This window comes from Pseudomonas sp. HB05, from assembly GCF_016756915.1.
GTDB classification, from domain to species: Bacteria; Pseudomonadota; Gammaproteobacteria; order Pseudomonadales; family Pseudomonadaceae; genus Aquipseudomonas; species Aquipseudomonas alvandae.
Window position 1 is genome coordinate 1 of sequence record NZ_JAESPG010000001.1, and the last position, 56,308, is coordinate 56,308.

The following is a 56,308-nucleotide window of genomic DNA, read 5'->3' on the forward strand; positions in this document are numbered from 1 at the left end:
GGCTTGCTCGCGAAGGCGGTGGATCAGTTGGCTAATAGGCTGCCTGACACTCCGCCTTCGCGAGCAAGCCCGCTCCCACAAAAGCTTCATGTTGTCCTGATGGATCAAGCCGCCGGCTGGTCCAGCTCCAGGCCCACGCCCAGGCGTCGGGACATGCACGGCCAGCGCTTCCAGGCTGCGCCGGTCGCCGGGCTGCTGAGTTTCTCGCGATAGGCCTCTACTGATTCCAACGCAAAGGTTTCGTCGTTGAGCATCTCATCGAACGTGTGATGCACCACTTCGTCGAGCTGGTTGGCAAATGCCTCGCCGATCAACTGGTGGGCGATCAGGTTGGCGACCGTCATGTCCAAGGGGATCAGTGGCTGGCCGAAATGCTTGATGTAGAGGTCGTTCACCTCTTCGACGAAGCGGTGCGCCAGGTAGGCTTCGTCGAGCAGGCTGTTTAGCCCGACATGCCCGGCCATGATCGTCGGAGGCTGGAGAAAGTATTGCTCGGCAATCTTCAGTACGGGCTTGATCTGCGACTCGATACCCGCCTCCTTGGCGACGTCATTGGCCGCATCCAGCAAGTCAGGCACTTCGTTGATGTAGGCAGCGACAAACCGCGCCAGGACGTCATTGGCATTGGCATCCGGTAGCTGGATGGCGGGGTGCAGCGTGGGTAACTGGGCCGTCAGCTGACGGCTCAACAGGCCGGTCTCGGCCTCATGTTGCTGGGCTTTTTGGATCTGCTCGCGCAATGCGGCGGTGTTCATGACAACTCCAGGAAACAACAGGCAATGAAATAGGAATGACATAACTTAGCTGGCGTAAAAAAACTCCTAAGACCTATTTTTCATAACTGCCCCTTCCTTGCTGCGTCGCCGTTATATCGGTTTGCCATCACTCAGGTTCGCATCCTTCTCCATTCGTGGGCTCTAGCGCAAGCCCCGGCTGTTTCAAACGATTTACGCCATCGCGTTGCGAGGTTGCAGGTGCTGTCTATACTCGGGTTGGAATGGAGTTAGCTGATGACACCCGATTGCATGTGCAGCAAGGCGCGGCGAGTCAATTAAGCAGTCTGAAAAGCCGATCCCTTGCCGCAGGCTTTACGCCTACGGGATAACAAGAACGATAAGGGGAACCCGCAATGACGCGACATCCACACGTATGGATGGGCCTCCTGTTGTGGTCGATTTTCAGTCAGGCGCAAGCGGCCTGGACTGTGAATATGGCGCCTGGAGCCACACAGATCAGCAACGCAGTCTTCGACCTGCACATGACCATCTTCTGGATCTGTGTGGTCATCGGCATCATCGTCTTCGGCGCCATGTTCTGGTCGATGATGATGCACCGCCGCTCAACCGGCCAGAACGCCGCGCATTTCCACGAAAACACCCGCGTCGAAATCCTCTGGACCATCGTGCCCTTCCTGATCCTCGTGCTGATGGCGATTCCGGCCACCGCCACGCTGATCAAGATGTACGACTCCAGCGAGTCGGACATCGACATCCAGGTCACCGGCTACCAGTGGAAGTGGCACTACAAATACCTGGGCCAGGACGTCGAGTTCTTCAGCAACCTGGCGACCCCCGCCGAACAGATTCATAACCAGAGCGCCAAGGGCGAGCACTACCTGCTGGAGGTCGACAAGCCGCTGGTGCTGCCGGTCGATGCCAAGGTGCGCTTCCTGGTGACCTCCGCCGACGTGATCCACTCCTGGTGGGTGCCGGCCTTCGCGGTCAAGCGCGACGCCATCCCCGGCTTCGTCAACGAGGCCTGGACCCGCGTCGACAAGCCCGGCATCTACCGCGGCCAATGCGCCGAACTGTGCGGCAAGGACCATGGCTTCATGCCGATCGTGGTGGAGGTCAAGAGCAAGCCCGACTACGAGAAATGGCTGGGCGAACGCAAGGCCGAAGCCGCGCAGCTCAAGGAGCTGACCAGCAAGGAATGGACGCGTGAAGAACTCGTCGAGCGTGGCGACAAGGTCTACCACACCACCTGCGTGGCCTGTCACCAGGCCGAAGGCCAAGGCTTGCCGCCGATGTTCCCGGCGCTCAAGGGCTCGAAGATCGCCACCGGGCCCAAGGCTGATCACCTGAGCATTGTCTTCCATGGCAAGCCCGGCACCTCCATGGCCGCGTTCGGCAAACAGCTGTCGGAAGTCGACATCGCCGCGGTCGTGACCTATGAACGCAACGCCTGGGGCAACAACAAGGGCGACATGGTTACGCCTAAAGAAGTGCTGGAACTCAAACAGGCGGAAAGCAAATGAGCCGGCCTGACGTCTGTTCCCGCAACCGGTCGGGGCGCGTTGCCCCGCGCCGTCCAGCCCATTGGTTCGAAGGAGAAAGGACATGAGTGCTGTGATCGATGACCACGGTCATGCCGACCACGCCCACGGCCCCGCCAAGGGCCTGATGCGCTGGGTACTGACCACCAACCACAAGGACATCGGCACCCTGTACCTGTGGTTCGCCTTCTCCATGTTCCTGCTGGGCGGCTCGTTCGCCATGGTGATCCGCGCCGAGCTGTTCCAACCCGGCCTGCAGATCGTCCAGCCGGAATTCTTCAACCAGATGACCACCATGCACGGCCTGGTGATGGTCTTTGGCGCGGTGATGCCGGCGTTCGTCGGCCTCGCCAACTGGATGATCCCGCTGATGATCGGCGCGCCGGACATGGCCCTGCCGCGCATGAACAACTTCAGCTTCTGGCTGCTGCCGGCGGCGTTCCTGCTGCTGGTCTCGACGCTGTTCACCCCGGGCGGCGGGCCGAATTTCGGTTGGACCTTCTACGCGCCGCTGTCCACCACCTATGCGCCGGAGAGCGTGACGTTCTTCATCTTCGCCATCCACCTGATGGGCATCAGTTCGATCATGGGCGCGATCAACGTGATCGCCACCATCCTCAACCTGCGCGCCCCCGGCATGACCCTGATGAAAATGCCGCTGTTCGTCTGGACCTGGCTGATCACCGCGTTCCTGCTGATCGCGGTGATGCCGGTGCTGGCCGGCTGCGTGACAATGATGCTGATGGACATCCACTTCGGCACCAGCTTCTTCAGTGCCGCCGGCGGCGGTGACCCGGTGCTGTTCCAGCACGTGTTCTGGTTCTTCGGCCACCCCGAGGTGTACATCATGATCCTGCCGGCCTTCGGTGCCGTCAGCTCGATCATCCCGGCGTTTTCGCGCAAGCCGTTGTTCGGCTACACCTCGATGGTCTACGCCACCGCCGCCATTGCGTTCCTGTCGTTCATTGTCTGGGCGCACCACATGTTCGTGGTCGGCATCCCGCTGGTGGGCGAGCTGTTCTTCATGTACGCGACCCTGCTGATCGCCGTGCCCACCGGGGTGAAGGTGTTCAACTGGGCCAGCACCATGTGGCAGGGCTCGCTGACCTTCGAGACGCCGATGCTGTTCGCCGTGGCGTTCGTGATCCTGTTTTCCATCGGCGGTTTCTCCGGGCTGATGCTGGCCATCGCCCCGGCGGACTTCCAGTACCAGGACACCTACTTCGTGGTCGCGCACTTCCACTACGTGCTGGTGCCCGGCGCGATCTTCGGGATCTTCGCCTCGGCTTACTACTGGCTGCCGAAATGGACCGGCCACATGTACGACGAAACCCTCGGCAAGCTGCACTTCTGGCTGTCCTTCATCGGCATGAACATGGCGTTCTTCCCGATGCACTTCGTCGGCCTGGCGGGCATGCCCCGGCGGATCCCGGACTACAACCTGCAGTTCGCCGATTTCAACATGGTCTCGTCCATCGGCGCGTTCATGTTCGGCACCACGCAGATCTTCTTCCTGTTCATCGTGATCAAGACCATCCGTGGCGGCCCCGCAGCACCGGCCAAGCCGTGGGATGGCGCCGAAGGGCTGGAATGGAGCGTGCCTTCGCCGGCGCCGTATCACACGTTTACCACGCCGCCGGAAGTGAAATAGATGACACCGGGGCCTTGTGTGGGAGCGAGCTTGCTCGCGATGGCGGTGTGTCTGACACACCGAGTCGCTGCTATCGCGAGCAAGCTCGCTCCCACAGGGTTCTCGGTAGGGACTGGAAATCATGGCTGACTCGATCTCGCTGAAGAAACTGGTCACCCGCCTGCTGCTGGTGGTGGTGGCCATGTTCATCTTCGGGTTTGCCCTGGTGCCGATCTATGACGTGATGTGCAAGGCGTTCGGCATCAACGGCAAGACCGCCGGGCAGTACGAAGGCGAGCAGACCGTGGATGAATCGCGGCAAGTCCGCGTGCAGTTCCTGTCGACCAATGCGGTGGACATGGTCTGGGACTTCTACCCCAAGGGCGACCAATTGGTGGTCAAGCCAGGGGCGGTCAACGAGATGGTGTTCGTCGCTCACAACCCCACCGACCGGCCAATGAGCGCCCAGGCGGTGCCGAGCATCTCGCCGAGCACCGCGGCGGCGTATTTCCACAAGACCGAATGTTTTTGTTTTACCCAGCAAGTGCTGCAACCCGGCGAACGCATCGAAATGCCCATGCGCTTCATCGTCGACCGGGACATGCCCAAGGAAGTGAAGCACCTGACGCTGTCCTACACGCTGTTCGATATCACTGCTCGTCATCCTCCGGTGGCTGTAAACACTGACCGATAGCGTGCCCGATAAGGAGAACAATAAATGGCAACTCATGAGCACTATTACGTCCCGGCCCAGAGCAAATGGCCGATTATCGCCACGGTCGGGATGTTCGTCACGGTGTACGGCCTGGCGACCTGGTTCAACGACCTGAAGGCGGCGCGCCCCGAATCCCACGGGCCGCTGATCTTCTTCGTCGGCGGCCTGCTGGTGGCCTACATGCTGTTCGGCTGGTTTGGCGCGGTCATCAAGGAAAGCCGCGCCGGCTTGTACAGCGCGCAGCTCGACCGCTCGTTCCGCTGGGGCATGAGCTGGTTCATCTTTTCCGAAGTGATGTTCTTCATTGCCTTCTTCGGCGCGCTGTTCTACGTGCGCACGATCTCCGCGCCGGGGTTGGCCGGCGAAGGCAGCAAGGGTTTATCGGAAATGCTCTGGCCGAACTTCGAATACGTCTGGCCGTTGTTGAACAACCCCGATCCCAAGCTATTCCCACCGCCCAAGGATGTGATCAGCCCTTGGGGCTTGCCGCTGCTCAACACCATCCTGCTGGTCAGTTCCAGCGTCACCGTGACCATCGCCCACCATGCCCTGAAAAAAGGCCATCGTGGGGCGTTGAAAATCTGGCTGGCGATCACCGTGTTGCTGGGTTGCGCCTTCCTGGGTTTCCAGGCCGAGGAATACATCCACGCCTATAAAGAGCTGGGCCTGACGTTGGGCTCGGGCATCTACGGCGCGACGTTCTTCATGCTCACCGGTTTCCACGGCGCCCACGTCACCATCGGCACGATCATCTTGTTCGTGATGCTGATGCGCATCATGCGCGGGCACTTCGACAACGAGCATCAGTTCGGCTTCGAGGCCGCGAGCTGGTATTGGCACTTCGTCGATGTGGTGTGGATCGGCTTGTTCTTCTTCGTCTACATACTCTGAGGCAACCGCTACCAGGACGGCTCTTTACCAAGGAGCATGCGACACCAACTGGCCGCTGAAAAAGCCCCAGGCGATCAAGCCGACGGTGACAGCGGCCAAGGCGACACGAATCGCCAGGGCGATGACCAGGCGATTGGAATTGCTTTCGTCCTTGACCAGAAAAAACAAGCCGCTGAACAGGCTGGCAACCGTGGCGATCAGCATCAGGGCGATGGCTGCTTTGAGCATCAGGAACACTCCGGGGGGACGCGATGCAGGTGAGTATAGCTATCTCGTTCAATAGCCTTTGGGCGGCGCCATGAAAGGCTTCCGGCCGGGCCTCGTGCCGTCATTGGTGGTAGCCGTGCTGGTGCCGGTGATGGTGTGCCTGGGGTTCTGGCAATTGGGCCGGGGCGAACAGAAGCGTGTGCTCATGGACACTTATGCCGAGCGCCGCGTGGCCAAGCCGATGGACAGCGCCGAGCTTGCGCAAACGGCGGATCCGGCCTTTCGACCGGTCAGCCTGCGTGGCCATTTCGACGCCGAGCACAGCCTCCTGCTGGACAACCGCCAGCACGACGGCAAGGTGGGCGTCGAACTGCTGCAACCATTCCTCGACCACGCCAGCGGGCTGTGGCTGCTGGTCAATCGCGGCTGGCTGCCGTGGCCGGATCGCCGCACCCCGCCAGTCTTCAGCACGCCGCAACAGACGGTCGACCTGCAAGCCTGGGTCTACGTCGCGCCCGGCGCCACGTTCCAACTTCACGCCGACCCGGCCAGCGCACCGTGGCCACGGCTGGTCACCACCATCGAGCCTCAGAAACTCTGGGCCGAACTGGACCGTGGCGGCTTCGCCTATGAATTAAGACAACAAAGCGGCCCCGGCGCCTACCGGACCGACTGGCCGGTGGTTTCCATGGGTCCGGAAAAACACCTCGGTTATGCCGTGCAGTGGTTCGCCATGGCGGCGGCGCTGTTCGGCCTTTTCCTTTATCTCGGATGGCACAACGCAGGGAGACACCATGGGGAACACCATGAATCCAACCAACACGTCTGAGGCGCCCGACGCCCGCAGCCGTCGCAAGGGGCGCGTGCAATTGTTGTTGATCGTGCTGGGCGTGATTGGCCCGATGATCCTCGCCACCGGCATGTACAAGTTCCAGTTCTGGGTGCCCGACAGCCGCAGCTACCACGGCGAGCTGATCGGCAACGGCCAGTCCCGCGCCGACATCGGCGTGCAGGCCGACGAGCAGCGCTGGCAGATCCTGGTCACCGCGCCGCAGGAGTGTTCGGTGGACTGCCGCCAATTGGTCTATCTGGCGCGGCAGGTGCAGATCGGCCTGGGCCGTGAAGCCGGTCGCGCCAGCCATGCCCTGGCGGTCGCGCAACCGTTGGACGGCGAATATGACGCGCAGTTGAAACGCGAGTACCCGCAATTGCAACGCTACCCGCTGGACCTGCCGGCCTACCAAAAAGGCGCCCAGGGCTCCGGCGGCGCCCAGTTGTGGATCATCGACCCCCACAGCAACCTGGTGCTGCGCTATGACGCCCGGGTCAAGGGCAAGGACTTGCTCAACGACCTGCGCCACCTGCTGAAACTGTCGAACATCGGATGAGGGCACCGACATGGCCAAGCCTGGATTTCGCCTCGCGCTGTTTGCCACGCTGCTGGCATTGATTGTCGTACTGTTGGGCGCCTACACCCGCCTGACTCACGCCGGCCTCGGTTGCCCCGACTGGCCGGGTTGCTACGGTTTCATCAGCGTGCCCAAGGGCGAAGCCCAGCTGGCCCATGCCGAGTTGCATTTTCCCGACACCCCGGTGGAGGCACATAAAGGCTGGAACGAGATGGTCCATCGCTACTTTGCCGGGGCCCTGGGGCTGATGATTACCGCGCTGGCCGCCCGAGCCTGGATGAACCGTCGTCGCCCCGGCCAACCTTTGAAATTGCCGCTGTTCCTGCTAGCGGTGGTATTTGCCCAAGCAGCGTTCGGCATGTGGACCGTGACGCTCAAGCTGTGGCCGCAAGTGGTCACCGGGCATTTGCTGGGCGGGTTCGCGACGTTGAGCCTGCTGTTCCTGCTGACGCTGAGATTGTCTGGCGTATTACCCGCGCTGACCGTGCCCAAGCGCCTGCAACACTGGGCCACGGCTGGGCTGCTGCTGGTGATCGGCCAGATCGCCTTGGGCGGCTGGGTCAGTTCCAACTATGCCGCAGTGGCCTGCATCGATTTCCCGACCTGCCACGGCGAATGGATGCCGCCCGCCGATTTCGCCAATGGTTTTCACCTGACCCAGCACATCGGCCCGAACTACCTGGGCGGGCAACTGGACAGCGATGCTCGTACCGCCATTCACGTGACCCACCGCATCGGCGCGTTGCTGGTGACCGTGGTGCTATTGGGGTTGGCCTGGCAATTGAAGCGGGTGGGCATGACCCGACTGGCGGGGCTGGTCCTCACCGCCCTGGCCGCGCAAATTACCTTAGGTATCAGCAACGTCGTGTTTCATCTGCCGCTGCCGGTGGCCGTGGCCCATAACGCCGGGGGCGCCGCCCTGCTGCTGACCCTGGTACTGGTCAACTATCACGCCCGCACCAGCCTGGTCCGGGTACGGCACCACGTCCCGCTGCGCTGGCGCTTCAATTCGCCTAAACACGGCGTCGCCCCCATCACGATTAAAGGAGAGATGCCATGGCAACCTTGACCGGTGAACGCCACAGCCAGGCGATCTGGCGCGACTACCTGGAGCTGACCAAGCCCAAAGTGGTGGTGCTGATGCTGATCACCTCGCTGGTCGGCATGTTCCTCGCCACCCGCGCCGGAGTACCGTGGACGGTCCTGGTGTTCGGCAACCTGGGCATCGCCTTGTGCGCTGGCGGCGCGGCGGCGGTCAACCACGTGGTGGACCGGCGCATCGACGCGGTCATGGCCCGCACCCACAAGCGGCCCTTGGCCGAGGGCCGGGTCTCACCGGCCGCCGCACTGACCTTCGCCCTGGCGCTGGCCGTCGCCGGCCAAGCCATGCTGCTGGTGTTCACCAACCCGCTGACCGCCTGGCTGACCCTCGCCTCGCTGCTCGGTTACGCCGTGATCTACACCGGCTTCCTCAAGCGCGCGACGCCGCAGAACATCGTCATCGGCGGCCTCGCCGGCGCCGCACCGCCGCTGCTGGGCTGGGTCGCGGCCACCGGCCATGTCAGCGCCGAACCGTTGCTGCTGGTATTGATCATCTTCGCCTGGACCCCGCCGCACTTCTGGGCCCTGGCGATCCATCGCAAGGAGGAATACGCCAAGGCTGATATCCCGATGCTGCCGGTGACCCACGGCGAGCACTACACCAAGATCCATATCCTGCTGTACACCTTGGTGCTGCTGGCGGTGAGCCTGATGCCGTTCGTGATCCAGATGAGTGGCTTGATCTACCTGGTCTGTGCGCTGGTACTGGGTGCCCGGTTCCTGCAATGGGCCGTGGTGTTGTACCGTGGCAGCCGGCCGCACGCGGCGATCAACACGTTCAAGTACTCTATCTGGTACTTGTTCCTGCTGTTCATCGCCCTGCTCGTAGACCATTACTTACTGTTGAGCCTATGACTCGAACCCAGAAAACCGTCTTCATCCTCGCCGCCGTGATCGCACTGATCCTCGGCCTGACCATCAACAAGGTGCTCTCCAGCAAAGGCCAGGGTGACCCGACGGCGTTGATCGACGCCGGTATCATCCTGCTGCCCCAGAGCCGCAACCTGCCGGACGTGAAAATGACCGACCAGGACGGCCAGCCCGTGGCGATGGACGGGTTGAAAGACAAGTGGAGCCTGCTGTTCTTCGGCTACACCTTCTGCCCGGACATCTGCCCGACCACCCTCGCCCAACTGCGCCAGATCAAAAGCGAACTGCCGCCCGAGGCGGTGGCCAAGTTGCAGATCGTATTGGTCAGCGTCGACCCGAACCGCGACACGCCCAAGCAACTCAAGCAATACCTGGGCTACTTCGACCCGCAATTCAAAGGCCTGACCGCCGCCTCGGTGGAAGACCTGCAGAAACTCGCCAACGCGGTGAGCATTCCGTTCATTCCGGCGGACACCAGCAAGCCCAACTACACGGTTGACCACAGCGGCAACCTCGCCGTGATTGGCCCGGACGGTACTCAGCGTGGGTTTATTCGGGCGCCGTTGAATAACCAGAAGCTGGTGGCGCAGTTGCCGGAGATGCTTAAGCGGAAATGAAGTCAAGGCGAGGCCACTTGCTTCCTGATAATGCATCTCCCCGTGGCGAGGGAGCTTGCTCCCGCTCGGCTGCGCAGCAGTCGCAAAACCGGGCGATGCGGTTTGCCTGGAGAAATGCAGGGGCCTGCTGCGCAGGCCAGCGGGAGCAAGGCCCCTCGCCACAGGGGTTAGTGTCGAACCAAATATCCCGCCCAACGCCACCCACTGTGGGAGCGAGCTTGCTCGCGAAAGCGTCGGGTCAGCTTGCATCCATGTTGAACGTGCCCCCCTCTTTGCGAGCAAGCCCGCTCCCACACCGAGCTGCGGTGAACAAAGCATCTGCAACAACCCCGATCCCCTGCGGGAGCGGGCTTGCTCGCGATGAAAACGACACGGTTCCAGCGCAGGACACCCCACCCCGCATCATCAAAAAACCTGCCCCCACCTACCCCCTCTACTAGGCTACGCATCCTTGCGTCTTCGGCAATAAAAGGCAATGAGGGGACAGATTATTGCCCGTAAATAAAACTCAATGACACATACTGTGAGCAGCGATGACATTGGTTCATAAAAGACAAGAACCCGCTACGGCCGCCGGGATTGTGTAATCTTTGGCGCCTTATCTATTAGTTGCCGTAGTTCGCCCAATGAATTAAAAAAAGTACCTACAACTCTGCCTTGGGTATTACGACTATAAAGTACTGACTTGAAGGGGGCATTGGCCCCATCTGCAGTACCTCCAGCGGTAGAGCTAAGATGCCCTGCGTACTGTAAAAACTTACCAATAACAACACCCTCTTTCCCTGAGAGAAAGTCATCAATAAAGTCATAATGTGCTTTAGAGCTTACAGCCTCAAGAGGAGGGCTTCCAATTGACCAGTTCGGACAAACCACATCTACATATGGCGATAACTTTATATCCATGCACATACTCGAAATTCTATGGGCAATAAAGTGGGTAGTTCTGGATAACGCCGCGGTTTCACTTGTTAGATTTTTACATAGCTTTTCTCGGAGTGGCTTTCTGTACTCATCCCGAATCTCTCTTTCAAACTCTTTAAACTCAATAAGTATGCACGAGGAGTTAGTTCCGGCAAAAAAATCTGCATACTTACGGTCTTGACTGCCAGAAAAATTCCCAATGGAATATTGCGAATGGCTTCCAAATCTATTGATAAGCTCATCCTTCAATGCCGTAGAGAAAAAGTCTATAACTTGCGACTCTCCGAATTTGCTTTTTGCCAAAACATGCCTCCAAGCGTCCAAACCCGTTTTGGGTTATTCAGCGAACATTAAAAAAAACGGCGACAGACTACGATTATGAGACGGTCAGACCACAGGTGAACGCAATATCGTGGTCTGTCCCAGTTTCGCAATGGTAGTTACTCCGCGGTCGCCTCTTCTTTCAGATTCAGGCGGAAAGTGTCGCGAGCGGCTTTGCCCACGTAGGTGGTGAGCGCGTAATTCGCCGTTCCACCAACGATGACTCCAATGCCGAACGGAATCACTTTTGCCGCGGCTTTCTGAGTGAACGAGATGCCGATTTTGGCAAACAATTCCTTGATGATCTGAAGCGTCGGCCCCTTCAAATATTGACGCACCATACGCACACCGGCCTTGCTGGCGATTTTGGTTGCAGTGGCAGAGCCCATCTGCTCCAGGGAGCCGTATAGCGCAATGATGTACGACATGTGCTTGGCATCTTCATTGGACATCTTGCCGTTGATGGCGACCGCCAGGCACATGGTCATATCGATCTGCAGCTTCATGCATACCGAAATATCTGCCAGTCCTCCTCCAACAGCGCTCACCATAGTACCGATACCCGGAACGACACCCGGAAGAGCAGTGGCTGCGCCGGAGGTCGCGGCCAGTTTTGAATAGCGGCTGATAATTTTGTCGACAACGGCGTCTTGAATCTTTTCATCCGTGGCGGATGGCGCCGAGCTGCGTGCCTGACTTTCATACTGGGTAACCAGTTCACGGGCGTCCTGCGGGCTAATGGCGATGGCTTCCACCATCTTCATCAATGAGGAGCTGCCTTCTTCTTTCTCCGTGGTCATGCCGGATTCCTTTCGAGTGATATTGATCAGCGGTTTTCGAGCCTGAGCGCTAACGCGGAGGGTGGCACAATTGATATCAAAATAACACTACACCCTTGGCTATGTGGAAGTCGTCAGGATCGAAACAGCTCACTCAGTCGAAGGAATAGATGTTTTGCCACCCAAGCGGATGACCTCATTGGAGAAACACAGGCCAACGATGATCAATGCCGCTCCCGCATACAGGCTGTCGCGCGGTACTTCATTGAGCGCCACAAACGCCAGCAGCGCGGCGAACAGGGGTTCGGTCAGCTCCAGCGCCTGCACTTGGGATGGCTTGAGGTACTCGATGGCCTTGGTGGTGCAGAAGAAGCCCAGGATGGTGGGCAGCGCGGCCAGCGCCAGCAGTGCGATGATCGCCAGCGGCGTCAGCTCGCCGATCGCGAAACCATCGGCCGCAGCCGGCATCAGCAGGTAAAGGCTGCCGAAGAACAACAATTGTCGGGTGAAATGCAGCCCCCCCGACACCCCCATGCGCTTCATCGCAACCGAAAAGGCCCCGTAGCCGCAACCGGCCACGGCGGCGAGCGCTGCACCTTGCAGGGTAAAGCCCTGCTGCAGGTCGCCGCCGAAGATCACCGCGATCCCGGCGATAGCCAGCCCGGCGCCGACGGTAGCGTTCGCGGTGATGGCGTCCTTGAGGAAAATGCGCCCCAGAATGATCGAGGAAATCGAGGCACTGGCCATCAGCATCACCACCACACCGGCTGCAGCGTAGTGTCGGTAGGCGGACGTTTCGAAATGGAACAGCACAAAGATGCCAAGGAATGCGCAGATGGCTGCATGCGTCCATTTGATCGATGCCGCCGGGCGTCTGAGGAAAAACAGCAGGACCGAGAGCAGCACACAACCCAATACGGTCTTGATGACAGCGACACTGCTGGCGGTGAAACCATTACTCATGAGGACTTTGCTGAGCACACCGATCGTTGCGTTCAGTGCCGCAGCGGAGAGTGCAAACATGACGCCTTTGCTGAAGGTGGATTGCATTGAGGACGATCCCTGTCGGTGATTTTTCGGTCGATAGCATGCCACCCCGCCTCGACGGCGCACAGGCCGATTTCAAGCACGCTGGTTTTGCATTTCCAAGTTGATGAATCCTCAGCGGGCCTTGTCCTGCGCCAGGCAACAGGAATTGACGAACGTTGCAGTGTGCTGCAACGCCTGGCGTATATCCGGCTTGGTTATTCCATGCCTGTTGGCAAATTGCTCGAGCGCCGCAGTATCAAAACGAGTGGTCTGGATAAAGTCCAAGGCTTCGGGCTTGCTGTTCAAAAAGCGCGCGACGGGAGGAATACCCAGTAGCCACTTCAGCAATCGCAGCGGAATGTGATGCTTGGGCGACGTTATGCCAAGGGGTTTTGCGACCTCTGCCAGGAGTGCTCGCAAGTTGGGACTCTGATCATCAAGCGCCAACAGTTCCTGCCCCGCCATGGCCGGGTCAAACGCACAAACCGCCACCAGTTCGACCAGGTAATCCACGGTGACCAGGGGTAGCCAATGCTCGGCGGTGCCGGGCACTGCGGTCAGCTTTCCCTGCACAAGGTTGCGTATCAGCTCCACCAGCGGCTGACCATCAACGATATGCCCCGTGCGGCTGTGGCCACACACCGTCGCGGGGTGGACAACGGTGATCTCCCTGCCCAGGGTGGACATGACCTCCAGGGTCGCAAAATGCGCCTCCAGCTTGCTCCCCTCGTAACCCCCGACATGCCGGTAGACGGCAGGCCAATTCGTCAGCTCCGGAGAGCGAGGATCGATCCCGATGCGCTGCAGATGTTCATGATTCTTCAGCATGTAGCCGCCGATCATCACCAACCGGCTTTTTTGCCCGGCCGCCAACAGCGCCACCCGCTTCGCCCCTTCCACGTTCACCGAGCGAGAGCTTTCCATTGAAAGCCCCCAAGCGAAGTGAGCGCCCAGGTGGAAGAAGACGCTGGCGTGCCTCAGCACCTCTCGGTCAGCACGACTCAGCCCGAGGTTGTCCCGTTCCAGATCGCCCGCCACGGCCAATACCCGGGCCCCGCTCCCTCCCAAATTGTCGACTTGCTCACGCAGCGCAGCCAGTCGCTCCGGGCGACGCATCAACACCCGAACGGTGTGTCCCTTTGCACTCAGGTACGCCACCAGATGTTGGCCGATGAAGCCGGTACCCCCCGTGACAAAGCACTCCACGCCCATTTCCCTGCTCCTGGTTAAGGTGAAAAATCGAGCGTAATCTATCGACCCAACTCTACAGTCAAGCGGTGTTTTTCATGAGAATCGGCGAACTCGAGGCCCGCAGCGGCGCCAGCCGCCATACGCTGCGTTATTACGAGCAGATCGGCCTGATCTCACCGCTGCGGCGAACGAATAACTACCGCGTCTACACCGCGCAGACCCTGCAAGACCTGGACTTTATCCAGCGCGCGCAAAGCATGGGGTTTTCCCTGGGGGAAATAGGTCAGATCCTGGATGCGCAGCGCAACGAACTGATCGACTGTGCTGACGGTGCCAGGCTGATTGAAAAGAAAATGGCGGAAATCAAACTGAAGATCGCCAACTTGAAAAGCATCTATCGATACCTCGACGAAGAGCGCGCAAACCTCGAAGCCAGCGCGGCCAGGCAACTTGCGCTTCAGCAGTTGAGCAACGCTTCCAACTGAACTGTCAGTCTCCGGGGAGCGCAGCCCAGCCCCCCGTGGCGAGGGAGCTTGCTCCCGCTGGCCTGCGCAGCAGGCCCCTGCATTTCTCCAGGCAAACCGCATCGCCTGGTTTTGCGACTGCTGCGCAGTCGAGCGGGAGCAAGCTCCCTCGCCACAGGGGATTGGGTGTCCGCTCTTCAGTCTCGATACTTCAAGCCTTCCTCAAACGACCACTCAGAAATCAACAGTCCCCGAAAACTTCACCAATCGCGGATCACCCTGCGAAAGGTAGCCGCCGTTTGCCGAGGCCCAGTAGTTCTTGTCGGTGATGTTTTCCACGTTGACGCGCAACGTCAGGTCTTTCTCCACGAATTTCATTTTGTAACGTGCGCCTGCGTCGAAACGGTTCCAGGTGGGCAAGCTCAGGTTGTTAGCCTGATCCGCATACTGCCCGCCCGTGCGCAACATCCTCGCGCTGAGCGCGGCGCCTTCGAAACCCGGAATATCCCAATCCACGCTGGCATTGAGCTGAAACGTTGGCACGCCAATCGCGTGGTTGCCATCGTTGAGGCCGCCGGCAGTGTTTTTCAGTTCGGACGTCATGCGGGTACCGCCGGCCATTAACCGGAGGCCTTCGATGGGCTCGCCGAAAACGCTGATCTCCAGCCCCTTGTTGACCTGTTCGCCATCACGCACATAGAGCTTCTGCGCGTTGTCGACGTAACCATCGGACGGTTTCTCGATACGGAAAACACCCACGTTGGCACCGAAGGTCTGCATGTCCAGCTTGATGCCCGCTTCCAACTGTTTTGTACGGCCAGGGGGAAAGGCTTCGCCCAGGTTCGTGACGCCTGTAGCAGGCGCCACCGGCCCTTTTGCAAGGCCTTCGATTCGGTTGGCGTAGAGCGACACGCTCTCCACCGGCTTGTACACGATGCCGTAGACAGGGGTGGTGATGGCTTCCTCGTAGGGCGTGCTACGGCTGCCATCGTTCGCGGGATTGGGGACACCGTTTGAAGTGGTGCCATCGTACTTGTAGTTTTCGACACGCAATTGCTGACGACGGACACCATAAGTGACCAGCAACTTGTCATCGAACAAGCCCAACGTATCGGAAATCGCCAGGCTACGATTGCGGGTTTTGCCGGTCACCCCGGGGTCACCCATTTCACCGCCGGTGCTGGACACCGCCGTCGGCTTGGGAAGCTTGGGGGTGTCGTAGATATTGGTGTTGCCGGTAACGGGACGATAGAAGGTGTAGGCGTTTTCCTGCTCGGTCCAGATCGTCGAGCCGCCGATCGCAACCTGGTGGGAAACAGGGCCCGTGTCAAAGCGCCCGTTCAACCCGCCACTGAATGAGGTGTTGTCTTCGTTGTGAGGAATCTCCGAGCCACCGATCGTCGCTACGCCGTTATTGCCGACCAGCGTCGGCGTGGCGTACACCCCGGTTTCGCGGGTGTGCTTTACACCGCCAGCCAGGTAGGCGGTCCAGTTTTCGTTCAGGTCCCAATCGCCACGAACCATGCCGAAAGTGTCTTCGGTTTCGGAGTAAGTCCAGTCCTGTCCATAATTGTGGCTCGCGTTCGGAGCCGTGGGAATGCGAGTGGCACTCCCGATGTTCACAGAGTTACGCAGTCCGTTGATACGCTGTTTCTGGTACCCGAAATCGGTGGAAACGCGGAAGTCATCACCTCGATAGTCCAAGCCCGCAACGAACAACTTTGTGCGCTGATCCTGGTTGTCGATCGCTGTTTCACCTTCGCGCTGGCTCAGGTTCAACCGGGCGCCAAAGCGGTTGTCCTCGCCGAATCGCTGCCCGATATCCAAATGTTCGCCAATGCGGCCATCGGTGCTGATGTCCTGGGTATAGCGACGAGTCGGGACATCTTCCGCGCGTTTGGGCTGCAGGTTGACGCCGCCCCCAAGCCCCGAGCCCGTCGGACTGACACCGTTGATAAACGCGTTGGGGCCTTTGAACACCTCGACACGCTCGATCGCATCCGTCGACAGAATTTGTCGCGGTAAAACGCCGTACAGCCCGTTGTACGAAATGTCGTCGCTGGCAAGCGGCAGGCCTCGAATCACGAACACCTGGGATTGGTTGCCAAACCCATAGGATTGCCGCACCGACGGATCATTGAGCAGCACATCACCCACGTCTTCGGCTTGTTGATCTTCAATCAACTGGGAGGTGTAACTGGTCATCACGAACGGGACATCCATGTTGTCCTGATTGCCCAGCACACCCATCTGGCCCCCCCTCGCCACCTGACCACCCGCATAGGGTGCCGGTAGCGTGTTGGAATTGGTTTTGACCGCATCGGCAGTAACGTCGGTCATGCCCAATTCGATAGGTTCAGCCGCTTGGGCAAGAAAACTGACTGAGCAGCACGCGGCAAGCAAGGTAAGGCGAGATGGAAATAGCATGGGGTGAGTACCTGCGGGGAAACGGAAAATCAATTTAGTGAATGCTAATGATTCGCAGATGGATTATCCATACTAATGGCTCGTTGCCATAAAAGATTCGGGCAGCGGTTTGGTTTCCCCAACGAAAAACCCGGCCACCTGCGCCGGGTTTTTTAGTTTTTCTCGAAGAAAAGCGGATGAGGCTTTTAGTCGCCCCGCTCTACCTGATCACTCTTTCGAACTGGCCTGCGCCGCTTCAACAATCAGCTCCGCAACTTTCCCCGGATTGGACGTCATCACCACATGGGAAGCCCCTTGAACGGTGACAGTCTTCTTCGAGCCGGCGCGTTCGGCCATGAACTTCAAGGCCGCCTCGGGGATGTTCTTGTCCGCCGAGCCGTAGATGAACCAGGACGGCAGTTTTTTCCAGGCCGGCTCGCCAGACGCTTCCTTCAATGCCGCCTCGCTGATCGGGCGTTGGGTGGCGGCCATCAGGGCGGAGTCCGCCGCTGGAACGTCGGCGGCGAACTGTTGGCCGAATTTGTCCTGCTGGATGTAGAGATCCTTATTGCCGTCGTCCAACTGCACCGGAGCCGCCAAGGTCGGGCCAAGGGTGCCGCCAGGGTAGCGACCGGACAGTTCGATGGCGGTTTCGCCTTTGTCCGGCGCGAAGGCTGCGACGTAGACAAGTCCCTTGACCTTGGGGTTGTTATGCACGGCGTTGGTGATCACGGCGCCGCCGTAGGAATGACCCACCAGAATCACCGGGCCGGCGGTGTGCTCGACGATATCGGCGACGTAATCGGCGTCCTGCTTCACGCCGCGCAGCGGGTTGGCCGCTGCAACGACCGGATAACCCTGCGTCAGCAACTGGGCGGCAACGCCGTTCCAACTGGAGGATTCGGCGAATGCGCCATGCACCAGCACGATGGTGGGCTTGGCGGCATCGGGTTGCGCGGCGGTTGCGCTTTGGACGGATCCCAGTGCCAGCGCAGCGGTGATGGTGACGGCCAACAGCGATTTGAGATTGAGCATGATCATTCCTTTTCATTTATTGGAGGATGCGATGGGCTTACTTAGCCAGGAAATCCAACAGATCCTGATTGAGGCGGTCCTTGTGGGTGTCGGTCAGGCCGTGCGGGGCGCCCGGATAGACGATCAGCTCGGCGTTCTGCACAAGCTCGGCGGCGGCATGGGCGGAGGCGTCAATCGGGACGATCTGGTCGTCATCGCCATGCACGATCAGTGTCGGCACGTCGAACCGGGCCAGGTCGGCGCGGAAGTCCGTTGCCGAGAACGCCGCGATGCAGTCATAGGTGTTCTTGTGGCCGGCTTGCATGCCCTGCACCCAGAACGAATCGATCAGCCCCTGGGAGACGTTCGCCCCGTCGCGGTTGAAGCCGAAGAACGGGCCCGACGCGATGTCGCGATACAGCTGCGAGCGGTTGTCCAGCGAGGCCTTGCGCAGGCCGTCGAACACCTCGATCGGCAGGCCGCCTGGGTAGTCTTCGGTCTGGAGCATCATCGGCGGAACGGCGCTGATCAGTGCGGCCTTCTTCACCCGGTCGGTGCCGTGGCGGCCGATGTAGCGGGTGATTTCGCCGCCACCGGTCGAGAAACCCACCAGGGTCACGTCGTTGAGATCCAGGGCGTTGATCACAGCGGCCAGGTCATCGGCGTAGTGATCCATGTCGTTACCTTCCCAAGGCTGGCTGGAACGGCCATGGCCGCGGCGGTCGTGGGCGATCACCCGATAGCCTTGGTCCGCCAGGAACAGCATCTGTGATTCCCAGCTATCCGAATTCAGCGGCCAGCCATGGCTGAAGGTGACGACTGGCCCATCCTTCGGACCCCAGTCCTTGTAATAGAGCTGTACGCCATCCGGGGTGGTGATGTAGCAGGCTGCTTGAGCGAGGGAGGACTGGGTATTCATGGCAAGATCTCCTTAGGTCAGGGCTCGCCATTCGGGGGATCCGGTGGCGAGTTGATGGGGAGAATTCTTGCAGCGGCATGTATACCGGAAATGTTCGACACCCGGCCGCTATGCGTTCTTTTAAGTCTGTAGATGCGCTGGATACAGTGGCTTACAAATGCATGCCACTGATCCAGCAGGAGCGGTCTACTGATCGACGCCGAAGTCGAGGGTCACGCAAAGACCGCCGCCGTCGCGGTTGCGCAGGCTCAGTGAGCCACCAATCGCGACGGTCAACTGCTGGGCGATGGCAAGGCCCAACCCGGTGCCGCCAGAGCTGCGGTTGCGGGAGCTTTCCACCCGATAGAACGGCTTGACCACCTCGGCCAGGATCTCCTCGGGAATGCCCGGCCCTCGGTCAAGCACACTAATGGAAACGCCAGTGTTCGCAGTGCCGCCGATTTCCACCTCGGCGGTGCCGGCGTACTTCAGCGCGTTATCCACCAGATTCACCAGAATACGCCGCAGGGCATGGGGCCTTGTCTCGATGATCGCGCCGTTCTGGCCGCGCAGGCTGACCTCGCGACCGGTGTCCTGGTAGTCGCACACCAGGCTGTCGAGAAAAGAATCCAGGCTGATGCGGCAACTGGTCTCCGTCGCCCCATGGACGCTTCGCGCATAAGCAACACCCTCGCGCACCAGATGCTCGATCTCGTTGAGGTCGTTGCCCAGTTTGTCTTTCTCGACCGAGTCGTCCATGAACTCCGCGCGCAGCTTCATGCGCGTGATGGGCGTCTGCAAGTCATGGGAAATCGCCGCGAGCAATTGCATGCGCTCTTTCAGGTAAGCGGCAATGCGCGCCTGCATGCTGTTGAAGGCGCGGGCGGCGTAGGCCACTTCCCGCGGCCCGGTTTCATCCAACGGCACGGGATGGGCGTTCGGGTCGAGGTTCTCGACCGCCTCGGCCAGGCGACTGAGCGGGCGTATCGCGATGCGCACGGCCAGCCAGGTGCAGCCGATCATCAACAACAACTGACCGAACAGGACAAAGGGCAACCAGGGCGACAACGGCCTGACCGAGGGACGCACATCGATGGTCACCGGGCTGCCGTCGGCCAGTCGCACCTGGGCTTGGAAATGCTGGCGTGGGCCCGGGATCTCGACAAAGGTCAGGTCATAATTGCTGCCCAGCGAGACTTGCAGGGATTGCGCCGCCGTCGCCGCGAGATCGTTGGAAGTGAGTGGAATGCCGGGATCGTGTTCGCGCAGCAAATAATCATAGTTGCGCCGCTGCAGGCGTTTGGTCCATGCCAGGCGCTCGTCAGCAGGCAGACGGTCGAGGATGGCGATGGACGTCGCCGTGTCGTGCTCGAAGTTGCCCAACATGGCCGTCTTGGTGCTTTCGTAGCGTTCGTAGTACTGGGCTGCGAACGTCAGGGCCTGGGCGAGTATCAAGCCGACCAGGAACACCAGCCACAGCCGCGAGGCCAGCGTGCGAGGCCATTGCAACGCGAGTTTCATGCCTGCTCCTCAAGCATTTCCACCGCAAAGGTAAAGACGTAGCCTTCATTGCGCACCGTCTTCAAGTAGAGCGGTTCGCGTGCGTCATCCAGCAAGCGCTGACGCACGCGGCTGACCAGCAGATCAATGGAACGGTCGAAGATGTCCGCGTCACGGCCCTGGGTCAGGTTGAGCAACTGGTCGCGACTCAGCACCCGCTGAGGATGATCGAGAAAGACCCGCAGCAACCGGTACTCGGCGCCGCTCAGCGAGACCAGCGTGTCGTCTTCATCGAGCAGATGACGGGCAGTGGTGTCGAGGCGCCAGCGGCCGAACTTGAGCATGCGGCCGCTTTCGCTGACGACAAAGTTGGGCGGCAGCATGCGGGTGCGCCGAAGCACCGCGTTGATGCGCGCCAGCAGCTCCCGGGCCGCGAAGGGTTTCGCCAGATAATCATCGGCGCCCATTTCCAGGCCAATGATGCGGTCGGTCTCGTCGCTGCGAGCCGTCAGCATCAGCACGGGCGTCGCCTTATGCTTGCCGGCGCGCAGCTCGCGACACAACAGCAGCCCGTCATCCCCCGGCATCATGATGTCGAGCACGATCAGGTCCACCTGATTGGCTTCGAGAAAGGCCCGCATCTGCCGGCCATCCGCAACCACGGTGGTGCGCAGGCCGTTCTTGATCAGGTAGTTGCCGACCAGCTCCCTGATTTCCCGATCATCATCCACGATCAAAACGTGATCGACATGTTCCATGCCCTGCTCTCCGAAATGCGCGCATCGATTTGCGCAGTGTGACGATGCCGTGTTGCCGGTTGGCGACGCACCGTGCGTTCAGCTTATCCAGCCTTGAATCAAGCCAGAGCGAAGCGAAAACAGGGGGGATTGTATCGATCTGTATCGCAATTCACCTCAGATACGTACGCATCCAACCACGGCGTTTTTTCGACACAGCCGAGATACCTCACGAGCCTTTAATGAGCCCATCCAACTCATTGAAGGGAAACGACCATGAACCTGAAAGCCATCGCCACTGCTTGCCTGATCACTGCCCTGAGCGCCGGCGCATTACCCGCCCTGGCCCAGGACAAAGCGGCAGGCGAAAGCTATTCCTACGGCACTCACCTGGACATCGACAAAGTGATCTCGCTGACTGAAGACAGCGGCCAGAACTGCGGGTTGGTGAATGCGCAAATCACCTACCTTGATTCGATGGGTGAGCGGAAAGCGCTGACGTATCTCAAGCACGGGGCCAGCTGCAACAATGAAGGCAGCTGAGGGGTGGCTCCAGGGGCGAGTTCAATTTCCCTGGCCGCCGCAAATCCCCTGTGGGAGCGAGCTTGCTCGCGAATACGGTGGGTCAGCTTGCATCAATGTTGAATGTACCAACGCCTTCGCGAGCAAGCCCGCTCCCACACTTGTTCGGTGGTATTCATAAATACCGTGTGCAACACAAAACCCTGTGGGAGCGAGCTTGCTCGCGAATACGGTGGGTCAGCTTGCATCAATGTTGAATGTACCAACGCCTTCGCGAGCAAGCCCGCCCACACACTTGTTCTGTGGTGTTCACAAATACTATGTGCAACACAAAACCCTGTGGGAGCGAGCCTGCTCGCGAAGAAAACGACTCGGTCCCAGCACAGAACACCCCACCGATATCGCCAAAAATCCTCTCTCCTACAGCCCTCCCCTACACCGTCCATCAAGCTACGCATCCTTGCGCCTTTGCCTACAACTACGCCAGAATCCGCCCGCTTGTGCGCCTTGTCCCGGGGCTCTATTGTCTTCCTGCCACTGCCCATCAGTGGTCGGGTTTAGTAGCCCAGATGACATCCGGTTGCATGAGTCTCATCAGTTAGGCATTCGCCTGCACTCGATGGTGGCTGTGCGCATGGCGCCCTCGGGCGCGCCGGTTTTAGGTATGTCACCGGTCTACTAACCTGCGCACAGCCGCCACCCTATCGTTTAGTAGCGAAATGGTTGCGGCCCTAACTGAGACATACCTATGTTCAAAATAACTCCGAATCCGCCAGAAGCAGATTCCACCTCTACATCCGCAAAATCCAAAGCCAAGCAGCAAGACGAAATCACCCAACGGGTGCTCGATCATTACTTGCTACCAAAACCGGATAAACCCAAAGACGACCCCAAACCGGGGCAGCTATTCACCGTCGTGAAAGGCCTCGATAACGAATGCCTGCTCGCCAACCTCACTGAGACGTTGGCTTCGGCTGATGCGATGGTGAGTGATCTGGCGTTTGATCTGGATGGGGCGAGGCGTCATGTGGCGCTGGGGATTCAGCAGTTGATTGAGCTGAGTTCGTTGTTGGCGAATCGGGTGTTGGATAATGTGGAGCCGGGGCGGTAGGTAAAGGTTTGCGAATGGAAAAACCCGGCGTTTTGCGTCGGGTTTTGACTCTTTCATCCGCAGACAGGGGCGAGTGATCTAAAAAATCTTCCAGTCGACAACCTTTTCCCATATTTCTGATAGCCACGCTTCCTAGCGATAGGCCGCAAACACACCGTCATTCTCGACACTCCCCAAACCGTGGTCTAAGGTTGATATCGTTTCGCCACCTTGCTTGCGCCTCACTCCGCAGGGAGAAGCACCTACGGCTAACTCATAAATCGGTCCAAGGAAGAGACTTATGCGGCTTCATAGGCTTTCTATTAAAGGTTTCAAGCGTCTGCACACTGCTGAAATAGAGTTCGGTAATGCGACCTTTCTGATCGGCGCTAACAATGCGGGAAAAAGTTCTGTACTCAAGGCCATTGGATGGCTGTTATCTAATAGCAAACGCATGGATATCGATTGCTTCTGCTCCGAATTAGATGAAGAGACAGGTGAGACGAAAACCACTTGCGATACTGTCGTTCTAGAAGCTGAGTTCAGGAACGTCCCCGAAGCTGGTTCTATGTGGCGAGGCTTCAAAGGACGTATCTTCTCGTATGATCCGAAAGACACCGGAGAGACCGGGAATAGCATTTTTTATCGCAAAACGTATAAGCTACTCGAAGATGTAAAAATCGAATTAAAGACTCTTAAACGAACGATGAAACCTGGATTTGTCGATTTGCAGAAACCCGCCGAGTTCATCGCCGCCGGGGCAACTCCAGAGCTGATCGCCGAGACCTTCTCTGTCTTGGACAAAAAAATATCGGTCGGAGACCGAGATAAGCTCGAACTCATCGACGAGCTGTGGGAAACCAGCGAAGAAGAGGTATGGGCGCTTAATCCAGGCGGCATAGGCGGCGTTGTTCTCTCTAAACTTCCCTCCATCTTGATCATTCCAGCAGAATCTGCATCCCACGAAATCGACCAGAAAAGTGGTGTACTGCAGAAGATACTGCACGAGCTGTTCAAGGATGTACGTGAAAGCTCTGCAAATTATAAAGATGCTCAAGCTTGCCTGAGCCTGCTCGCCAAAGAACTTGATCCAAGTGATGCCGGCTCAGAGTTTGGCAAGATGATGGGGGAGTTGAACACTGTTCTCGGGGGAGTCTTCCCAGAGTCTCGCATTTACGCTGCTGCTGATCTCTCTAGCCCAGATGCGCTGGTTCCCACATTCGCAATTGAAATGTCCAGTAACATCCGTACGAGCGTAGCAAACCAGGGTACAGGCATGGTTCGCGCGGCAGTGTTTGGCCTGCTTCGATTTAGACAACAATGGCTGAAACGACGCGAAGGTAACGATGAGCGCGGACTTATTATCGGCTTTGAGGAACCGGAGATTTATCTGCATCCAAGTGCCGCAAACCAGATGCGGGATCTTATATATGACTTGTCCGACCAAAACTCTCAGATAGTTGCCACCACTCACTCACCCTACCTGATCGACCTTTCTCGCAAACCAAAACAGGTCCTCAATCGCTTTCAATACGAAAAGGGACATACCAGCGTACTGTCTTTTTCGGTATCCGAGAAGTTTGTCAAGCTGCAAGACAACGATAAAGATCAGGTCAAAATGCTCATCAAGCTTGATGATCATGTGTCACGAATATTTTTTACTCGTAGGGTATTGGTTGTCGAAGGCGATACTGAAGAGGTTGTTATTAAAGAGGCAATCCGCAGAATGCCGCCGGAAATGAAATCACTGGTCCTATCAGGGAGCGAAATAGTCAAGGCGAGAGGTAAAGCCTCAATTATCGGCTTGGTTAAATATTTGAGTGCACTCAATGTAGACTTTTTTGTTATTCATGATCGTGACAAAGGCACCGAAGGCGCGGAAAAATTTAACGAGCCGATAAAAATGGCGGTGGGTAACGACAAAAAGCTAGTTCTTTTGGAGGAGTGCATCGAAGACTTCTTGGGTTACCCGGCACCAGGTTCTGAGAAACCTTTCAATGCTTACAAACGAACTCTTGAATGGGGAGAAGGTTGGGACGGCGCTCCAAAACAGCTAAGAGAGTTATTAACCGAGGTCTATTCTCCGTTGATTTAAAAAAGCGACGATTTTATTTAAATGAAATAGATTCGCAATTTTTGGCCAATGAATTACTACGCAGCTGGCCTACATCCTTTGTGCTGTAAAGACGTCTGCGTAGGTTTGGAACCGAACGACCAGTTGATTTAGAAATGAGGAAAAAACCTATGTCCCTTAGCGACTATTGGAAAGGCCCCGCACACCGACTACGCGCGGATGATTTGGAAGCCCAGCTTACGGATCTCCAAAAGCAATATGCGCAGCTCCAGGCGCTCACTACGAAGATCGGCGCCATGGAGGTCTTGGAGGTTCAGAGGCTAATCGAGCAAGAGAAAGAGAAGCTTGCTGCCGTCCGCCAAGAAATTCAGCGAGCTGAGCGGGAGGTGGCTGCGCTAGCGCAACGTTCCTCTGATTTGCAAGATCAGATACTCGTGTGGGAGGAAACGTTACTGTTAGAAAGCTTTGCGCTTTATGAACCCAAATTCAAGCTAATCAGCAGCCAGGAGTACAAGTCCCGACTGGACAGTGTCCGCGAACGTCAAAAAGCGATGATTAAAGGCGGGGAGGCAGCGACCGGGAACATGGACTGGACGGTCAACAACAGCAAGGCCCAAGGTCGGAAGCTCGTGAACGACATGATCAAGTTGGTGATTCGCTCGTTCAACAACGAAGCAGATGTCTGTGTGGACAACGTGAAGTTTGACAACGTCGAACTGGGCGAGAAAAGAATCTTCAAATCGTTCGAAACCTGCAACCGCCTTGGCAAGATTATGAGCGTAGAGATATCGCCCGCTTATCTGCGCCTCAAGCTTGATGAATTGCACCTTGCCCAGGAGTTTCAGATCAAGAAGCAAGAGGAAAAAGAAGAAGCGAAACGCGCCCGAGAAGAGTTGCGGGAACAACAGAAGCTGGAGCAGGAAATTCGCGCAGCCCGGGAGAAGATCGCCAAGGAGCGCAAACACTTTACGACCGCCATGCGTGACCTCCAAGCTCGCCTGAATAAAGCAGAATCTGAAGAAGAGCGCGCCGCCCTGCTGGCGAAGCTAGCCGAGGTCGAAGCGGGCCGAGCCGAACTCGAGAGCGAAGAGAAGCTCATTGACTATCGCGAACAGAATGCCAAAGCCGGCTATGTGTACGTGATCTCCAACCTAGGAGCATTCGGGGAAGGGATTTACAAGATAGGTATGACGCGCCGCTTGGAGCCCATGGATAGGGTTGATGAGCTGGGTGATGCGTCGGTACCGTTTTGGTTTGACGTGCATGCTATGGTCTTTTCAAATAACGCTCCCGCATTGGAAGCAAAACTGCATGAACGCTTTGCCGTAGGTCGCCTCAACAAGGTTAACGGGCGCAAGGAATTCTTCCGCGCGGACATTGCTGAGATTGAGTCGGTCATTCGAGAAAATTACGATTCCGTTGTCGAGGTTACCCACGAAGCACCGGCGGAACAGTATCGCGAAAGCCTGCGCATGGCATTGCCAAAACCCGCAATCCAGCAATCAGAACGACTTGCGGCACAAAGCTGAAATTTGACTTGGGGGAAACGGGACAGACCACGATTATGAGACAGACCGATTACAGGTGAGCCCAATCGTGGTCTGTCCCCGGCTTCCTCTCTGCCCACTAAAATAAACCTGTCCCCTTTTCCCAGAGAGCTGCAAGTGAAAAAGCAAGTCAAGAAGAAGCCGCATTCCCCCGCAAAAATATGGAATGACGTCCAGAGAAAGGTGTTACGCCACGAGCTAGGACACTGGTTGGTGGCCCGAAAACTGGGCTTCGATACTGGTGACATCACCATAAAGATCAGACAGCAGAGCCAAGCTCATCCTCCTGTGCAAGAAGGCGACTCCTGGATCAACCCAGCCCCAGTCATCAAAAACATCGACGACCTTACGCTCTATCTTGAGGATCGGATTTCTGTTCTATACGCAGGATTAGCAGCACAGACGCATGGGCTTGAGCTTGACCCTGTGGAGCTTGGCAGGGTCCAAGAGCAGGATGCCGCAACAGACCTACGAATTATCAGGGAGTTAGTCCCTGTTCTGAGGGGAACACTGCATGGGCCAAGAGTTGATCAAGGAACATTTTCGGATCAGTGCTTAGAAGCTTTGGACCCGATTTGGGAAAAAACTAAAGATCTAATCGCAACGCTGTATCCAAAACTGGACTGGATGGCAGATCAGATGGGGCAGAAGGTGATCAGTTCAAACAAAACTTACGTGTTCACACTGCGCGATCTAGAGGCAATCGAACAGAACTACCCTGAATAGCGAATGAGCGGACACATTTATTTTCCGCAGATTTGCCCCTTCAATAGCACTCGCAATGGGTGCTTGCTCCTGCTTCTCCACCTGCTGCGGGCCAAGCCAGAACCTGACCACCGCACTTCCAAGCCACGTATCCTCGCGCCTTTGCCTACAACTGCATCAGAATCCGCCGGCTTTGCAGCCGTGCCCTCGGGCTCTATCGTTTCCTTCCACTGGCCGAGCCGGTATCGATGACATTCAGGCACGCTAGGTGCCCTCGAAAGTCATTGGCCCGGGAAGTGGGAGGAGGTCCACTCTCTTATCCGTGGAGGACGCTAATGTGGCCTAGCTCGGGCAAAGAAGCGCTGCTATCCACTCTCGTACACAGCCCATCTGCGACCTTAATACCTGTAGCAAAAAAAGGAGAACTACACCGCCATGGAAATCCAGGAAATCAAGCAACGCCTAGCCCGCCCCGCCGTGAAGCTCATTGCCGGCGGCTTTCGTCCTGCCGGCACCGATGAAGAAAGCTGGCTGGGCAATGTCTTCCTGTTCCGACCGGATGAAGAGGTGCCCACTAATCAGGCGGGGCAACCGTTGCTCCCCTATGCGCAGTTTTACCTGCCCGCCCTGCCCATCAACAGCCCTCTGCTAGCGGGGGTTCGTGTGCTGACGGTATTCATTTCAAACCCGTTCCCCGAGCACCTTGAGCCGATGGGGAATAATTGGGTCATCCGCGAGTATGGGCCGGATGATGTGTTGGTCCGCAAGTCTCTGTCGGTGGCAGGTACATTCCTCAAACCCTTCCCACTGACAGCGCAAGCGGTGCCGGAGGACTTTCCGTTGTGGGATGGCGGTGGTGTCCCGGAAGACCTTGAGCAAGCAATCCTCACGCTGGAACGCGCGGGCAAGATCCAGAGCTATTACGACTTGATCACCCACACCTACGAACACAAGATCGGCGGTTACCCCTCGTTCTGCCAGTCGGGTGTTGATCCGGGTGAAGGCTTCGAGTTTGTGTTTCAGATCTCGTCGGACTCGAAGATCAATCTGAACGTGGTCGACAGTGGGAGCCTGATGTTCTGGAAGCACAATGAAACTGGAGAGTGGGCGCTTTATTACGACTTTTACTAGGCGTCGGGGGGCAGATTTATTTTCAGGTTCAATCAGCCCCTTTCTTCCCTACACCAACCTCCTCAAACCGCCGCCGCTTCATGAACAACCCCATCCCTATCGGCACGGCAAAAACCGACAACAACCCCAGATCAAACCCCAACAAGTGTTTCTGACCGGCCAAAACGCAGCCAACCGCACCCGCGGCCACCATCACCACGCCTAGCCACTAGCGCAGCAGATACGGCTTGAGAAACCGATCGAGCAGAAAGGACAGCCCCAGGGCAATGAGCATTTGGGTAATTTCGGACATGTGTATTTCCAGTCAGGTCTTGGTGATCAGTGTCGAGAGGGTGCGTTGCGGGCCGATGCTGGAGCGGTGAATGTTTGTCCACTAAGCAGCCAGACAGACCACGCTGGATGCTTGGGGCTGCTACGCAGCCCAGCGGGGATAAATCCCCTCACCACAGGGGTTTTGTGTGTTGGCTGGTTGGCGGGCTGGTATTGAGAACGCGGTGGGCTTTTTTGTGAGTGCTTTGCACTCAAGCGGGAGCAAGCTCCCTCACCACAAAAAGGGGTTTTGTGCGAATTCAGAGATGGCGATCCAGTTTTTTAAGGAACACGGTCATTTCTTTTTCGGCTTGTTTGTCGCCGTGGGCTCGGGCGGCTTCCAGGCCTTGCTCCCAGGCTTGGCGGGCTGCAGCGGCATTGCCTTGGCCTTGGTGGGCCTTGCCCAGTAGTTTCCAGGCGGCTGAGTACTTTGGGTCGAATTCGACGCAGCGTTGGAGGTGTTCGGCGGCGCGGGGGAATTCGCCTAGGTCTAGGTAGCCTTTGCCGAGGCCGAAGCGGAGGAGGGAGTTATCCATGCCCTTGGCGAGCATTTTTTCCAGGGAGTCGAGCATGGGGCGCTTCCTTGGTGGTGTCAGTGATTGATCTGCTGGCCGTTGGACCGCTTTCGCGGGCAAGCCCGCTCCCACAGTAGATCTTTGTTGCTCACCATTGTCGTGAACAACAGCAAACCCTGTGGGGGCGAGCTTGCTCGCGATGAGGCCATGACTGCAACCGCACAGCCTGGATCAGAAGAAACTCAACCCCACATGGAACAGCTTCTCGACGTCGCGAATGTGCTTCTTGTCCACGAGGAACAGGATCACGTGGTCGCCGGTCTGGATCACGGTGTCGTCGTGGGCGATGAGGACTTCTTCGTCGCGGATGATGGCGCCGATGGTGGTGCCGGGCGGCAGGCCGATGTCGCGGATGGCTTTGCCGATGACTTTGCTGGATTTGGCATCGCCGTGGGCGATGGCTTCGATGGCTTCGGCCGCGCCGCGGCGCAGGGAGTGGACGCTGACGATGTCGCCGCGGCGCACGTGGGCCAGCAGGGTGCCGATGGTTGCCAGTTGCGGGCTGATGGCGATGTCGATGTCGCCGCCCTGGATGAGGTCGACGTAGGCCGGGTTGTTGATGATGGTCATGACCTTTTTCGCGCCCAGGCGCTTGGCCAGTAGCGAGGACATGATGTTGGCTTCGTCGTCGTTGGTCAGGGCCAGGAAGATGTCGGCGTCGGCGATGTTTTCTTCCAGCAGCAGGTCGCGGTCGGAGGCGCTGCCTTGCAGCACCACGGTGCTGTCGAGGGTGTCGGAGAGGTAGCGGCAGCGTGCCGGGTTCATCTCGATGATCTTGACCTGGTAGCGGCTTTCGATGGCTTCGGCCAGGCGTTCGCCGATCTGGCCGCCGCCGGCGATGACGATGCGTTTGTAGTTCTCGTCGAGGCGGCGCATTTCGCTCATGACGGCGCGAATATTCGCCTTGGCGGCGATGAAGAAGACTTCGTCGTCGGCTTCGATCACCGTGTCGCCCTGGGGCAGGATCGGCCGGTCGCGGCGGAAGATTGCGGCGACGCGGGTTTCGACATTCGGCATGTGCTCGCGCAACTGGCGCAGTTGCTGGCCCACCAACGGGCCGCCGTAGTAGGCCTTGACCGCCACCAGTTGCGCCTTGCCTTCGGCGAAGTCGATCACCTGCAAGGCGCCGGGGTGCTCGATCAGGCGCTTGATGTAGTTGGTCACCACCTGCTCGGGGCTGATCAGTACGTCCACCGGGATCGCTTCGTTGTCGAAGAGGTCGGCGCGGGTCAGGTAGGCGGCTTCGCGCACCCGGGCGATCTTGGTCGGGGTGTGGAACAGCGTGTGGGCGACCTGGCAGGCGACCATGTTGGTTTCGTCGCTGTTGGTCACGGCCACGAGCATGTCGGCGTCGTCGGCGCCGGCCTGGCGCAGCACGGTCGGCAACGAGCCGCGCCCTTGCACGGTGCGGATGTCGAGGCGGTCGCCGAGGTCGCGCAGGCGTTCGCCGTCGGTGTCGACCACGGTGATGTCGTTGGCCTCGCTGGCCAGGTGTTCCGCCAGCGAACCGCCAACCTGCCCTGCACCCAGGATGATGATTTTCATCCATTCACTCCTATCGAATCGGTTTAACCGCGTGCGGCGGCGATCTTGATCAGCTTGGCGTAATAGAACCCGTCGTGCCCGCCTTCCTGGGCCAGCAACTGACGGCCGTGAGGCTGCTTGAGGCCGGCCTGGGTGGCGATGTCCAGCTCCCGGGCGCCCGGCGTGCGGGCGAGGAAGGCTTCGATCACTTCGGTGTTTTCGGTCGGCAAGGTCGAGCAGGTGGCGTAGAGCAGCATGCCGCCCACCTCAAGGGTCGACCACATGGCATCGAGCAGTTCGCCTTGCAACACGGCCAATGCGGCAATGTCGTCCGGCTGGCGGGTGAGCTTGATGTCCGGATGGCGACGGATCACGCCGGTGGCCGAGCATGGCGCGTCGAGGAGGATGCGCTGGAACGGCTGGCCGTCCCACCAGGTCGCGGTGTCACGGCCATCGGCGGCGATCAGTTGGGCTTCAAGGCCCAGGCGTTCGAGGTTTTCCTTCACTCGCACCAGGCGCTTGGCTTCCAGGTCCACCGCCACGACGCCGGCCAGTTTCGGCTCGGCTTCGAGGATGTGACAGGTCTTGCCCCCCGGTGCGCAGCAGGCGTCCAACACCCGTTGGCCCGGTGCCAGCTCCAGCAGGTCGGCGGCCAGTTGCGCGGCTTCGTCCTGGACGCTGATCCAGCCCTCGGCGAAGCCTGGCAGTGCGCGCACATCGCCCGGGGTTTCCAGGACGATGCCGTCGCGGCTGTATTGGCACGGGATGGCCGGGATACCCGTCTCGCCCAGCAACGCCAGGTAGGCATCGCGTGTGTGGTGGCGACGATTGACCCGCAGGATCATCGGCGGATGGGCGTTGTTGGCGGCGCAGATGGCTTCCCATTGCTCGGGCCAGAAGGCCTTGAGGGATTTCTGCAACCAGCGCGGGTGGGCGGTGCGTACCACCGGGTCGTGTTCGAGTTCGGCCAGCAGGGTTTCGCTTTCCCGTTGGGCGCGGCGCAGCACGGCGTTGATCAGGGCCTTGGCCCACGGCTTTTTCAGCTTGTCGGCGCAGCCCACGGTTTCGCCGATGGCGGCGTGGGCCGGGACGCGGGTGTAGAGCAGTTGATAGAGGCCCACCAGCAGCAGCGCTTCGACGTCGGCATCGGCGGCCTTGAACGGCTTCTGCAACAGCTTGGCCGCGAGGGCCGAGAGGCGCGGCTGCCAACGGGCGGTGCCGAACGCCAAGTCCTGGGTGAAGCCGCGATCGCGGTCTTCGACCTTGTCCAGTTGGGTCGGCAGGGAACTGTTCAGCGAAGCTTTGCCGCTGAGGACGGCGGCAAGTGCCTTGGCGGCGGCCAGACGCGGGTTCATGAGGCGTCCGCCGTTTGGCCGAGGACGGTGCCGACGGCAAATTTCTCACGACGGCTGTTGAACAAGTCACTGAAGTTCAGTGCCTTGCCGCCGGGCAGTTGCAGACGGGTCAGGCACAGTGCCTGCTCGCCACAGGCAACGACGAGGCCGTCCTTGCTGGCACTGAGGATTTCTCCCGGTGCGCCCTTCCCTTCGGCGCAACTGGCCGCCAGCACTTTCAGGGCTTCGCCGTTCAAGGTGCTGTGGCAGATCGGCCAAGGGTTGAAGGCGCGCACCAGGCGTTCCAGCTCAACGGCTGGGCGGCTCCAGTCGATGCGAGCTTCGTCCTTGTTCAGTTTGTGCGCGTAGGTGGCGAGGCTGTCGTCCTGCACGTCGCCTTCCAGCGTGCCGGCGGCCAGGCCGGCGATGGCTTGGACCACGGCTGGCGGGCCGATCAGCGCGAGGCGATCGTGCAGGCTGCCGCCGGTGTCTTCGGCGCTGATGGGGGTGCTGACCTTGAGCAGCATCGGCCCGGTGTCCAGGCCGGCTTCCATGCGCATCACGGTCACGCCGCTTTCGGCATCGCCCGCTTCCACGGCGCGCTGGATCGGCGCGGCACCGCGCCAGCGCGGCAATAACGAGGCGTGGCTGTTGATGCAACCCAGGCGCGGAATATCGAGCACCACTTGCGGCAGGATCAGGCCGTAGGCGACCACCACCATCAAGTCCGGCTTCAGCGCCGCCAGTTCGGCTTGGGCTTGCGCGTCGCGCAATGTCGGCGGCTGCAGCACCGTGATGCCGTGCTCCAGGGCCAGTTGCTTGACCGGGCTGGGCATCAGTTTTTGTCCGCGACCGGCAGGACGGTCCGGCTGGGTGTACACCGCGACGATTTCGTGGGGGCTGGCCAGCAGGGCCTTGAGGTGTTCAGCGGCAAACTCGGGAGTGCCGGCAAAGACGATGCGCAGTGGCTCAGTCATGGAAAACTCTCAATTACAAAGCAGTCGCAAAAAGAAAAAGGCTTGCCGCGGCAAGCCTTTGAAGAGGGGCATCAAGCGTTCTGGCGATGGATCTTTTCCAGTTTTTTCTTGATCCGGTCACGCTTGAGATTAGACAGGTAATCAACGAACAACTTGCCGTTGAGGTGGTCGCATTCGTGCTGGATGCACACCGCCAGCAGGCCTTCGGCGATCAGCTCGTAGGGCTGGCCGTCACGGTCCAGGGCCTTGATCTTGACCTTCTGCGGACGGTCGACGTTTTCGTAGAAACCCGGCACCGACAGGCAGCCTTCCTGGTACTGGTCCATCTCGTCGGTCAGGGTTTCGAACTCGGGGTTGATGAACACCCGCGGCTCGCTGCGGTCTTCGGAGAGGTCCATGACGACGATACGCTTGTGCACGTTGACCTGGGTCGCGGCGAGGCCGATGCCTGGGGCCTCATACATTGTTTCAAACATGTCATCGACCAACTGACGCACTTCGTCGTCCACTACGGCCACCGGTTTGGCGATAGTGCGCAGGCGCGGGTCCGGGAATTCGAGAATGTTCAAAATGGCCATAAGCTTGATAAATGCACGTGTGAGGTAAAGTCGGGTGGCTGGCCTGGCGTGTCTTGGGATGCAGGCTACCGTTGTAAAACGTTGCTCTTTTGCAGAACAGCTCCGCAAGGTAGCGAGCCACGGGGGCTCTGGCGTTTTACGCGAACGCACATAATAAAGGGATTCACCGCATGAGGAAATCACTACTCGCCCTGCTGCTCCTGGCCTCGGCCGGTATCGCGCACGGGCAAGTGCAACTTCGGGAAGGTTTTCCACAGCAATACACCGTGGTCCAGGGGGACACGCTGTGGGACATTTCCGGCAAATACCTGCGCGAGCCCTGGAAATGGCCCGAACTCTGGCAGGCCAATCCGCAAGTGGAAAACCCGAACCTGATCTACCCCGGCGACACCCTGTCACTGGTCTACGTCAACGGCCAGCCACGGCTGACCCTTGATCGCGGCGCCTCGCGCGGCACCATCAAGCTGTCGCCGCGCATTCGCAGTTCACCCGTGGCCGATGCCATTCCGAGCATTCCACTGCAAGCCATCAACAGCTTTCTGCTGAGCAACCGCATCGTCGACACGGCGGAAGATTTCAACAAGGCGCCCTATATCGTGGCTGGCGACGCCGAGCGCGTGCTCAGCGGCACCGGCGATCGGATTTTTGCCCGTGGCACCTTCGATGCGAGCCAGTCGGCGTACTGCATCTTCCGCCAGGGCAAGGTCTACACCGACCCGCAGACCAAGGAATTCCTAGGCATCAACGCCGATGACATTGGCAGCGGTGAAATCATCGCCACCGAAGGCGACGTCACCACCCTGGCCCTGCAACGCACCACCCAGGAAGTGCGCCTCGGCGATCGCCTGTTCAGCGGCGAGGAACGCTCGATCAATTCGACCTTCATGCCCAGCGCGCCAAAGTCGGACATCCAGGGGCTGATCCTCGATGTTCCCCGTGGCGTAACGCAGATCGGCGCATTGGACGTGGTCACCCTGAACAAGGGGCGGCGCGACGGGTTGGTGGAAGGCAACGTCCTGGCCGTGATGAAGACCGGCGAAACGGTGCGCGACCGGATCACTGGCGCGCCGGTAAAGATCCCGGACGAACGCGCCGGCCTGCTGATGGTGTTCCGCACGTATGACAAGCTCAGTTATGGCTTGGTGCTGTACGCCTCGCGTTCGCTCGCGGTGCTCGACAAGGTGCGCAATCCGTAACGGGTCTCACAAGTTACCAACAGAGTTATCCACAGCTTGTTCCCGTTTGAACGGGGCTATAACGATCAAGGATTGATCACATGCCATTGCTTGAATCTGCGTCGGTTCCGCCTGCGGAGCTGGAGGCCCGTCTGCGCTTGCATCGCTTGCCGGAACTGGGACCTAAACGTTTCATGACCCTGATGGAGGCCTTTGGCTCGGCCTCCAAAGCCATCAGCGCGCCGGCCAGCGCATGGCGGGCGCTGGGGTTGCCGGCCACGTGCGCCGAGGCCCGTCGCGTGCCGGAAATACGCGACGGCGCCGGCCACGCATTGGCCTGGCTAGACGGCCCGGCCCAGCATTTATTGATGTGGGACCAGCCTGAGTACCCTGCGTTGCTGGCACAGATCAGTGATCCGCCGCCGCTGCTGTTTGTCGCTGGCGACCCTTCGATTCTGGAAAAACCGCAGTTGGCGATGGTCGGCAGTCGTCGGGCATCGCGTCCCGGAATGGACACGGCGGCGGCATTTTCCCGGAGCCTGGCCGGGGCCGGTTTTGTCATCACCAGCGGACTGGCGTTGGGCATCGACGCCGCCGCGCATCAGGCCGCGCTGGATGTCGGTGGGCAAACCGCCGGCGTGCTGGGCACGGGCCTGGAAAATTTTTATCCACAGCGCAATCGCCGGTTGGCGGAGGCGATGATTGCCCAGGGCAGCGCGGTGGTCTCGGAGTTCCCGTTGGACGCAGCGCCCCACGCCAGCAACTTTCCGCGCCGCAACCGGATCATCAGTGGTTTGTCCCTCGGTGTGCTGGTGGTCGAGGCCAGTGTCGCCAGTGGTTCGCTGATCACCGCGCGGCTGGCGGCGGAACAGGGCCGTGAGGTCTACGCCATTCCGGGGTCGATCCATCATCCCGGCGCCCGGGGTTGCCATCAGTTGATCCGCGACGGCGCGGCGCTGGTGGAAACGGTCGAACACATCCTCGAAGCGTTGCGCGGTTGGCAGCGATTGCCCCTTGCCTCGGAACCGGTGCCGGTGACGCATCCGCTGCTGCGCCTGCTGCATGCCGCGCCGCAGACCAGTGAAGCGTTGGCCGATGCCAGCGGCTGGGGCTTGTCCAAGGTCCTGGCGGCGTTGACCGAGCTGGAAATGGACGGACGGGCAGCGTGCGAGCACGGACGCTGGTTTGCTCGCTAGGTTTTATGGGGAAGATCGGTAAACTGCGCACAGCCTTATTGCGTTGCGGAGAGTCTTTTCATGGTCAACAGTTGGCGTGTGCAACAAGCCGCGCGAGAAATTCGCGCCGGGGCGGTCATTGCCTACCCAACCGAAGCGGTCTGGGGCCTGGGTTGCGACCCATGGAACGAAGAAGCGGTGGAACGCCTGCTGGCGATCAAGTCCCGACTGCCTGACAAGGGATTGATCCTGGTGGCTGACAACATCCGCCAGTTCGACTTTCTGTTCGAGGATTTCCCCGAAACCTGGATGGACCGCATGGCCAGCACTTGGCCAGGGCCCAACACCTGGCTGGTACCGCACCAGGACCTGTTGCCGGAATGGATCACCGGCGTACACGACACCGTCGCGCTGCGGGTCAGCGATCATCCGATCGTGCGCGACCTGTGCTCGCTGGTCGGACCGCTGGTTTCCACCTCGGCCAACCCCCAAGGCCGGCCGGCAGCGCGCACGCGGATCCGCGTCGAGCAGTATTTCCGCGGGCAGATCGACCTGGTGCTGGGCGGCAACCTGGGTGGGCGCAAGAACCCGAGCGTGATTCGTGACCTGGCGACTGGCAAGGTAGTCCGGCCGGACTGACTTCTTGTAAGCACACCACCCCCTGTGGGAGCGAGCTTGCTCGCGATAGCGTCAGGTCAGCTGGCATTGATGTTGGCTGATACACCGCTATCGCGAGCAAGCTCGCTCCCACATTGGTTTTTGCAAAGATCTTCAGTTCAACTCAAGGCAGCAGAACCGTCGACCCCGTCGTCCGCCGCGCCGACAACTCGGTATGCGCCTTGGCCGCCTCAGCCAGCGGGAATCGCTGGTTGATGTCCACCGTGAGCTTGCCGCTGGCGATCATTCCGAACAGTTCATCAGCCATGCGCTGCAGGTTTTCGGCGTTGTTGGCGTAGGTCGCCAGGGTTGGGCGGGTGACGTACAGCGAGCCCTTGGCCGAAAGAATCCCCAGGTTCACGCCATCCACCGCGCCGGAGGCGTTGCCGAAGCTCACCACCAGGCCTCGCGGCGCCGTGCAATCCAGGGAGGTCAGCCAGGTGTCCTTGCCAACGCCGTCATACACCACCGGGACTTTTTTGCCGCCGGTCAATTCCAGCACGCGCTGCGGGACGTTTTCCTTGCTGTAGTCGATGACTTCCCAGGCGCCGTGGGATTTGGCGATGGCGGCTTTTTCCGCCGAGCTGACGGTGCCGATCACCTTCACGCCCAAGGCCTTGGCCCATTGGCACGCCAGGGAACCAACACCACCGGCGGCGGCGTGGAACAGGATGGTTTCGCCGCCCTTGAGCTCGTAGGTCTGGCGCAGCAGGTATTGCACGGTCAGGCCCTTGAGCATCACGCCGGCGGCCTGTTCGAAACTGATGGCTTCAGGCAAGTGAACCAGGTTGGCTTCGGGCAATACGTGCACATCGCTGTACGCCCCAAGCGGACCACTGCCATAGGCCACGCGATCGCCGACCTTGAAGCGCGTCACGTCGGAACCAACGGCCTCGACCACGCCCGCGCCTTCGGCACCGAGCCCCGACGGCAGGGCCGGTGGCGGATAAAGACCACTGCGGTAATAGGTGTCGATGAAGTTCAGGCCGATCGCCTTGTTGCTGACGCGGACCTGTTGCGGACCGGGCTCGGCCGGCTGGTATTCCACGTACTCGAGCACTTCGGGTCCGCCATGGGCGCTGAACTGGATGCGTTTGGCCATCTTCACTTTCTCCTTATCGTGGGACTTTTACCAAGCCTGCTATCGGACTCCTAAGCTTGATCTTCGTCAACTGTGGTGTGGGCGGATGCGGTGTTATCCTGTGCGCCCATTTTGCCGGCGGCCTGTGTACGCCGCGCAGCGTAGCCCTGATCAAGGTGATGTCATGACTACTCGCACCGAGGCCGTGAAAGCCTATCTGTTGGACCTGCAAGACCGCATTTGCGCAGCCCTGGAAGCCGAGGATGGCGGCACTCGCTTCGTCGAGGACGCCTGGACCCGGCCCGCCGGCGGTGGCGGTCGCACGCGAGTGATCGAAAACGGCACGGTGATCGAAAAGGGCGGCGTCAACTTTTCCCACGTCTTCGGCAGCGGTCTCCCACCCTCGGCCAGCGCCCATCGGCCGGAACTGGCCGGACGCGGCTTTGAAGCCCTGGGCGTGTCACTGGTGATCCACCCGCACAACCCCCACGTGCCGACATCCCACGCCAACGTGCGCTTTTTCATCGCCGAAAAAGAAGGCGAAGAGCCGGTCTGGTGGTTTGGCGGCGGCTTCGACCTGACGCCCTATTACGGCGTGGAGGAAGATTGCGTGCATTGGCACCGCATCGCCCAGCAAGCCTGCGAGCCGTTCGGCCCGGAGGTCTATTCGCGCTACAAAGCCTGGTGCGACAGCTATTTCCACATCAAGCATCGCAACGAGCCCCGGGGCATCGGCGGCCTGTTTTTCGACGACCTGAACGAGTGGGACTTCGACACCAGCTTCGCCTTCATGCGCGCCATCGGCGATGCCTACATCGATGCCTACCTGCCGATCGTGCAGCGCCGCAAGAACGACGAGTTCACGCCCAAGCAACGGGAATTCCAGGAGTTCCGCCGTGGCCGCTACGTGGAGTTCAACCTGGTCTATGACCGGGGCACGCTGTTCGGCCTGCAATCGGGCGGGCGCACCGAATCGATCCTGATGTCTTTGCCGCCCCAGGTCCGCTGGAGCTATGACTGGAAAGCCGAGCCGGGCAGCGACGAAGCGCGGTTGACTGACTATTTCCTACAGGATCGCGATTGGCTGGCGACGGCCTGAACGGGGAAAACCATGGACCGCTACGTTGTAATGGGTAACCCGATCGGCCACAGCAAGTCGCCGTTGATCCATCGCCTGTTTGCCGAACAGACCGGCCAGGCGTTGGACTACAACACCTTGCTTGCGCCCCTGGAGGATTTCGCCGGTTGCGCCCAGGCATTTTTCCGCGAAGGGCGTGGGGCGAATGTCACCGTGCCCTTCAAGGAAGACGCTTTTCGCCTGGCTGACCAACTGACCGAACGGGCGCAACGGGCCGGGGCGGTCAACACCTTGAGCAAGCTGGCCGATGGCCGTTTGCTGGGCGATAACACCGACGGCGCCGGGCTGGTCCGGGACCTGACGGTCAACGCCGGCTTCAGCCTCAAGGGCAAGCGCATCCTGTTACTGGGGGCCGGCGGCGCAGTGCGTGGTGCCTTGGAACCGCTGCTGGCCGAAGCGCCGGCGTCGGTGATCATCGCCAATCGAACGGTGGAAAAAGCCGAGCTGCTGGCGGAGTTGTTCGCCGACCTGGGCCCGGTCTCGGCCAGTGGTTTCGATTGGCTGAAGGAGCCGGTGGACCTGATCATCAACGCCACGTCCGCCAGCCTGTCAGGCGATGTACCGCCGATTGCCGGAAGTCTGATCGAGCCGGGCAAGACCTTTTGCTACGACATGATGTACGGCAAGGAGCCGACGTCGTTCTGCCGCTGGGCCCGTGAACACGGCGCGGCGGTGGCGATGGATGGCCTGGGCATGCTCGCCGAACAAGCCGGCGAAGCGTTCTTCCTCTGGCGCGGCGTACGCCCGGACACCGCGCCGGTCCTGGCCGAGCTACGCCGTCAGCTCGCACAGTAGGCTTTAGGCTGTTGTGGCGAGGGGATTTATCCCCGCTGGACTGCGAAGCAGTCCCCAGAAAGCGGGGCCGCTTCGCGCCCCAGCGGGGATAAATCCCCTCGCCACAGGTGTGTAAACCTACAGACCTATGCGCCATAAGCTCCTCCACTCTTCAACCCTCGAAGTGGATCGGGCATTTGTCCGGTCCTTCCAGCTTCAACAACTCCTCCACCACCTGCGACCTTGCCCCACGCAAGGTCAGGCTGCGCCCCTGGCCGCGCAACCGCCGGGCTTCCTGGTGGAGCATTTCCACGCCGGAATAATCGATGAAGTTGATCTGCTGGGCATCGATCACCACCCGCTGCGCCTGCAAACGCTGTAAACGCACCTGCAAATAATGACTGGCGCCGAAAAAGATCGAGCCACCCACCCGCAGGACGTCCGCCTCGCCTTCGCGACTATGGTGCACGCGCGGCTGCGAGGTGCGCTTGAGGTAGAAAAACAGCGAAGCGAGTACGCCGGCATAGATGGCGGTTTGCAGTTCCAGCAGCAGCGTGGCCAGGCAGGTCAGGCCCATGACCAGGAATTCGGAGCGGCTTACCCGGTGTAGCGCACGGATGCCCCGGTGGTCCACCAGGCCCCAGGCAATCAGCAAGATGCTACCGGCCATGGCGGGAATCGGAATGTGCGCGATAAGTTTCGCGCCGGCCACGGCAAACAGTGCCACCCACAGCGCCGAGAACACCCCGGCCAGGGGCGAGCAGGCGCCAGCCTCATAACTGAGACCGGAACGGGTGAAGGAACCGGCTGATAATGACCCGGCGAAAAATCCTCCAACGATATTGGAAAGGCCTTGCGCCCTGACTTCCTGATTCGCATCGAGCAATTGCCCCGAGCGGACCGACAACGAGCGAGCGATGGACAGGCTGGTTACCAGCCCGAGCATGCCCACCGCCACGGCACCGGGCAGCAGACGCAAGATCAGCTCCAGGTCCAGTGGCAACGGCGTGAACGGTGGCAGGCGCCCGGTAAAGGCGCTGACCAACGCCACATGCCCGAACATCGCCGGCCAGGCCCAGACCACCAGGCTGCTGATGACCAACGTTATCAACAGGCTCGGCCAGCGCGGTAGCAAGCGTTTGAGGACGATGCCCAGGACCAGCGTCCCTAAACCCAGCACCAGCGAAGGTTTATCCACAGCCCCGATGTGGCTGACCAACATGAGCAGGCTTTTCAACGCCGTGGCTTCGTTCGGCAGGTCCAGGCCTAGCAGATTCGGCAGTTGACCCAAGGCGATGACAACCGCCGCGCCCAGGGTGAAACCCAGCACCACCGAATGCGAGACGAAATTGACCAGCGCCCCGAACCGCAGCAACCCGAGCAGCCACTGGAAAATACCGGCCAAGACCGTCAGCAACAGGATCAGTGTGATGTAGTCCTGGGAAGCAGGCACGGCCAGGGGACTGACCGTAGCGTATAGGACGATGGAGATGGCCGCCGTAGGACCGCAGATCAAATGCCACGACGAACCCCACAGGCAGGCGATCAGCACGGGCACGATCGCCGCGTACAGCCCGTATTCGGGCGGCAATCCGGCAATCAGGGCGTAGGCGATGGACTGCGGCAGCGCCAGGATCGCGCCGCTGAGGCCGACCACCAGGTCGCGACCGACACTGGCGCGTGTCTGCCGTGGGAGCCAGCTCAAGAAGGGAAAGAGTGAATGGCGCGTGGGGATTGCCATGGGGCCTCAAGGATGGAGTTTGCGAACGAGGGTATCAGGACAAGGCTCCCTTTCTCCTGTGGCGAGGGGATTTATCCCCGCTGGGTTGCGAAGCGACCCCGGACAGTTAAACACCGTTGTCCTGACACACCGAGGCTAAACAGTGGGGTCGCTTCGCAACCCAACGGGGATAAATCCCCTCGCCACAAGAGCCGCTCGCCACACCATTATGCCTAGAGCTTGGCCTTCACCGCAGCCAACGCATCCTTGCCATCCACGGTCTTCACGCCGTCCAGCCATTTATCCAGCACCGCCGGGTTGGCCTTGATCCAGGCCTTGGCCGCTTCGGCGTTGCTGACTTTCTTGTTCACCACCTCGGCCATGATGCTGTTTTCCATTTCCTGGGTGAAACTCAGGTTGGTCAGCAGCTTGCCAACGTTCGGGCAGGCCTGTGCATAACCTTTGCGCGTCAGCGTGTACACGCTGCCGGTGTCGCCGAAGTATTTCTCGCCGCCCTTGAGGTAATGCATCTTCAACTGCACGTTCATCGGGTGCGGGGTCCAGCCGAGGAAGGTCACGAACTTCTGTTTTTTCACTGCGCGGGAGACTTCCGCCAACATCGCCTGCTCGCTCGATTCCACCAGCTTCCAGTCACCCATGCCGAAGTCGTTGGTCTTGATGATTTCCTTCAGGGAAAGGTTGGCCGGGGCGCCGGAGCCGATGCCGTAGATCTTCTTATCGAACTTGTCGGCGAATTTGTTCAGGTCGGCAAAGTTATGCACACCCGCATCCCAGACATAATCCGGGACCGCCAGGGTGAATTCGGTGCCATCAAGGTTCTTGGCCAGTTGCGTGACATCGCCGTTGGCCACGAATTTGTCATAGAAGCCCTGCTGCGCCGGCATCCAGTTACCCAGGAACACATCGACCTGGCCGTCTTTCAGGCCGCCAAACGTGATCGGCACTGCAAGCGTATCGACCTTGGGCTTGTAACCCATGCCTTCCAGCAGGAAACCGGTGATGGCGTTGGTCGCGGCGATGTCGCTCCAGCCCGGGTCAGCCATCTTGACCGTATCGCAGCTTTGCTCGGCCCACGCCGAAACACTGCTCAACGCCAACAGCCCGGCGGCCAGTACTGTGGATAACTTTTGCATGTGCTTCCCCTTACGTTATTGGTTTATTGGCAGGGTTGTGGATAACGGGCCTTGCGCTCCAGATCGTCCAGGTCGATGTGGTTGCGCATGTATTGCTGGCTGGCGTCTACGAACGGCTGGTGATCCCAGCTCTTGAGCTTGCCCAAGGTCAGCGCATGGGCAACGAAACGGCGACGGCGCTGGCTGGCGAGCACTTGTTGATGGATCGTTGGAATGTCCCATTTCGCCCGCGCTTCGGCGAGAAAGTCGGCCATCAGGGATTGATGTCCGGGCGACTGGCTGAGGTTTTCCATTTCCTTGGGATCGTTGCGTACATCGAACAACAGACAAGGATCATCCTCGCTGTAGATAAATTTCCACGGACCGCGACGGATCATCATCAGCGGACTGATCGTGCCTTCGGCCATGTATTCGCCGAAGACCTCATCATGGCCGCCCTGCCCTTGCAGATGCGGCACCAGCGAACGACCGTCCAGCGGCAAACCTGGTTCAAGCGTACCGCCGGCCAGTTCCACCAGGGTCGGCAGCAAGTCGGCGGTGGACACCGCCGCGCCAACCCGGCCGCTGGCGAACTGCCCTGGGGCGCTGATCAACAACGGCACACGGGCGGCCATTTCGAACCAGTGCATTTTGTACCAGAGCCCCTTTTCGCCGAGCATATCTCCGTGATCGCCGGAGAACACGATGATGGTGTCATCGATCAATCCGGTGTCCTCGAGAGTTTGCAGCAGCTTGCCGACGTTGCCGTCGATGTAGCTGCACGCCCCGAAGTACGCGCGGCGGGCGTCGCGAATCTTATCCACAGGCAGCGGCTTGTCCCAGAGATCATAGACTTTGAGCAAGCGCTGGGAATGTGGATCGAGTTCGGTTTGCGCCCGGGTCTCTGGCAAAGGGATATCGTTGTCGTCGTACAAATCCCAGAACGCCTTGGGAATCGTGTACGGATCGTGTGGGTGAGTCATCGACACCGTCAGGCAAAACGGCTGGTCGCCGTCCTCGCGGATGTGGTCGAACAGGTATTGCTGGGCCTTGAAGACCACTTCTTCATCGAAGTCCAACTGGTTGGTGCGCACGCACGGTCCGGCCTGCAAGACCGACGACATGTTGTGATACCAGCTCGGCCGCACATCCGGCTCGTCCCAATTCACGGCCCAGCCGTAGTCAGCCGGATAAATGTCGCTGGTCAGGCGTTCTTCGTAACCGTGCAACTGGTCCGGCCCGCAGAAATGCATCTTGCCGGACAGCGCCGTGCGATAACCGAGGCGACGCAGGTAATGGGCGTAGGTTGGAACGTCCGCCGGGAAATCCGCCGCGTTGTCATAGGCGCCGATCTTGCTCGGCAACTGCCCGCTCACCAGCGTAAAGCGCGACGGCGCGCAGAGCGGGCTGTTGCAATACGCGGCGTCGAACACCACGCCTTGGTCGGCCAGGCGTGACAGGTTCGGCAACTTGATCGGCGACGGACCGTAGATCGGCAACATTGGCGCGGCCATTTGATCGGCCATGATGAAAAGAATGTTCTTGCGCTTCATGTATTCGCGGCATTCCATAGTGGGCAGTTATGCGATAGTGCTGCGATTGAGCATGTAGCCCGTGCCTTTTGGGGTAAAGCCCATGCAAGACAATGACTAGGATAAGCACAGCTTATGTATGACGCCTTGGGTGACCTGTCGCTGGACCTGTTCCGCGCCTTCGAATCAGCGGCTCGCCAGCAGAGCTTTACAGCGGCCGCGATTGAGCTAGGCACCACGCAACCGGCCATCAGCCAGCAGATCAAGCGGTTGGAGGAACAACTGGACACGCGGCTGTTTGATCGCATCTATCGCGGCATCGAACTGACCGAGGCCGGCGCCATCCTGTTCGAACAGGTGCAGGCCGGTTTGCAGAGCATCGACGCAGGGCTTACCGCGATCACCGCCCAGCACCAGCACGAAGTGCTGCAAGTGGCGACGGATTTTGCGTTCGCCGCCTATTGGCTGATGCCGCGCCTGCATCGGTTTCACGCAGCCAATCCGCAGGTCGATGTGAGCCTGGTGACCAGCGAACGCAACCACAATATGCTCCGTACGGATATCGACGTTGCGGTATTGTTCGGCGACGGTCGCTTCAAGCAAGGCGAAAGTCATTGGCTTTTCAGCGAAGAAGTTTTTCCGGTGTGCAGCCCGCTGCTGCTCAAGGAACGCCCCCTGCCCTTGCCGGCCCAAGCCCTGTCGGAATTCCCGCTGCTGCACCTGCGTGGCGGCAACAGCAGCGCCTGGTTCGACTGGAGTGGGGTTTTCCGAGAGCTGGGCATCACCTCGCCACCCGCGCCAGGGCAACTGCGGTTCGACAACTACACCCTGCTCATCCAGGCGGCAATCGGCGGCCAAGGCGTCGCCATCGGTTGGCGGCACCTTGTGGATAACTTATTGGCGCAAGGGCTGCTGTGTCGTCCGATCGCCGAAACGGTGCTGTCGCGGCTGGGGTATTACGTGGTCTTGCCCCAACGCAAACGGCGTGGAGTGTTGATCAAGTTGTTCGTGGATTGGTTGATGGAGGAACAGGCCAATAGTGCGGAGTCGCTGACGGGATTGCCGCTGCCGTCGATTGCGGTTTGAGCCAGGGGCCGATCCGTTTTAAGGGAGCCGCTATGCGGCCCAGCGGGAGCAAGCTCCCTCGCCACGGGGGGCACTAAACGGCGGGCACGAAATTCACGTGCTCGCCCACATGCAGGTTCAGGCGCAGCTCATCGGCGATGCCAACCGCCACGCGACTCAAGCGCTCCAACGACTCGGCCATGCCCGGTTCCAGACTGGTGCTGACGTGGCTGAAATGCTCGATACTCAGCCCCTGCACGGCATAGGGCGCATTGACGAGGGTCCATTGCAAGGCGCTGTTTTTCAGGGCATCGAGGATTTCTTCGGCGGCGTGCCGCTGCAGGTCGTCTTCCGAGGAGTCCTCCTCCAGCACCGAGAAATTTCCAACCAGGAATAAACGCGGAATATTGACCGCCTGCATGCCGGCAATCAGCGCATCCACCGCCAGGACCTGTTCCACCGGGCCAGGGATAAGCGTGCGCTCCACCTGTTCGCTGTTCATTGGCAGCCCCGGCGCATTCAACAGGCACACCACGGCGCTGGCACCGGCGACGCTCTGCTTCACGCGCTCAGGGTCGAAGAGGTCGCCGGTCTTGGCTCGCAGGCCCGGACGCGGCGCCAACGCCGTGAGATCATCCAGGATGGCGATGATTTCATGCTGGCGTCGCAGCAGTTCAGCCATCAACGCACTGCCGAGGCTGCTCATGGCACCATAGAGCACCACCTTGATGACCGGGGTTTCGGCGTTTTTCATGGCTGGTTTTCCTTTTTTCCCGCGTGTAAAGGCTCTGACACACGGTAAACCGAGAGGGTTCGGCTGGTCTTGCAAGGAGTGACAGATGCAACGGATCAAGGGCTATCACGCCCACGTCTATTTCGACGCCCACACACTCGACCAGGCGCGGGCCTTGTGCGAGGAAGCCGCGCAACTGTTCCCGCTGGAAATGGGTCGGGTGCACCAACGGCCGGTCGGCCCACACCCGGACTGGAGTTGCCAACTGGCATTCGAACCGCAGTACATCGGCGTGGTCTTGCCGTGGCTGGCCCTCAACCGCAAGGGCCTGGTGGTTTTTCTGCATCCCGACACCGGGGATGACCTGGCGGACCACACCGAACATGCGATCTGGATGGGCGCGGTGCGGCCGTTGAAACTTTCAGCCTTCGAAGCAAAAACCTGACTGTTTTTGTGGCGAGGGGATTTATCCCCGCTGGACTGCGCAGCAGGCCCAAAAAGGCAGAACGCATTTTTCCTGAAAATAACGCGATGAGAAACTCAGGGGCCGCTTCGCGCCCCAACGGGGATAAATCCCCTCGCCACAAAGGAACTTCGTGCGTTTGGTCATACGGTCGGCGTGCGAAAGGCTGCTGAAAGCTTGCGCGATTAGGATCGCCTCACCTACCGGCAACAGACCGGTTGGCCAACAACGAGTTTCCAAACGCTCGTGCGGCCTTTTTAACAACAACAATGGTGATCCTGATGTCCGCTGCTACCTGTCCCGCTGCACCCACTCCATCCGTCCGTCCCGTGCTCTGCATCCTGCGCTGACCTGTCCGGTTCGCATTTCATAGCCGCGCCACGCCTGGAGTATTTCCCATGCTGACTTTCCTTGGCTTCGCCATGGTCATCACGTTCATGTTCCTGATCATGACCAAGCGCCTGTCCGCGCTGATCGCCCTGATCATCATCCCGATCCTGTTTGCCCTGTTCGGTGGTTTTGCGCCGAAGATCGGCCCGATGATGCTCGAAGGCATCACCAAGCTCGCCCCGACCGGGGTGATGCTGATGTTCGCCATTCTGTATTTTGCCTTGATGATCGACTCCGGCCTGTTCGACCCGGCCGTGCGCAAGATCCTCAAGCTGGTCAAGGGCGACCCCTTGAAAGTTTCGGTCGGTACCGCCGTCCTGGCGCTCGTCGTTTCCCTTGATGGTGACGGCGCGACCACTTATATGATCTGCGTGGCCGCCATGCTGCCGCTCTACAGCCGCATCGGCATGAGCCCACGGATCATGGCCGGCTTGATCATCCTCGCCGGCGGCGTGATGAACATGACCCCTTGGGGCGGGCCAACCGCCCGGGCGGCCAGTGCGCTGCATGTCGATCCGTCCGACATCTTCGTGCCGATGATTCCCGCCATGTTGGCCGGCGTCGTGGCGATCCTGGCGATTGCCTACATGTACGGCAAACGCGAGCGTGCCCGCCTGGGTGAGCTGCACTTGGCTGGCGATGAAATCGACCATAGCGAAATCAGTGTTTCCCAGTTCCCGGACGCCCGCCGTCCGAAGCTGATCTGGTTCAACGGCGCGCTGACCCTGGTGTTGATGTGCACCCTGATTGCCGGCCTGCTGCCGTTGCCCGTGCTGTTCATGGTGGCGTTCAGTATCGCGATGATCGTCAACTACCCGTGCCTGCAACAGCAGAAAGACCGCGTCGCCGCTCACGCGGGCAGCGTCCTGGCGGTGGTCGGGCTGATTTTCGCGGCGGGGATCTTCACGGGCATCCTGTCCGGCACCGGCATGGTCGATGCCATGTCCAAGAGCCTGCTGGCGGTCATCCCGGACTTCCTCGGTCCTTACCTGGCGGTCATCACCGCGCTGGTGAGCATGCCGTTCACGTTCTTCATGTCGAACGATGCATTTTATTACGGAGTGTTACCAGTTTTGGCCGAAGCGGCCAGCCACTACGGCATCACCGCGGTCGAAATGGCCCGTGCTTCGATCGTCGGCCAGCCCGTCCATCTGCTGAGCCCGCTGGTTCCGTCGACTTATCTGCTGGTGGCCCTGGCCGGTATCGAGTTCGGCGATCACCAACGCTTCACCTTGAAGTGGGCAGTGCTGGTTTGCCTGTGCATAATGTTCGCCGCCTTGCTGATGGGGATTTTTCCGCTGTTCAGCACTCTATAAAAGCAATGCCCGCTGCGTCGCCCCCCCGGGTAACCGGAGGCGCGGCGCGGCCTAACACTCGCTCAAAGGAACTCACATGGAATGGCTGACCAACCCGGAAATCTGGGTTGCCTTCTTTACCCTGACCGCCCTGGAAATCGTCCTGGGCATCGATAACATCATCATGATCTCGATCCTGGTCAGCCGCATGCCCAAGCACATGCAGGCGCGCACCCGGATTTTCGGCCTGGCGCTGGCGATGATCACGCGGATCCTGTTGCTGCTGTCCATCACCTGGGTCATGCGCCTGACCGCCGATTTGTTCGAAGTGTTCGGCCAGGGCATTTCCGGTCGTGACCTGATCCTGTTCTTCGGTGGCCTGTTCCTGCTGTGGAAAAGCTCCCAGGAGATGTACCACGCGCTGGAAGGCGAAGATGAAAGCAGCGACGAACCTTCGGGCAAGGGCGGCAACTTCCTCTACACCATCATCCAGATCGCGATCATCGACATCGTGTTCTCCCTGGACTCGGTTATTACCGCGGTCGGCATGGTCTCCCATGTACCGGTCATGGTCGCGGCGATCATCGTCGCCGTGCTGGTGATGATGCTGGCCTCGGGCACGATCAGCGAATTCATCGACAAACACCCGTCGCTGAAAATGCTGGCGCTGTCGTTCCTGCTGGTGGTCGGTACCGTACTGATCGCCGAGTCGTTCGACGTGCACGTGCCAAAAGGCTACGTCTACTTCGCCATGGCGTTCTCCCTGGCGGTGGAAGCGATCAACATCAAGATGCGCACCGCCATTGCTCGCAAGCGCAAGCAGCAGGATCCGGTGAAACTGCGCAAGGATGTTCCGGGTCAGTAGAGGTGTAGGGCAATGAACGAAGGGGCTCTTGGGAGCCCCTTTTTCATGCCCATGGAAAACCGGCCGGATGCAATACCTGTGGGAGCGAGCTTGCTCGCGAAAGCGGTCTGCCTGAACCGGTGATGTTGGATGTGATGCCGCCTTCGCGAGCAAGCTCGCTCCCACAGGGATTCGGGGTGTTTTTCGAGGAATCTGTTTTTATGACAGTTTTGTTTCAAACGCTTCTTTAGCTGTGCAATGCTGGCGTCCGAACCATTCGGCAACTACAGCTTAAGTACAAGAAGTAAAACGATGTGGCACCGTCAATTTGTCCCTTTGGGACGCTAACAGGGGGCTCCTCATGCTGACCCTGCTGAATCTACTCTCCGCCGTGGCCCTGCTGATCTGGGGCACGCATATCGTCCGTACCGGCATCTTGCGGGTCTACGGCTCGAACCTGCGCCATGTCATTGGCCAGAACATGTCCCGCCGCTGGCTGGCGTTTATCGCCGGCATCATGGTGACCGCCATGGTCCAGAGCAGCAACGCCACGGCCATGCTCGTCACCTCCTTCGTCGGCCAGGGCCTGATGGCGCTGACCCCTGCCCTGGCGACCATGCTGGGCGCCGATGTCGGCACCGCGCTGATGGCGCGGGTGCTCACCCTCGACCTGTCGTGGCTGTCGCCGCTGCTGATTTTTCTCGGGGTGATTTTCTTCCTGTCGCGCAAACAGACCCGCGTCGGGCAAATGGGCCGGGTCGGCATCGGGCTGGGCCTGATCATCCTGGCTCTGCAACTCATCGTCGAAGCCGCCGCGCCCATCACCCAGGCCCAAGGCGTGAAGGTGATCTTCGCCTCGCTGACCGGCGACGTCCTGCTCGATGCCTTGGTCGGTGCGCTGTTCGCGATGATCTCCTATTCCAGCCTGGCGGCCGTGTTGCTGACTGCGACACTGGCTGGCGCCGCGGTGATCAGTTTGCCGGTGGCCATCGGCCTGGTGATCGGCGCCAACATCGGCAGCGGCGTGCTGGCGTTTCTCAGCACCAGCATGCAGAACGCCGCCGGCCGCCAGGTGGCGCTGGGCAGCCTGTTGTACAAGCTGATCGGCCTGTTGCTGATCATTCCGGTGCTCGATCCGCTGGTGGGCTGGCTGGACAGCCTGGATTTCAGCCCCCAGGAAACCGTGATTGGTTTCCACCTGCTCTACAACACCGTGCGTTGCCTGGTGCTGTTGCCCAGCGTCGGGCCGATGGCCAGGCTTTGTGCCTGGTTGCTGCCGGAACGTCCGGAAACCAATGGCAAGGCCACGTCCCGACACCTGGACCCCACCGCCCTCGCTACCCCGAGCCTGGCACTGGCGAACGCCGCCCGGGAAACCTTGCGCATCGGCGACCTGATCGAAAACATGCTCGAAGCCATGCTCGGCGTGCTGCGGGGCGAGCAAACGGCGATCACCCAGCAAGTGCGCAGCATGAGCGACGACGTCGAAGCGCTGTGCAGCGCCATCAAGCTCTACATGGCGCAAATGCCCCGTGAAGACCTCAGCGAGCAGGACAGCCGTCGCTGGGCGGAAATCATCGAACTCGCCATCAACCTCAAGCTGGCCAGTGACCTGATCGAACGCATGTTGCGCAAGGTCCAGCAACAGAAAACCTCACAACGCCGCTCGTTTTCCGAAGTAGGGCTGGAAGAGTTGGCGGGGCTGCACAGCCACCTGATCGCCAACCTGCGGTTGGGGCTGTCGGTTTTCCTCAGTGCCGATCGGGAAAGCGCTCGCCAACTGCTGCGTGAGAAACGGCGTTTTCGCGCCCAGGAACGGCGGATGGCCCATGCCCACGTCAGCCGCCTGCAGCGCAAGATCGTGCAAAGCCTGGAGACCAGCTCCCTGCACCTGGAACTGATCGCCGACATGCGGCGCCTGAACTCGCTGTTCTGCGGCAGCGCCTACGTGGTGCTGGAAACCTCCGAGATTGGCGCGCTGGCCGCCGATGAAATTTCCGATATTACCCATTCGCCGTGAACGACTGGCGCCCTGGTCAGTCATTAAAAGGGGGCCGGGTCTCCAGCCAACCACGAGCCAGACAACTCCCACTGTCCTGAACACAGCGTAAATCAAGGTGGGAGCGAGCCTGCTCGCGATGAAGCCAGTCCGGCCCCATGGATCTTCATAAGCCGCCAGGAAGCCCCGCTATGCGTTGTCTGTTGTTCGCCTTGCTTTTGTTTGGTTCCTTGCCTGCGTTCGCCGCGGATCGATTCCAGGTTGAAGGCTACGCGTTGCCCAACGGCATGCAGCTCATACTCAAGCCCGGCACGGAACGCGGGCATGTGGCGATTCGACTGGTGGTGGGCGTGGGCCTGGATGATTTCAATTGTGCCGACAAGGAGCTGCCGCACCTGCTCGAACATCTGCTGTTCAGCGGCGTCGACGACAGCGGCGAAGGCGGCCTGGAAGAACGCATGCAGGCGCTTGGCGGCGAGTGGAACGCTTTTACCAGCAACGCCGATACGACGTTTGTCATCGAGGCGCCGGCGAGCAATCAACGCAAGGTCCTCGACCTGTTGCTGGCGCTGTTGACCCGAACCCGCATCGATGAAAAGGCCCTGGCGGCGGCCAAGCGGGTGGTGGAACGCGAGGACGGCGGGCATTACACCCACCTGCAACGCTGGCTGGACCATCAAGACCTGGGCCACAAGGCCAGCAATCAACTGGCGGTGGAGCTGGGCTTGCGTTGCGAGGAACGGGCCGAGGTCGAACATCTGTCCCTCGCCCGAATCGAGCAGGTGCGCAAGGCCTGGTATGCGCCGAACAATATGACCTTGATCGTGGTCGGCGACCTCGATCGATTGCTGCCGGCGTATCTGGAGCGCACCTTCGGCGAGCTCGAGCCGGTCGAACCCAGTGTCCACGAACCGCTGCCCCAGATCCGCTACAGCGCGGTCACCAAGCGCAACCTCATCCAAGGCCTGGTCGGCAATGGCGCCAAGCTCCATTGGCTATTCCCGGAACCGGTGTTGGAAGAGCAACACGACGAAACCTTCGACTTGCTCAAGGAATACCTGGATTGGGCACTCTATCGCCAATTGCGCTTGGCCGACGGCCTGTCCTACGGCCCTTGGACGGAGCGGGAAGTGCTCGGCGGCGTGGGTTTCATGAGCCTGAACGCCGACCTGGCCCGCGAGGACCTGCCGCAGGCCGAACAGTCGTTGGAACAGCTGCGCAGCACATTGCTCAAGGACGGCCTGAATCCCGAGAGTTTCGTGCGGATAAAACGCGCCGCCATTGCCCACCAGTCCTGGGCCGTCCAAGGCAACAGCGCCCTGGCGGATTACTACTGGAGCGCCCTCGGGGACTACGAAGACGGCCGCTTCGCCAATCCCGCCGCGCGCCTGCAGGACGTCAGCCTGGAACAGGCCAACCAGGCCCTGCGCGAACTGCTCAAGGACCCGGGATATTTGCGCATCGAGAGGCCATTGCTCAGTGATGACCAGCTTGTCTGGGGACTGGGTGGGTTGCTGGGGTTGGTGTTACTCGGCGTGGTGATGTGGCAGGTACGACGCATGGCTCGACCGCACGAGGAATAATTTTGTGGCGAGGGGATTTATCCCCGTTCGACTGCGAAGCAGTCGCAATCAAGGACGGCTCGGTTTTACTCAAGGGTTTGTAGGGTTGCTTCGCAACCCACCGGGGATAAATCCCCTCGCCACAGATAAATCTCACTCACCACAAGAGTGCTCGTCACATCGATGCCCTGGCGATACTCTGTCAGGGATATTTCCTACGACTTACTGTGAAACCGCCGAATGCCGAACCTGACTCATTTAATCCAGCGCATCCTCGAACTGATGAAGCGCTATCCAGGGGTCATCGCGCTCGGCGGTTTTGTTTCCGGGGTCGGCAGTTTCATGCTGGTGGACCGCCAGCAGAGCCTGGCGACCTGGATCACCATCATCATGTTGGTGAGCTGGCTCTGGCTGATGCTGGAAAACACCCTGACGCGGTTGTTCACCAAGGTCTTCAAACGAGAAATACCCCAGCCGCTGTTGCGCTACGCCACGCAGATGATCCACCAGGAAAGCCTGTTTTTCGTCCTGCCGTTTTTCTTCATCACGACCACTTGGAACAGCAGCCAGCTGATCTTTACCGGCCTGCTGACGATCGCGGCGCTGATTTCGATCACCGACCCGCTGTATTACAAATGGCTGGCCCCTAGGCGTTGGGCGTTCCTGGCGTTGCACACGCTGACGCTGTTTGCCGCCCTGCTCACCGCGCTGCCGGTGATCGTGCACCTGACCACCGACCAGAGCTTCAAGCTGGCGCTGGGCATCGCCATGTTGTTGTCGTTCCCGAGCCTGGCCTCGATCTTTCCGATTCGTACCGTGCGCAACGCGTTGGCCATCCTGTGCATTACCTTGGGGATTGGCGCCGCCGGCTGGGTGCTGCGCTCCTGGGTGCCACCGGCGACGCTATGGATGACCGAAGTGGCGATCAGCACCCAAGTGGAAGATCGCACACCGGGCGCCAGCCTCAAGCAAGTCAGCGCGGCGCAGATCCGCAGCAATGGCCTGTATGCCTACACCGCCATCAATGCCCCGCGAGGGCTCGACGAGCGCATTTACCACGTCTGGAAATTCAACGGCAAAGAAGTGGACCGCATCGCCTTGGACATCCATGGCGGACGCAAGGAAGGCTATCGGGCGTGGACCCACAAGCAGAATTTCCCGGAAAACCCGACGGGCAAGTGGCAGGTGCGTGTGCTGACGGAAAATGGCCAGATGATTGGCGTGCTGCGTTTCGAGGTGACGAACTGAAGGTCCTTCGGACCTTATCGCGAGCAAGCTCGCTCCCACAGGGGATCTGCGGCGTTCATGGCCTCAGGGGAAGACACTTGACCTGTGGGAGCCGAGCTTGCTCGCGATGACGGCGGCACATCCAACAGATGTGTCAACCGATCATCGTTATCGTGAGCAACTCACTCCGCCGGTCAGCCAAAGAACCAGTAGCAAACCCCGATAGCCGCCACCACCCCGGCCAATTCAGCCAGCAGCGCGCAACCCACCGCATGGCGCGCGCGCTGGATCCCCACGGCGCCAAAATAGACCGCCAGTACGTAGAAGGTGGTTTCGGTGCTGCCCTGGATGGTCGCGGCCACCAGGGACGGGAAGCTGTCCACCCCGGACGTCTTCATGGTTTCGATCAGCATCGCCCGGGCGGCGCTGCCGGAGAACGGCTTGACCATGGCCGTCGGCAGCGCGTCGACAAAACGCGTGTCCAGGCCAGCCCATTGCACCAGGTGGCGAATCCCGTCGAGGCCGAAATCCAGCGCTCCCGAGGCCCGCAACACCCCCACCGCACAAAGCATCGCCACCAGGTAGGGCAACAGGCTCTTGGCAACGTCGAAGCCTTCCTTCGCGCCTTCGACGAACGTTTCGTACACCTTGACCTTGCGCAGCGTGCCCACCACCAGGAAGAGGATGATCAAGCCGAACAGCGTCAGGTTGCCCAGGATCGACGACAGCCCCGCCAGCGCAGTGGCCGAGAGCGTCGCCAACAGCGCCATGAAGCCGCCCAGCGCCAGCGCACCCGGAATCAGATAGGCCAGCACCACCGGATCCCACAGGCGCAGACGTTGCACGAACGCCACGGACAGCAGCCCCATCAAGGTCGAAGCGCTGGTGGCGAGCAGGATCGGCAGGAACACCAGGGTCGGGTCCGGCGCGCCTTGCTGGGCGCGATACATGAAGATCGTGACCGGCAGCAGGGTCAACGACGACGCGTTCAGCACCAGGAACAGGATCTGCGCGTTGCTGGCGATGGTCGGACTGGGATTGAGGTCTTGCAGGGCGCGCATGGCCTTGAGGCCGATGGGCGTGGCGGCGTTGTCCAGCCCAAGGCCGTTGGCCGCGAAGTTCAGGGTGATCAGGCCGATCGCCGGGTGGCCGGCAGGCACTTCCGGCATCAAGCGCAGGAACAGCGGGCCGAGGGCCTTGGCCAGCCAGTCGACGATGCCGGCTTTTTCAGCGATGCGCAGGAATCCCAGCCACAGGGTCAAGGTACCGAACAGCAGGACCATGACTTCGACCGACAGCTTGGCCATGGCAAAGATGCTTTCCACCATGGCGGCGAAGATCCCGGCGTTGCCGCCGATCAACCACTGCGCCAGCGCCGACACGGCTGCCACGATAAAGAAGCCAAGCCACAGGCCATTGAGCATCGGTTAATCCCCCGGAAGATGCCGCGAATGATAGCGGGGCTGGCAGAAACGACAAACCCCGGATTTCTCCGGGGTTTGGTTGGCACTGCATAGATGATCAATGGAGCCCTGTGGGAGCGAGCTTGCTCGCGATGGCTGCGTATCAGTCAACAACAATGGTGACGGATGCGACGCAATCGCGAGCACGCTCGCTCCCACCAATACCGGGGGTTGAGGTACGTTTTTTGTGACCCGAACGCCCTTCAGGAATCAGCGGCTGGAAGTTTCCCCCGCTGGCAACGGCTCCTTGCTGCGCCAGTGCGGCAGGGAATTCCAGTAGCGCTGGCCCTTGGCATCGTCGTACATGCCTTCCCAGCGGGAAATGACCAGCACGGCCAGGGCGTTGCCGATCACGTTCAGCGCCGTACGGGCCATGTCCATGATGCGGTCGACACCGGCAATGAACGCCAGGCCTTCCAGCGGAATGCCAACGCTGCCCAAGGTGGCCAGCAGCACTACGAACGATACGCCCGGCACACCCGCAATGCCCTTGGACGTGACCATCAAGGTCAATACCAGCATCAATTGCTGACCGATGGACAGGTCGATGCCATACAGCTGGGCAATGAAGATCGCCGCGATGCTCTGGTACAGGGTCGAACCGTCGAGGTTGAACGAATAACCGGTGGGCACCACGAAGCTGCAAATGGCTTTCGGCGCACCGTAGGCTTCCATCTTCTCGATCACCCGTGGCAACACGGTTTCGGAACTGGCGGTGGAGTAGGCCAGCACCAGCTCATCCTTGAAGATGCGCATCAGCTTGATCACCGAGAAGCCGAACAGGCGAGCGATCAGGCCCAGCACCACGAAGGCGAAGAAGGCAATGGCGAAATAAACCAGGATGACCAGTTTCGCCAGCGGCAGCAGGGAAGCGAAACCGAAGTTGGCGACGGTCACCGCGATCAGGGCGAACACGCCGATCGGCGCGTAGCTCATGATCATGTGGGTAACCTTGAACATGCTCTCCGACACGCCCTGGAACATCTTGACCAGCGGATCACGCAGGTCAGATTGCAGGCTGGACAAGCCGAGACCGAACAGGACGGAGAAGAAAATGATCGGCAACATCTCGCCGCGAGCGACGGCGGCGAAGATGTTCGACGGGATCAGGTTGAGGATCGTCTGCACGAACGCATGCTCATGCTGGACCTCGGCGGCCGTGGCCTGGTACTTGGAAATATCCACCGTACCCAGCGTACTCATGTCGATGCCATTGCCCGGCTGGAAGAAGTTCGCGAGCAACAGGCCGACGACGATGGCGATGGTCGTGACGATTTCAAAGTAGATGATGGTCTTGAAGCCGATCCGCCCGAGTTTCTTGGCGTCGCCGACCCCGGCGATGCCGACGATCAGCGAAGAGATCACGATAGGGATCACGATCATCTTGATCAGACGGATAAAGATATCGCCAGCCGGTTGCAGCACGTTGCTGATCCACCAGGCCTTCTCGGCACTGAAGTGGTTGAGCAGCGCACCGATTGCAATCCCGAGCACCAGACCGATGAGGATCTGCCAGGCGAGGCTTAGTCTTGCCTTCTTCA

Annotated in this window: 51 protein-coding genes (1 of these 51 cut by a window edge); 28 read left to right on the top strand and 23 right to left on the bottom strand. The window is 59.9% G+C overall.

Annotated elements, in window-relative coordinates; all coding sequences use genetic code 11:
- Window positions 1-104: 104 nt before the first annotated feature.
- Entirely contained in the window at window positions 105-755 is a 651-nt protein-coding gene (locus JMN22_RS00005; RefSeq protein ID WP_198796076.1) for a hypothetical protein, read from the bottom strand.
- Window positions 756-1,129: 374 nt separating this feature from the next.
- On the opposite strand from JMN22_RS00005, the gene coxB reads away from it, so the two are divergent.
- The 4 genes from coxB to JMN22_RS00025 all read left to right on the top strand — a co-directional run bounded on the left by coxB (window position 1,130) and on the right by JMN22_RS00025 (window position 5,511).
- Complete coding sequence (gene coxB / locus JMN22_RS00010) at window positions 1,130-2,257, top strand: cytochrome c oxidase subunit II (protein ID WP_198796077.1); 1,128 nt, start codon at window positions 1,130-1,132, stop codon at window positions 2,255-2,257.
- 82 nt (window positions 2,258-2,339) lie between these two features.
- On the top strand, window positions 2,340-3,926 hold the full coding sequence (gene ctaD, locus JMN22_RS00015) for a cytochrome c oxidase subunit I (RefSeq protein WP_198796078.1): 1,587 nt from the start codon (window positions 2,340-2,342) through the stop codon (window positions 3,924-3,926).
- Window positions 3,927-4,047: 121 nt separating this feature from the next.
- Window positions 4,048-4,599 (top strand): cytochrome c oxidase assembly protein, encoded by a 552-nt coding sequence (locus JMN22_RS00020; protein WP_198796081.1) that lies wholly within the window; start codon window positions 4,048-4,050, stop codon window positions 4,597-4,599.
- Window positions 4,600-4,623: 24 nt separating this feature from the next.
- Window positions 4,624-5,511 carry a cytochrome c oxidase subunit 3 gene (locus JMN22_RS00025; protein WP_030139146.1) on the top strand — a complete coding sequence of 296 codons (888 nt, stop codon included), beginning with the start codon at window positions 4,624-4,626 and terminating at the stop codon, window positions 5,509-5,511.
- 24 nt (window positions 5,512-5,535) lie between these two features.
- On the opposite strand, the gene JMN22_RS00030 is transcribed toward JMN22_RS00025, so the two are convergent.
- Window positions 5,536-5,739: a twin transmembrane helix small protein gene (locus tag JMN22_RS00030; protein WP_030139145.1), complete on the bottom strand. Its 204-nt coding sequence runs from the start codon at window positions 5,737-5,739 to the stop codon at window positions 5,536-5,538.
- Between the two features lie 70 nt (window positions 5,740-5,809).
- Between JMN22_RS00030 and JMN22_RS00035 the strand changes: the two genes are divergently transcribed.
- From JMN22_RS00035 to JMN22_RS00055, 5 genes are read left to right on the top strand one after another with little or no spacing between them, the layout of a single operon-like run.
- Complete coding sequence (locus tag JMN22_RS00035; protein WP_030139144.1) at window positions 5,810-6,547, top strand: SURF1 family protein; 738 nt, start codon at window positions 5,810-5,812, stop codon at window positions 6,545-6,547.
- Window positions 6,513-7,106, top strand: coding sequence for a hypothetical protein (locus tag JMN22_RS00040; protein ID WP_198796083.1), 594 nt, complete (start codon window positions 6,513-6,515; stop codon window positions 7,104-7,106). Before JMN22_RS00035 ends, JMN22_RS00040 begins: the two co-directional genes overlap by 35 nt.
- A gap of 10 nt (window positions 7,107-7,116) precedes the next feature.
- The gene (locus tag JMN22_RS00045; protein WP_198796085.1) at window positions 7,117-8,196 is read left to right on the top strand and encodes a COX15/CtaA family protein; all 1,080 of its coding nucleotides are present in this window, start codon (window positions 7,117-7,119) and stop codon (window positions 8,194-8,196) included.
- Window positions 8,184-9,083, top strand: a complete 900-nt coding sequence (gene cyoE, locus JMN22_RS00050) for a heme o synthase (protein WP_030139141.1) — start codon at window positions 8,184-8,186, stop codon at window positions 9,081-9,083. Before JMN22_RS00045 ends, cyoE begins: the two co-directional genes overlap by 13 nt.
- Complete coding sequence (locus tag JMN22_RS00055; protein WP_198796087.1) at window positions 9,080-9,715, top strand: SCO family protein; 636 nt, start codon at window positions 9,080-9,082, stop codon at window positions 9,713-9,715. The genes cyoE and JMN22_RS00055 overlap by 4 nt, the downstream gene beginning before the upstream one ends.
- A 564-nt stretch (window positions 9,716-10,279) precedes the next feature.
- Here JMN22_RS00055 and JMN22_RS00060 read toward each other — a convergent pair.
- From JMN22_RS00060 to JMN22_RS00075, 4 genes are all read right to left on the bottom strand, one after another.
- Entirely contained in the window at window positions 10,280-10,939 is a 660-nt protein-coding gene (locus JMN22_RS00060; protein ID WP_148289948.1) for a hypothetical protein, read from the bottom strand.
- Between the two features lie 137 nt (window positions 10,940-11,076).
- Window positions 11,077-11,757, bottom strand: coding sequence for an EcsC family protein (locus JMN22_RS00065; RefSeq protein WP_030139136.1), 681 nt, complete (start codon window positions 11,755-11,757; stop codon window positions 11,077-11,079).
- A gap of 129 nt (window positions 11,758-11,886) precedes the next feature.
- The gene (locus JMN22_RS00070) at window positions 11,887-12,786 is read right to left on the bottom strand and encodes a DMT family transporter (protein ID WP_198796223.1); all 900 of its coding nucleotides are present in this window, start codon (window positions 12,784-12,786) and stop codon (window positions 11,887-11,889) included.
- 111 nt (window positions 12,787-12,897) lie between these two features.
- Window positions 12,898-13,977, bottom strand: coding sequence for an SDR family oxidoreductase (locus tag JMN22_RS00075; RefSeq protein ID WP_198796092.1), 1,080 nt, complete (start codon window positions 13,975-13,977; stop codon window positions 12,898-12,900).
- Window positions 13,978-14,051: 74 nt separating this feature from the next.
- On the opposite strand from JMN22_RS00075, the gene JMN22_RS00080 reads away from it, so the two are divergent.
- Window positions 14,052-14,441 carry a MerR family transcriptional regulator gene (locus JMN22_RS00080; protein ID WP_198796093.1) on the top strand — a complete coding sequence of 130 codons (390 nt, stop codon included), beginning with the start codon at window positions 14,052-14,054 and terminating at the stop codon, window positions 14,439-14,441.
- Between the two features lie 213 nt (window positions 14,442-14,654).
- Here JMN22_RS00080 and JMN22_RS00085 read toward each other — a convergent pair whose 3' ends face one another.
- From JMN22_RS00085 to JMN22_RS00105, 5 genes are all read right to left on the bottom strand, one after another.
- The gene (locus JMN22_RS00085) at window positions 14,655-16,847 is read right to left on the bottom strand and encodes a TonB-dependent receptor (RefSeq protein ID WP_198796224.1); all 2,193 of its coding nucleotides are present in this window, start codon (window positions 16,845-16,847) and stop codon (window positions 14,655-14,657) included.
- Between the two features lie 207 nt (window positions 16,848-17,054).
- Window positions 17,055-17,867 carry an alpha/beta fold hydrolase gene (locus tag JMN22_RS00090; protein WP_198796094.1) on the bottom strand — a complete coding sequence of 271 codons (813 nt, stop codon included), beginning with the start codon at window positions 17,865-17,867 and terminating at the stop codon, window positions 17,055-17,057.
- A gap of 31 nt (window positions 17,868-17,898) precedes the next feature.
- Window positions 17,899-18,759, bottom strand: coding sequence for an alpha/beta fold hydrolase (locus JMN22_RS00095; protein ID WP_198796095.1), 861 nt, complete (start codon window positions 18,757-18,759; stop codon window positions 17,899-17,901).
- A gap of 186 nt (window positions 18,760-18,945) precedes the next feature.
- Window positions 18,946-20,259 (bottom strand): ATP-binding protein, encoded by a 1,314-nt coding sequence (locus tag JMN22_RS00100; protein ID WP_198796096.1) that lies wholly within the window; start codon window positions 20,257-20,259, stop codon window positions 18,946-18,948.
- Complete coding sequence (locus JMN22_RS00105) at window positions 20,256-20,996, bottom strand: response regulator (RefSeq protein ID WP_030138951.1); 741 nt, start codon at window positions 20,994-20,996, stop codon at window positions 20,256-20,258. The genes JMN22_RS00100 and JMN22_RS00105 overlap by 4 nt, the downstream gene beginning before the upstream one ends.
- A gap of 255 nt (window positions 20,997-21,251) precedes the next feature.
- Here JMN22_RS00105 and JMN22_RS00110 point away from each other — a divergent pair, with 255 nt between their 5' ends.
- From JMN22_RS00110 to JMN22_RS00135, 6 genes are all read left to right on the top strand, one after another.
- Window positions 21,252-21,518: a DUF2790 domain-containing protein gene (locus JMN22_RS00110; RefSeq protein ID WP_198796097.1), complete on the top strand. Its 267-nt coding sequence runs from the start codon at window positions 21,252-21,254 to the stop codon at window positions 21,516-21,518.
- Window positions 21,519-22,245: 727 nt separating this feature from the next.
- The gene (locus JMN22_RS00115; RefSeq protein WP_198796098.1) at window positions 22,246-22,608 is read left to right on the top strand and encodes a DUF6124 family protein; all 363 of its coding nucleotides are present in this window, start codon (window positions 22,246-22,248) and stop codon (window positions 22,606-22,608) included.
- A 280-nt stretch (window positions 22,609-22,888) separates the two neighbouring features.
- The gene (locus tag JMN22_RS00120; protein ID WP_198796099.1) at window positions 22,889-24,682 is read left to right on the top strand and encodes an ATP-dependent nuclease; all 1,794 of its coding nucleotides are present in this window, start codon (window positions 22,889-22,891) and stop codon (window positions 24,680-24,682) included.
- 149 nt (window positions 24,683-24,831) lie between these two features.
- Window positions 24,832-26,190: a DUF4041 domain-containing protein gene (locus tag JMN22_RS00125; protein WP_198796100.1), complete on the top strand. Its 1,359-nt coding sequence runs from the start codon at window positions 24,832-24,834 to the stop codon at window positions 26,188-26,190.
- A gap of 135 nt (window positions 26,191-26,325) precedes the next feature.
- On the top strand, window positions 26,326-26,934 hold the full coding sequence (locus JMN22_RS00130) for a hypothetical protein (RefSeq protein WP_198796101.1): 609 nt from the start codon (window positions 26,326-26,328) through the stop codon (window positions 26,932-26,934).
- Window positions 26,935-27,348: 414 nt separating this feature from the next.
- Window positions 27,349-28,044 carry a DUF1963 domain-containing protein gene (locus JMN22_RS00135; protein WP_198796102.1) on the top strand — a complete coding sequence of 232 codons (696 nt, stop codon included), beginning with the start codon at window positions 27,349-27,351 and terminating at the stop codon, window positions 28,042-28,044.
- Between the two features lie 569 nt (window positions 28,045-28,613).
- Here JMN22_RS00135 and JMN22_RS00140 read toward each other — a convergent pair.
- The 5 genes from JMN22_RS00140 to def all read right to left on the bottom strand — a co-directional run bounded on the left by JMN22_RS00140 (window position 28,614) and on the right by def (window position 33,341).
- Window positions 28,614-28,925: a tetratricopeptide repeat protein gene (locus tag JMN22_RS00140; protein ID WP_198796103.1), complete on the bottom strand. Its 312-nt coding sequence runs from the start codon at window positions 28,923-28,925 to the stop codon at window positions 28,614-28,616.
- Between the two features lie 174 nt (window positions 28,926-29,099).
- On the bottom strand, window positions 29,100-30,473 hold the full coding sequence (gene trkA, locus JMN22_RS00145; RefSeq protein ID WP_053189467.1) for a Trk system potassium transporter TrkA: 1,374 nt from the start codon (window positions 30,471-30,473) through the stop codon (window positions 29,100-29,102).
- Between the two features lie 23 nt (window positions 30,474-30,496).
- Window positions 30,497-31,807, bottom strand: a complete 1,311-nt coding sequence (gene rsmB, locus JMN22_RS00150) for a 16S rRNA (cytosine(967)-C(5))-methyltransferase RsmB (protein WP_198796104.1) — start codon at window positions 31,805-31,807, stop codon at window positions 30,497-30,499.
- The gene (gene fmt, locus JMN22_RS00155; RefSeq protein ID WP_198796105.1) at window positions 31,804-32,763 is read right to left on the bottom strand and encodes a methionyl-tRNA formyltransferase; all 960 of its coding nucleotides are present in this window, start codon (window positions 32,761-32,763) and stop codon (window positions 31,804-31,806) included. Before fmt ends, rsmB begins: the two co-directional genes overlap by 4 nt.
- A 71-nt stretch (window positions 32,764-32,834) precedes the next feature.
- Window positions 32,835-33,341: a peptide deformylase gene (gene def / locus JMN22_RS00160; protein ID WP_030138961.1), complete on the bottom strand. Its 507-nt coding sequence runs from the start codon at window positions 33,339-33,341 to the stop codon at window positions 32,835-32,837.
- Between the two features lie 170 nt (window positions 33,342-33,511).
- Here def and JMN22_RS00165 point away from each other — a divergent pair, with 170 nt between their 5' ends.
- The 3 genes from JMN22_RS00165 to JMN22_RS00175 all read left to right on the top strand — a co-directional run bounded on the left by JMN22_RS00165 (window position 33,512) and on the right by JMN22_RS00175 (window position 36,330).
- A complete protein-coding gene (locus tag JMN22_RS00165; protein ID WP_198796106.1) occupies window positions 33,512-34,537 on the top strand; it encodes a LysM peptidoglycan-binding domain-containing protein in 1,026 nt (341 codons plus the stop codon).
- Between the two features lie 80 nt (window positions 34,538-34,617).
- Window positions 34,618-35,712 carry a DNA-processing protein DprA gene (gene dprA / locus JMN22_RS00170; protein ID WP_198796107.1) on the top strand — a complete coding sequence of 365 codons (1,095 nt, stop codon included), beginning with the start codon at window positions 34,618-34,620 and terminating at the stop codon, window positions 35,710-35,712.
- 60 nt (window positions 35,713-35,772) lie between these two features.
- Window positions 35,773-36,330, top strand: coding sequence for an L-threonylcarbamoyladenylate synthase (locus JMN22_RS00175; protein WP_198796108.1), 558 nt, complete (start codon window positions 35,773-35,775; stop codon window positions 36,328-36,330).
- 142 nt (window positions 36,331-36,472) lie between these two features.
- Here the strand turns inward: JMN22_RS00175 and JMN22_RS00180 are convergent, their stop codons facing one another.
- Window positions 36,473-37,450, bottom strand: coding sequence for an NADPH:quinone reductase (locus JMN22_RS00180; protein WP_198796109.1), 978 nt, complete (start codon window positions 37,448-37,450; stop codon window positions 36,473-36,475).
- Window positions 37,451-37,613: 163 nt separating this feature from the next.
- Between JMN22_RS00180 and hemF the strand changes: the two genes are divergently transcribed.
- A complete protein-coding gene (hemF, locus tag JMN22_RS00185) occupies window positions 37,614-38,528 on the top strand; it encodes an oxygen-dependent coproporphyrinogen oxidase (protein WP_198796110.1) in 915 nt (304 codons plus the stop codon).
- A 12-nt stretch (window positions 38,529-38,540) separates the two neighbouring features.
- On the top strand, window positions 38,541-39,362 hold the full coding sequence (gene aroE / locus JMN22_RS00190) for a shikimate dehydrogenase (protein WP_198796111.1): 822 nt from the start codon (window positions 38,541-38,543) through the stop codon (window positions 39,360-39,362).
- A gap of 151 nt (window positions 39,363-39,513) precedes the next feature.
- Here the strand turns inward: aroE and JMN22_RS00195 are convergent, their stop codons facing one another.
- The 3 genes from JMN22_RS00195 to betC all read right to left on the bottom strand — a co-directional run bounded on the left by JMN22_RS00195 (window position 39,514) and on the right by betC (window position 43,747).
- Complete coding sequence (locus JMN22_RS00195; protein ID WP_198796112.1) at window positions 39,514-41,082, bottom strand: SulP family inorganic anion transporter; 1,569 nt, start codon at window positions 41,080-41,082, stop codon at window positions 39,514-39,516.
- 212 nt (window positions 41,083-41,294) lie between these two features.
- Complete coding sequence (locus JMN22_RS00200) at window positions 41,295-42,215, bottom strand: choline ABC transporter substrate-binding protein (RefSeq protein ID WP_198796113.1); 921 nt, start codon at window positions 42,213-42,215, stop codon at window positions 41,295-41,297.
- 23 nt (window positions 42,216-42,238) lie between these two features.
- Window positions 42,239-43,747: a choline-sulfatase gene (gene betC / locus JMN22_RS00205; protein WP_198796114.1), complete on the bottom strand. Its 1,509-nt coding sequence runs from the start codon at window positions 43,745-43,747 to the stop codon at window positions 42,239-42,241.
- Between the two features lie 114 nt (window positions 43,748-43,861).
- On the opposite strand from betC, the gene JMN22_RS00210 reads away from it, so the two are divergent.
- Complete coding sequence (locus JMN22_RS00210) at window positions 43,862-44,812, top strand: choline sulfate utilization transcriptional regulator (RefSeq protein ID WP_198796115.1); 951 nt, start codon at window positions 43,862-43,864, stop codon at window positions 44,810-44,812.
- Between the two features lie 73 nt (window positions 44,813-44,885).
- On the opposite strand, the gene JMN22_RS00215 is transcribed toward JMN22_RS00210, so the two are convergent.
- Window positions 44,886-45,545 (bottom strand): NAD(P)-dependent oxidoreductase, encoded by a 660-nt coding sequence (locus JMN22_RS00215; protein WP_198796116.1) that lies wholly within the window; start codon window positions 45,543-45,545, stop codon window positions 44,886-44,888.
- An 85-nt stretch (window positions 45,546-45,630) separates the two neighbouring features.
- Between JMN22_RS00215 and JMN22_RS00220 the strand changes: the two genes are divergently transcribed.
- The 6 genes from JMN22_RS00220 to JMN22_RS00245 all read left to right on the top strand — a co-directional run bounded on the left by JMN22_RS00220 (window position 45,631) and on the right by JMN22_RS00245 (window position 53,325).
- Window positions 45,631-45,969 (top strand): DOPA 4,5-dioxygenase family protein, encoded by a 339-nt coding sequence (locus JMN22_RS00220; protein ID WP_198796117.1) that lies wholly within the window; start codon window positions 45,631-45,633, stop codon window positions 45,967-45,969.
- Between the two features lie 416 nt (window positions 45,970-46,385).
- A complete protein-coding gene (locus JMN22_RS00225; protein WP_030138973.1) occupies window positions 46,386-47,693 on the top strand; it encodes a CitMHS family transporter in 1,308 nt (435 codons plus the stop codon).
- 76 nt (window positions 47,694-47,769) lie between these two features.
- A complete protein-coding gene (locus JMN22_RS00230) occupies window positions 47,770-48,537 on the top strand; it encodes a TerC family protein (RefSeq protein ID WP_030138974.1) in 768 nt (255 codons plus the stop codon).
- 340 nt (window positions 48,538-48,877) lie between these two features.
- Window positions 48,878-50,536, top strand: a complete 1,659-nt coding sequence (locus tag JMN22_RS00235; protein WP_030138975.1) for a Na/Pi cotransporter family protein — start codon at window positions 48,878-48,880, stop codon at window positions 50,534-50,536.
- A gap of 170 nt (window positions 50,537-50,706) precedes the next feature.
- Window positions 50,707-52,098 (top strand): M16 family metallopeptidase, encoded by a 1,392-nt coding sequence (locus JMN22_RS00240; RefSeq protein WP_198796118.1) that lies wholly within the window; start codon window positions 50,707-50,709, stop codon window positions 52,096-52,098.
- A gap of 219 nt (window positions 52,099-52,317) precedes the next feature.
- Window positions 52,318-53,325, top strand: coding sequence for a DUF5924 family protein (locus JMN22_RS00245; protein WP_030138977.1), 1,008 nt, complete (start codon window positions 52,318-52,320; stop codon window positions 53,323-53,325).
- 173 nt (window positions 53,326-53,498) lie between these two features.
- On the opposite strand, the gene JMN22_RS00250 is transcribed toward JMN22_RS00245, so the two are convergent.
- Together JMN22_RS00250 and gltP are read right to left on the bottom strand one after the other, a co-directional pair.
- The gene (locus tag JMN22_RS00250; protein WP_030138978.1) at window positions 53,499-54,728 is read right to left on the bottom strand and encodes a nucleoside recognition domain-containing protein; all 1,230 of its coding nucleotides are present in this window, start codon (window positions 54,726-54,728) and stop codon (window positions 53,499-53,501) included.
- A 249-nt stretch (window positions 54,729-54,977) separates the two neighbouring features.
- A protein-coding gene (gltP, locus tag JMN22_RS00255; protein WP_030138979.1) for a glutamate/aspartate:proton symporter GltP crosses the window boundary here: on the bottom strand, window positions 54,978-56,308 show its 3' portion. Its footprint extends 1 nt past the window's final position; 1,331 of the gene's 1,332 nt are visible here — the last part of the coding sequence; the start codon is cut by the window's right edge — 2 of its three bases fall inside, at window positions 56,307-56,308; it ends in the stop codon at window positions 54,978-54,980.

Excerpts from the sequence above, each read along its gene's own strand:
- JMN22_RS00005 (WP_198796076.1), bottom strand. The coding sequence starts at position 755 with ATGAACACCGCCGCATTGCGCGAGCAGATCCAAAAAGCCCAGCAACAT.
- coxB (WP_198796077.1), top strand. The coding sequence starts at position 1,130 with ATGACGCGACATCCACACGTATGGATGGGCCTCCTGTTGTGGTCGATT.
- ctaD (WP_198796078.1), top strand. The coding sequence starts at position 2,340 with ATGAGTGCTGTGATCGATGACCACGGTCATGCCGACCACGCCCACGGC.
- JMN22_RS00020 (WP_198796081.1), top strand. The coding sequence starts at position 4,048 with ATGGCTGACTCGATCTCGCTGAAGAAACTGGTCACCCGCCTGCTGCTG.
- JMN22_RS00025 (WP_030139146.1), top strand. The coding sequence starts at position 4,624 with ATGGCAACTCATGAGCACTATTACGTCCCGGCCCAGAGCAAATGGCCG.
- JMN22_RS00030 (WP_030139145.1), bottom strand. The coding sequence starts at position 5,739 with ATGCTCAAAGCAGCCATCGCCCTGATGCTGATCGCCACGGTTGCCAGC.
- JMN22_RS00035 (WP_030139144.1), top strand. The coding sequence starts at position 5,810 with ATGAAAGGCTTCCGGCCGGGCCTCGTGCCGTCATTGGTGGTAGCCGTG.
- JMN22_RS00040 (WP_198796083.1), top strand. The coding sequence starts at position 6,513 with ATGGGGAACACCATGAATCCAACCAACACGTCTGAGGCGCCCGACGCC.
- JMN22_RS00045 (WP_198796085.1), top strand. The coding sequence starts at position 7,117 with ATGGCCAAGCCTGGATTTCGCCTCGCGCTGTTTGCCACGCTGCTGGCA.
- cyoE (WP_030139141.1), top strand. The coding sequence starts at position 8,184 with ATGGCAACCTTGACCGGTGAACGCCACAGCCAGGCGATCTGGCGCGAC.
- JMN22_RS00055 (WP_198796087.1), top strand. The coding sequence starts at position 9,080 with ATGACTCGAACCCAGAAAACCGTCTTCATCCTCGCCGCCGTGATCGCA.
- JMN22_RS00065 (WP_030139136.1), bottom strand. The coding sequence starts at position 11,757 with ATGACCACGGAGAAAGAAGAAGGCAGCTCCTCATTGATGAAGATGGTG.
- JMN22_RS00070 (WP_198796223.1), bottom strand. The coding sequence starts at position 12,786 with ATGCAATCCACCTTCAGCAAAGGCGTCATGTTTGCACTCTCCGCTGCG.
- JMN22_RS00075 (WP_198796092.1), bottom strand. The coding sequence starts at position 13,977 with ATGGGCGTGGAGTGCTTTGTCACGGGGGGTACCGGCTTCATCGGCCAA.
- JMN22_RS00080 (WP_198796093.1), top strand. The coding sequence starts at position 14,052 with ATGAGAATCGGCGAACTCGAGGCCCGCAGCGGCGCCAGCCGCCATACG.
- JMN22_RS00085 (WP_198796224.1), bottom strand. The coding sequence starts at position 16,847 with ATGCTATTTCCATCTCGCCTTACCTTGCTTGCCGCGTGCTGCTCAGTC.
- JMN22_RS00090 (WP_198796094.1), bottom strand. The coding sequence starts at position 17,867 with ATGATCATGCTCAATCTCAAATCGCTGTTGGCCGTCACCATCACCGCT.
- JMN22_RS00095 (WP_198796095.1), bottom strand. The coding sequence starts at position 18,759 with ATGAATACCCAGTCCTCCCTCGCTCAAGCAGCCTGCTACATCACCACC.
- JMN22_RS00100 (WP_198796096.1), bottom strand. The coding sequence starts at position 20,259 with ATGAAACTCGCGTTGCAATGGCCTCGCACGCTGGCCTCGCGGCTGTGG.
- JMN22_RS00105 (WP_030138951.1), bottom strand. The coding sequence starts at position 20,996 with ATGGAACATGTCGATCACGTTTTGATCGTGGATGATGATCGGGAAATC.
- JMN22_RS00110 (WP_198796097.1), top strand. The coding sequence starts at position 21,252 with ATGAACCTGAAAGCCATCGCCACTGCTTGCCTGATCACTGCCCTGAGC.
- JMN22_RS00115 (WP_198796098.1), top strand. The coding sequence starts at position 22,246 with ATGTTCAAAATAACTCCGAATCCGCCAGAAGCAGATTCCACCTCTACA.
- JMN22_RS00120 (WP_198796099.1), top strand. The coding sequence starts at position 22,889 with ATGCGGCTTCATAGGCTTTCTATTAAAGGTTTCAAGCGTCTGCACACT.
- JMN22_RS00125 (WP_198796100.1), top strand. The coding sequence starts at position 24,832 with ATGTCCCTTAGCGACTATTGGAAAGGCCCCGCACACCGACTACGCGCG.
- JMN22_RS00135 (WP_198796102.1), top strand. The coding sequence starts at position 27,349 with ATGGAAATCCAGGAAATCAAGCAACGCCTAGCCCGCCCCGCCGTGAAG.
- JMN22_RS00140 (WP_198796103.1), bottom strand. The coding sequence starts at position 28,925 with ATGCTCGACTCCCTGGAAAAAATGCTCGCCAAGGGCATGGATAACTCC.
- trkA (WP_053189467.1), bottom strand. The coding sequence starts at position 30,473 with ATGAAAATCATCATCCTGGGTGCAGGGCAGGTTGGCGGTTCGCTGGCG.
- rsmB (WP_198796104.1), bottom strand. The coding sequence starts at position 31,807 with ATGAACCCGCGTCTGGCCGCCGCCAAGGCACTTGCCGCCGTCCTCAGC.
- fmt (WP_198796105.1), bottom strand. The coding sequence starts at position 32,763 with ATGACTGAGCCACTGCGCATCGTCTTTGCCGGCACTCCCGAGTTTGCC.
- def (WP_030138961.1), bottom strand. The coding sequence starts at position 33,341 with ATGGCCATTTTGAACATTCTCGAATTCCCGGACCCGCGCCTGCGCACT.
- JMN22_RS00165 (WP_198796106.1), top strand. The coding sequence starts at position 33,512 with ATGAGGAAATCACTACTCGCCCTGCTGCTCCTGGCCTCGGCCGGTATC.
- dprA (WP_198796107.1), top strand. The coding sequence starts at position 34,618 with ATGCCATTGCTTGAATCTGCGTCGGTTCCGCCTGCGGAGCTGGAGGCC.
- JMN22_RS00175 (WP_198796108.1), top strand. The coding sequence starts at position 35,773 with ATGGTCAACAGTTGGCGTGTGCAACAAGCCGCGCGAGAAATTCGCGCC.
- JMN22_RS00180 (WP_198796109.1), bottom strand. The coding sequence starts at position 37,450 with ATGGCCAAACGCATCCAGTTCAGCGCCCATGGCGGACCCGAAGTGCTC.
- hemF (WP_198796110.1), top strand. The coding sequence starts at position 37,614 with ATGACTACTCGCACCGAGGCCGTGAAAGCCTATCTGTTGGACCTGCAA.
- aroE (WP_198796111.1), top strand. The coding sequence starts at position 38,541 with ATGGACCGCTACGTTGTAATGGGTAACCCGATCGGCCACAGCAAGTCG.
- JMN22_RS00195 (WP_198796112.1), bottom strand. The coding sequence starts at position 41,082 with ATGGCAATCCCCACGCGCCATTCACTCTTTCCCTTCTTGAGCTGGCTC.
- JMN22_RS00200 (WP_198796113.1), bottom strand. The coding sequence starts at position 42,215 with ATGCAAAAGTTATCCACAGTACTGGCCGCCGGGCTGTTGGCGTTGAGC.
- betC (WP_198796114.1), bottom strand. The coding sequence starts at position 43,747 with ATGAAGCGCAAGAACATTCTTTTCATCATGGCCGATCAAATGGCCGCG.
- JMN22_RS00210 (WP_198796115.1), top strand. The coding sequence starts at position 43,862 with ATGTATGACGCCTTGGGTGACCTGTCGCTGGACCTGTTCCGCGCCTTC.
- JMN22_RS00215 (WP_198796116.1), bottom strand. The coding sequence starts at position 45,545 with ATGAAAAACGCCGAAACCCCGGTCATCAAGGTGGTGCTCTATGGTGCC.
- JMN22_RS00220 (WP_198796117.1), top strand. The coding sequence starts at position 45,631 with ATGCAACGGATCAAGGGCTATCACGCCCACGTCTATTTCGACGCCCAC.
- JMN22_RS00225 (WP_030138973.1), top strand. The coding sequence starts at position 46,386 with ATGCTGACTTTCCTTGGCTTCGCCATGGTCATCACGTTCATGTTCCTG.
- JMN22_RS00230 (WP_030138974.1), top strand. The coding sequence starts at position 47,770 with ATGGAATGGCTGACCAACCCGGAAATCTGGGTTGCCTTCTTTACCCTG.
- JMN22_RS00235 (WP_030138975.1), top strand. The coding sequence starts at position 48,878 with ATGCTGACCCTGCTGAATCTACTCTCCGCCGTGGCCCTGCTGATCTGG.
- JMN22_RS00240 (WP_198796118.1), top strand. The coding sequence starts at position 50,707 with ATGCGTTGTCTGTTGTTCGCCTTGCTTTTGTTTGGTTCCTTGCCTGCG.
- JMN22_RS00245 (WP_030138977.1), top strand. The coding sequence starts at position 52,318 with ATGCCGAACCTGACTCATTTAATCCAGCGCATCCTCGAACTGATGAAG.
- JMN22_RS00250 (WP_030138978.1), bottom strand. The coding sequence starts at position 54,728 with ATGCTCAATGGCCTGTGGCTTGGCTTCTTTATCGTGGCAGCCGTGTCG.